Raw genomic sequence first — 56,881 nt, 5'->3', positions numbered from 1 at the left:
TCGGGCAGCAGCACATGCCAGACGATATGGCGGCGCTTCGCGCCCATCGCGAGCGCGGCCTCGATCAGCCCGCGATCGACTTCGCGCAGGCTCACCTCGGCGATCCGCGCGAAGAACGGGATCGCGGCGATCGACAGCGGCACCACGGCCGCCCAGACGCCGATCGTCGTGCCGATCAGCACGCGCGTGAACGGCAGCAGCGCGACGAGCAGGATGATGAACGGCGTCGAGCGGAACACGTTGACGAGCGCACCGAGCACCGCGTTCACGCCACGCCGCTCGTAGATGCCGCCGGGCGCGGTCGTCACGAGGATCACCGCGAGCGGGATGCCGATCAGCGCCGCGATCGCGGCCGACGCGGCGACCATCGACAACGTGTCGCGGATCGCGTCGAGCAGTTCGGGCCACCAGAGGTCAAACATAGCCGAGCACCTCCGCGTGATTCGCGTGGCGGCGCGCACGTTCGAGCAGCGCCGCCACCGCACCGCCACGAGCCGTCGATTGGCCAGCATCTTCCGCGCGCAGTGCAGCCGCGATCACGAGCCGCCCCTGTGCATGCCCCTGGATGCGCTCGATCCCGCCGTGCAGGAAACGCACCGAGCCGCCCAGCGCCGCTGCGAGCGCACCGACATCCGGCTCGCCGCCGCTCTCGCCCGTATAACGGACGTCGAGCACGACCTGCGCGCCGTCGGGCAACGCCGCCTGCTCGGGCAATGGCTGCACGCGCGCGGCCAGTTCGGCCGGCAGGTCGTGCACGAGCGTGCTGAGCAGCGCGCGCGTCGCGCCGTGGCGCGGATCGCCGAACACGCGCCACACGGGGCCCGTTTCGACGACTTCGCCCTGCTCGATCACCGCGACCGTGTCGCACACCGCGCGGATCACTTCCATCTCGTGCGTGATCAGCACGATCGTCAGCCCGAGGCGGCGGTTGATGTCGGCGAGCAGCGCGAGGATCGACTGCGTCGTCTCGGGATCGAGCGCCGATGTCGCCTCGTCGCACAGCAGCACTTCCGGATCGTGCACGAGCGCGCGGGCAATGCCGACGCGCTGCTTCTGTCCGCCCGACAGGCTCGCCGGATACGCGTCGCGTTTCGCGGCGAGCCCGACGAGCTCGAGCAGCGCCTCGACCTTGCGCACGCGCTCGGCCTTCGGCACGCCGGCGATCTTCAGCGGCAGCGCGACGTTCTCGAACACCGTCTTCGCGGACAGCAGGTTGAAATGCTGGAACACCATGCCGGTGCGACGTCGCAGCGCGACAAGCCCGTCCTCGTCGAGCGCGCCGACGTCGACGCCCTGCACGCGCACGCGGCCCGAGCTCGGCCGTTCGAGGCCATTCACGAGCCGCAGCAACGTCGACTTCCCGGCGCCGCTGCGGCCGATGATCCCGAAGACCTCGCCGCGCCGCACGTCGAGCGTTACGTCGCGCAGCGCGGCGGCCTGGCCGCGCGGCGTCGCGAACACCTTGCCGACCTGCTCCAGCGACACGGCGGCGGCGCCGGCCGGCCCGGCCGGTTCGGTCGACGTGGCCGCTGCGTCATGCGTTGCGGCAGCGGCGCCGGTGCGTGCGGCCGACGTATCGATGAAACCCAGCGTATCGAACAATTGCGTCATCGCTTCGCTCCGTTGCGTTCACGCATGCGCGGGATGCGCGGGTTCGGCCACGGCAGCCGGCCGATGCTGCGCGCCGGTATGCCATGCAGGCAGGCGCGGCCCCACGCCGAACAGCTTCTCGCGCAGCGTCGGCGCGGGATCGTAGTCTTCCTTGTAGACGCCGCGGTTCTGCAACTCGGGCACGACCCAGTCGACGAAATCCTCGAACGACTCGGGCATCACGGTGCGCGTCAGGTTGAAGCCGTCGATGCCGGTCTCGTCGATCCACGACTGCAGTTCGTCCGCGACCTGCGACGGCGAGCCGACGATCGGCGCATAACGGCCGCCGAGCGACATCTGTTCGAGCATCCGCCGCACGGTCCACGTGCCGGTCGTGCTCTTGCGCGAGATCGCGTCGACGGCCGACTGGATCGAGTCGGTCTTCACATACGAGATCGGCTCGTCGAGGCCGTACTTCGCGAAGTCGATGCCGGTCGAGCTCGCGAAATGCGCGAGGCCGGCTTCGGCGCTCGCGTAGCGCCGGTATTCGTCGAACTTCTCGCGCGCGAGCCGTTCGGTCTCGGCCGTCACGACGCTCACGCCCGCAAAGATCCGGATCGATGCCGGATCGCGCCCCTGCCGTGCGGCGGCCGCGCGGATGTCGAGTGCGGCCGCGCGCGCGGCGGCCTTGCTTTGCCCGTTCACGAACACGCATTCCGCGTGACGGCCGGCGAACTCGACGCCGCGCGCGGATGAACCGGCCTGGTACAGCACCGGCGTGCGCTGCAGCGATGGCTCGCTCAGGTGAATCGCGTCGAGCGAATAGAACGGCCCGTCGTGCTTCACTCGCCGCACCTTGCCCGGCTGCGCGAACACGCGCGCCTGCGCGTCGCGGATCACCGCGTCGTCGTCCCAGCTCTGTTCCCACAGCTTGTAGACGACGTCCATGTAGTCGTCCGCGCGCTCGTAGCGGTCGTCGTGGCCGATCTGCTGCGCGAGGCCCATCCCGCGCGCGGCGCTGTCGAGATAGCCGGTGACGATGTTCCAGCCCACGCGCCCCTTCGTCAGGTGATCGAGCGTCGACATGCGGCGCGCGAACAGGTAAGGCGGCTCGTAGGTCAGGTTCGCGGTCACGCCGAAGCCGAGATGCCGCGTGACCTGCGCCATCGCGGGCACCAGCAGCAGCGGATCGTTGACGGGCACCTGCACCGATTCGCGCAGCGCGGCATCGGGGCCGCCGCCGAACACGTCGTACACGCCGACGATGTCCGCGAGGAAGATCCCGTCGAACTTGCCGCGTTCGAGCGTCTTCGCGAGGTCGGCCCAGTAGTCGAGATCGGTGTAATGCGCGGAGCGGTCGCGCGGATGCGTCCACAGCCCGTGGTTGATGTGACCGACGCAGTTCATGTTGAACGCGTTGAGCAGGATCTTCTTGCGGTTCGCCGTCGTCATGCCGCCTCCGTCACCACGCGATCGCGTACAGCGAGCCGAACGCGTTGTCGAGCGCCTTGCGCACCGCCGGCGACTGCTGGTAGATCGCGATGAACTTGCGGATGCGCGGATCGTTCACGCTGTCCGGCCGCACGACCCACTGGATCGCGAAGATCTTGTTCTCGGTGCCGTCGAACAGCAGCGCGCTGTTCGGGTCGGTCGTGCCGGCGAGCTTGATGAAGCTCGGGTAGCCCTGCGCGAGATCGACGTCGTCGAGCGAACGCGCAAGCTGCGACGCTTCGAGCGGAATGATCTTCAGGTGCTTCGGATTCGACACGATGTCGTGCGTCGTTGCGCGGTAGTCGGCGCCCGGTTTCAGCGTGATGAGCCCCGCGCGCTGCAGCAGCAACAGCCCGCGCCCGCCGTTCACCGGATCGTTCGCGATCGCGACCTTCGCGCCGTCCTTCAGCTCGCTGAAGCTTTTCACCTTCTTCGAATAGAGGCCGATCTTCATGATCGTGCCGGGCGCGATCGACACGAAGTTGTAGCCGCCCTGCTTGTTCGCGTTCTCGAGGAACGGGATGTGCTGGAAGTAGTTGACGTCGATGTCCTTGTTCGCGAGCGCCGCGTTCGGCGTATTCCAGTCGGTGAATTCGACGATCTTCACGTCGAGCCCCTGCGCCTTCGCCTCCTTCGCGGCAACCTTCAGCGCCTCGATCTGCGGGCTGGTCGAGATGCCGACCTTCAGCGGCGCGGTGTCGGCGTGCGCGCCATTGAGCAGCGCGACGCCAAACAGCGCGGCGGCCAGCAGGCGCGCGACGCGGCCGGCGGAAAAGCGGGCGGAAAAAACGGCATGCAGCATGGAAACCACTCTCCTGTCCAAAGACGGTATCGATGGATGAGCGACGCCGCGGCGAACGCGCGGGCGCTCTCCGGACAGGGGTCAAACGCATCGGAAAAGGATCAGCCGATGATAGAGAGCGGCGCGGGGACGGTCTACGAAGCGATTGTGCGAAGAAAATCGCGCGCGGCGATATGGCCGGCGGGCGCGCAGGATCGGGTGCCCGGCCGGCCGCCAGGCCGAAATCTCGGCCTGGGCGCCGGGCGAATTCCGAAATCTCGGCCAACCGGCCGGCCCAGCCTTTCAGCAGACGAAACAAACCCCTTATAAATCAATGCATTAAAAATATTCCGGCAGGCCGGATTTCTGGCACGGGGGTTGCGTAATAGACGGCACACGATGCCGCGAAGCGATGCAGGCATTCCAACATCAGGAGACACGTCTTGCAGACCTCTATCCAATCCCCGTCCCATCCGGAGCCGGTTTCCGACGCCGTCGCCACCCCGCGCGAGCGCTTCTGGCCGGAAGGCTGGTGGAAACTGATGGAAATCCGCATCGGCATCATTCCGCTGCCCGTCTACTTCATCCTGCTCGCGCTGATCGTCGGCTTCTCGGTGACCGGCAAGGTGCCCGGCGAGATCTCGATGGCGATCGCGGTGCTCGCGTTCTTCGGCTTCACCTGCGCGGAACTGGGCAAGCGCCTGCCGCTGTTGCGCAACATCGGCGCGGCCGCGATCTTCGCGACCTTCGTGCCGTCGGCGCTCACGTACTACCACGTGCTGCCGAAACCGGTGCTGAACCTCACCGTCGAATTCACGAAGTCGACCAACTTCCTGTACCTGTTCATCGCGTCGATCATCGTCGGCAGCATCCTGAGCATGGATCGCCGCGTGCTGATCCAGGGCTTCGTGAAGATCTTCATCCCGCTCGCGGCCGGCTCGGTCGCGGCCGCGATCGTCGGCACGGCGGTCGGCACCGCGCTCGGCCTCGGCGCGCGTCACACGCTGCTCTATATCGTCGTGCCGATCATGGCGGGCGGCGTCGGCGAAGGTGCGATTCCGCTGTCGATCGGCTATTCGGAACTGATGCACCTGCCGCAAGGCGAGATGTTCGCGATGGTGCTGCCGCCGGTGATGCTCGGCAGCCTGACCGCGATCATCCTGTCGGGCGCGCTCGACATGCTCGGCAAGCGCTACCCGCACCTGACCGGCAACGGCCGCCTGCAGGTCGGCGAGTCGGGTGACATGACGCCGGAGAACGAGGAGATCCGCGGCCACGTCGACGTCACGCACATTGCGGGTGCCGGTATCACGGCGATCACGCTGTACCTGGTCGGCCTGATGGCGCACAAGCTGTTCGGCCTGCCCGCGCCGGTCGCGATGCTGTTCCTCGCGGTGCTCGTGAAGCTCGCGCGCGCCGTGTCGCCGCCGCTGCAGGAAGGCGCGTTCGTCGTCTACAAGTTCTTCTCGACCGCCGTCACGTACCCGCTGCTGTTCGCGATCGGTGTCGCGATGACGCCGTGGGACAAGCTGACCGCCGCGTTCACGGTCGTCAACGTCGTCACGATCGTGTCGACCGTCGCGACGCTGATGGGCACCGGTTTCGTGGTCGGCCGCCTGATGAAGATGTACCCTATCGACACCGCAATCGTGAACGCCTGCCACAGCGGGCAAGGCGGCACCGGCGACGTCGCGATCCTGACTGCCGCGAATCGGATGCAGCTGATGCCGTTCGCGCAGATCGCGACGCGGATCGGCGGCGCGATCGTCGTCACGGTCACGCTGATCCTGATCGCCCACTTCGGATGACGCGCCGCCGCGCGCACCGTCGCGCAGGCTGCTTCGCACGCGCCGCCGCCGGCCCAGCCGGCGCGCGGCGCGCGTCGTTCAGGGCGTCGTTTCGGGCGTCACGCCGGGCGGCCGGTTGCGGGCTTCGATGAGGGCGAACGTGCAAAAAGGCTTCAAGGGAATCCCGTGGTGGGGGTGGGCATCGGCCGGCGTGCTGTATGTGTGCGTCGCGGCCGCGGCCGTCGATTTCGCGTGGGAACGCGCGATCGACGCGCTCGAGGAAACCGGCGCGCACCGGCTCGACCTGTATGCGTCGAGCCTGAAAAGCGAACTCGGCCGCTTCGAGATCCTGCCCGGCCTGGTCGCGCGGCAGGACGGCGTGCGCACGATGCTGAAAGCCGCGCCGCACGACGCCCCCGCGCTCGTGCACACCGTCAACACCTACCTTGAAGCCGTGAACCGCGACGCGGGCAGCGGCGCGGTCGACGTGATCGACCTGCAGGGCGACGTGATCGCCGCCAGCAACTGGAACGAGACGCTCAGCTTCGTCGGCACCAACGTGTCGTACCGGCCGTACTTCAAGGACGCGCTCGCGCGCGGCAGCGGCCGCTTCTTCGGGATCGGCACCAACACCGGCGTGCCGGGCGTCTACTTCGCCAGCGCGGTGCGCGACGACGGCGTGCCGATCGGCGTGGCCGCCGTGAAGATCAGCGTCGACCCGCTCGAATCGGCGTGGCGCGCGCCGGGCGTCGCCGCGATGGTCGTCGACAGCAACGGCGTGGTCGTGATCTCGACCGAACCCGCCTGGAAATTCACCGCGCTGCGCCCGATCACCGCGCAGCAGCAGCACGACATCCAGGCGTCGAGGCAATACGCGGGCCGCACGGTCGACGCGCTGCCGTACCGCCACATCGGCGACCGCAGCGCGGCCGCGTGGTTCGGCACCTTCCCCGATACGCGCCACAGCGGCCGAACCACACGCTATCTCGTGATGTCGCGCCCCGCGCCGCAGGCCGGCGATTCGCTGATGGTGCTGCTCGACATCGCGGGCGCGCGACGCCAGCAGCAGACGGCCTTCGTGTTCGTCACCGGCGCATTCCTGATCGCCGCGCTGCTGGCCGGCTACGCGATCCAGCGCCGCCGGGCGATCGTCGCGCGGCTGAACGCGCAGGACGCGCTGCGGCGCGCGAACGACCAGCTCGAGCTGACCGTCGCGCAGCGCACGGCCGCGTTGACGGCCGCGAACGAGCGGATGCAGCGCGAGATCGTCGAGCGCGAGCGCACCGAGCAGCGGCTGCGCGCGTCGCAGCAGGAAGTCGTGCATGCGGGCAAGCTCGCGGTGCTCGGGCAGATGGCCGCCGGCCTCACGCACGAACTGAACCAGCCGCTCGTCGCGATCCGCACGCTGTGCGACAACGCGCGCACGTTCTTCGAACGCGGCCAGCCGGCACCGGCGCTCGCCAATCTCGAACGGATCGGCAAGCTCGTCGACAGCATGGCGGTGCTCACCGGCGAGCTGAAAACGTTCGCGCGCAAGCCCGATGTCGAGCGCGTCGCAGTCTCGCTGAACGAGGCCGTCGCGCATGCGCGGCTCATCTACGATGCGCGGATCCGCGACGAAGGCGTGCAGCTCGACGTGAACATCGCGCCGGGCACCGCCGTGTCGGCCGAATCGAGCCAGTTGCAGCAGGTGATCGTGAACCTGCTCGGCAACGCGCTCGACGCGGTGCACGATGCGCCCGTGCGCCGCATCGTCATCGAGGCCGCCGGGCCGGACGAAGCCGGCCGTGTGCGCTTCACCGTCGCCGACAGCGGCGCGGGCATCGCGCCCGAGGTACTGCCGCACCTGTTTGAGCCGTTCGTCACGACCAAGCCGCGCGGCCAGGGCCTCGGGCTCGGCCTCGCGATCACGTCGCGCATCGTCGAGGCGTTCGGCGCGAAGATCGCCGCGACGAACCGCGACGAAGGCGGCGCGCAGTTCAGTATCGAATTCGCGGCGGCCACGCTGCAAAGGACAGAGCATGGAAGATGAGATTCGGGTGCTGGTCGTCGAGGACGATGAAAACGTCCGGATCGGCGTCGAGCAGGCGGTGGAGCTTGCCGGCTTCGCGGTCGATGCGTTCGCGTCGGCCGCCGACGCGCTGCATCACGTCGCGCCCGGTGCGCCGGTCGTGATCGTGTCGGACGTGCGGATGCCGGGCATCGACGGGCTGCAGTTGCTCGACCGCGTGATGGCCATCGACGCGCAGATCCCGGTCGTGCTGATCAGCGGCCACGCCGATATCTCGACGGCCGTCGGCGCGATGCAGGTCGGCGCGTACGACTTCATCGAGAAGCCGTTTTCGTCGGACGTGATCGCGGGGCGCGTCGCGCGCGCGGTCGAGAAGCGCCGCCTGACGCTCGAGGTGCAGGGCCTGCGCGCGGCGCTGAACAACTGGCAGGGCATCGAGGCATTCGTACTCGGCAAGTCGCCCGCGATGGCCGACGTGCGCAAGAAGATCCTGCGCCTCGCCGATACGTCGGTGTCGGTGCTGATCACCGGCGAAACCGGCACCGGCAAGGAGCTGATCGCACGCAGCCTGCACGACTTCGGCGGCCGGCGCGACGCGCATTTCGTGGCGCTGAACTGCGGCGGTTTGCCGGAGCAGGTGTTCGAGAGCGAACTGTTCGGCCACGAAGCCGGCGCGTTCACCGGCGCGATCAAGAAGCGCATCGGCAAGATCGAATGGGCGGACGGCGGCACGCTGTTCCTCGACGAGATCGAGACGATGCCGATTCAGCTACAGATCAAGATGCTGCGCGTGCTGCAGGAGCGCGTGGTCGAGCGGCTCGGCGCGAACGAGCTGATTCCGGTCGATTGCCGCGTGGTCGCCGCATCGAAGGCCGATCTCGCCGAGCTCGCGGCCGATGGCCGCTTCCGCGCGGACTTGCTGTATCGCCTCAACGTCGCGCAGATCGAACTGCCGCCGCTGCGCGAGCGGCGCGAGGACGTGCCGCTGCTGTTCGAGCATTTCGTGCTCGCGGCCGCGCGGCGCTTCGGGCAGCCGGCGCCGGTCGTCACGGCTGCGCAGGTATCCGAACTGATGACGCACGCGTGGCCCGGCAACGTTCGCGAGCTGCAGAACGTGGCCGACCGCTTCGTGCTCGGGCTGACCGGCGACAGCCTGCTGTCGTCCGGCGGCACGCCGGTCGCGGGCGGCACGCTCGCGGAACAGCTCGCGTATTTCGAGCGGATGCTGATCGAGGACATGCTGCAGCGTCACAACGGCAACGTCGCGGACGCGAGCGAAGCGCTTGGCATGCCGAAGAAAACGCTCTATCACAAGCTGCGCAACCTGCGGATTCCCGCGCGCGGCGACGCGGCGGCCGATGGCGGCGAATGACGCGAACAAGGACACGCACAGCATGGATCGCATCGAAGTCACCGAACAGGGCCGCATCACCGGCCATCTGATCCGCGGCGTCACACGCGCGCAGAAAACCTTCCGCCCGAGCGACTGGCCCGAGCGCCTCGCGGGCGTCATCACGCTGTTCGTCGGCGAACGGCGGCCCGGCTATCCGTGCGCGCTGTCGCGGCTCGCGATGCCCGTCGTCGACGGCAACGTCAAATGCCTGTTCGTGTCGGACGAATTGCGCACCGTCTGCGCGGACGCATTCGATTTCGCGATGCAGTTCGCCGCCGACAACGACCTCCCCGTCGCGCTTCAAACTGCGCCCGTGCTGGCGGTGCGCTAAAACGCGGGCCGCTTTCGCGGCTCGCGGCCTTCCCTTTTCCCAGGTTGCGATGCGCTGGTGCGCAGGCCGTCGCACGCCCTTTTCAGGCGTGTCCGGCTTCTCGGCCAATCGTTAGACGATTGAAAGCATCGACACCCGCCCCCTCCCGACAAGGGTTTCCGGCCGAGCCATCAATAAAATTGATCGTCACGATGAAAATTATGCGTTTTCCTTGCAGGTCGCCGTGATGCATAGTTGCGTCGTGTTGACGCACCTTTGAGTCTTTCAGTCATGAACATGCGAATCGAGCCGTCTGTGCTCGCGAACCCCGACCTGCAATTTGCGACGCTTTCGTCGGGCATCAGCCTGCCGTATGTCGAGCGGGGCAGCGGAGCGCCGATGGTGTTCGTGCACGGCTCGCTGTGCGACTACCGCTACTGGGATCCGCAACTCGCGTCGCTGTCGGCCCACTACCGCTGCATCGCGCCGAGCCTCAGCCATTACTGGCCGGCCGTCGAAGCGGGCATCCAGGACGAGTTCAGCTGGCAGAACCACGTCGACGAGCTCGCCGAATTCATCGACGCGCTCGATCTCGGCCCCGTGCATCTGGTCGGCCACTCGCGCGGCGGCAGCGTCGCGTTCAACGTCGCACGCCAGCATCCGCACCTCGTCGAATCGCTGACGCTCGCCGATCCGGGCGGCCCGCTGCAACAGCCGGGCGTACGCGAAGCCGCGCTGCCGGCCACCGCGATCGCGCTGCGCACGAAGGCCGTGAACCTGATCGGGCAAGGCGACGTCGAATCGGGCCTCGAGATGTTCGTCGATTCCGTCAGCCTGCCGGGCGCATGGAAGAAGAGCACGTCGCGCTTCCGCACGATGGCGATCGACAACGCGAGCACGCTGCCGAAGCAACTGCGCGACCCGTTGCCCGCGTACTCACAGCACACGGCCGGCGACATCGCATGCCGCACGCTGTTGATCGACGGCCAGCGCAGCCCGAAGATGTTCCGCAACAACGTCGATACGCTGTCGCAGTGGATCGGCAACGCGCAACGGCAAACCGTCGCCGGCGCGTCGCACGGGATGAACGCAGCGAGCCCCGCCGTGTTCAACCGCTTCGTGCACGAGTTCGTCGCCGCGTAAGCGCTCCCGGGCGGCTTCCGCGCCGCCCGTTCTCCTCGCTGTTCAACGACGATGCGGATATGCACCGCATCGCCGCTTCATCAACCGCCGTGCGTCACCGGCGCGTCCGTCCCGTAGATCTGCCTGCGCAACTCCGCCAGCCGCGTATCGAGCGCCACGCGCTGCTGCTCGCGGTCCGGCACCGTGCGCACCACCTCGTCGATGATCTTGCGGCTCTGCGCGACATAGTCCGCATCCTGCCGCTCGCGCGCGGGCGAGGCCGGCCGCTCGCCCATCGCGAGATCGCGCAGGTGGTCGCGCAAGGCATCGCTCGCGGCCTGGCGTGCGCCGGCGTCCGGTTCCGCATCCTGCAGCAGCAGATCCGCGAGGCCCGACGCCTCGCGCGGATCGAGCTTGCCCGCATCGGCATCGGCACGCAGTTGCGCGAGCAACGAACGGGCACGCGCCTGGCGGTCGGCCGCGTTCAGCGCGTCGCGTTCGTGCGCATAGCCGTCGAGCTGCGCGCGGAAATTGACCGGCGACGCGGCCGCTGGATTCGTCATGGAAGATTCCTGACTGACTACGGTGGAAGAAGCGTGTGGCGTGCCGCCCGGACGGCCGCTCCACAGCACGACGGCCGATGCGACGGCGCCTGCCGCCAGCGCGACCGTGCTCCATACGATGACGGTTCGGTTCATCATGCGGTCCCTGTCACACGCGCGAAGAGCGGATCGGTCACGCTCGCCGCGCCGGTTTCGACATGGCCGGCCAGCGTGCGCAGATAGCCCGCATCCGCATCGATCGTCACGCTGAAGTCGTACCAGCCGCCGCTTGCCGACAGGTTCAGCACCGTGTCGACGGCCGCGCCTGCCGCGACCGTGCCCGAACGCGGCGCGGCGCCGTAGCCGTTATCCGTGAGCGTCGCGACGAGCGGCGTACGGCCCGCGTTGCGCATCCGCACGACGAGATTGCCGTCGGCGCGATAGGCAACCGTCACGTCGAACAGCGGCGCGCTCGACGCCGCACTGCCCTTGAAGCGGCGGAAGAAGCCGTTCGGCCCGTACGCCGCGAGGTCGTAGCGCCCCTGCGTGTCGCGCACCGGCCACCACTGGTCGCTCAGCACGCGGCCGCTCTGGATCGTGTAGAAGCGCGGGCCATTCTGCGCGATCGCGTCATGCACATGGAACACCGCGGCCGACGTGCCGGCCGCGTTGCCCGGCACGGCCTTGCCGTTGTTCGCGAAGCTCACGTTCAGCACGCCGGCGCGCGTGTCGAGCGCCGCTTCGACGAACAGTTCGTACGGCACCGCGCGCAGCTTGCGCTGCCCCGGTTCCTGCACCGGCAGCGGCGCATTCTCGGCCGGGTAGCTCGACGGATAGCTCGGCTTCGCGAGGTAGTACTGCACCCAGTACGCGTTGTCGAGCTGCGCCTTCGTCGCGGTCAGGTTGAGCAGCGCGGGCGGCACCGTGCGGTCCGCATCGCCCGCGAAGTCGAACGCCGAGGTGAGATCGCCGCACACCGCGCGGCGCCACGGCGTGATGTTCGATTCATACACGTCCGGATGATCGTCGCCGAAACGCTTCTCGATGAAGCGGATCACCGACGAGTGATCGAAGACTTCGGAACAGGTCCATCCACCCTTCGACCACGGCGAGATCGCGAGCAGCGGCACGCGCGTGCCGAGCCCGATCGGCAGCCCGGAGGCCTGCTCGATCTCGCCTTCGACGCTGACCGTCGACAGCCCCTTGCCGGCCTTCCACGGCGGCACGGGTGCGGTCACGTGGTCGAAGCGGCCGTCGCCTTCGTCGTAGCAGATCAGGAACACCGTCTTCGCCCACACGTCGGGATTCGACGTGAGCGCATCGAGAATGCGCGACACGAATTCCTCGCCGAACGACGGCCCCCACCACGGATGCTCGGACGACGAGAACGGCGGCACGATCCACGACACCTGCGGCAGCCGGTTCGCGAGCACGTCGTCGCGCAGCGACGCGATGCCGCGCGCGGTCAGCCCGCGCTGGTTGAGCGGCGAGCTCGACGACGCCGACTTGTACTGCGAAAACCACGCGAGCGCGTTGCAGTCGTAGTTGTTGGTGTTGTCGATCCAGTAGCGGCTCGACAGGAAATTCCATGCGACGTTGAACGAGCCGACACCGCCTTCCTGATAAACGCGCCAGTCGATGCCGGCCTGCTGCAGGCGTTCGGGGAAGGTTTTCCACGACACCGTGCCCGAGCGATCGCCCATCCAGTTCGACATCGCGACCTGGCTGCCGTCCGCGTTCGGCGACGAGCGCCCCGTCATCAGGTAAAGCCGGTTCGGATTGGTCGGCCCCATCATCGACTGGTGATACGCGTCGCAGATCGTGAATGCGCTCGCGAGCGGGTAGTAATACGGCAGGTCGGTGCGCTTGAAATAGCCCATCGCGTCCGGCCACTGCACGGCCATCCACTGGTCGTTGCGCCCTTCGTTCCACAGCTTGTGGAACGCATCCCACTCGTGGTTCTCGGGCATCATCCACTGCGCCCACGTCTTCGACGTGTCGAGATGCCAGGGCACGTAGTCGCGGCCCTTGTAGTTCTGATACCAGACGCTCTTGCCGTCGGGGCGCGCGACCACGCGCGGATCGTTGAAACCGCGCACGCCCGGGAACGTGCCGAAGTAATGGTCGAATGCGCGGTTTTCCTGCATCAGCACGACGATGTGCTCGACGTCCCGGATCGTGCCGGTCACGCGGGCCGGCTCGACGGCAAGTGCGCGGCGAATGCTTTCGGGCAGCGCCGCCGCGAGCGCGGCTGCGCCGGCCGCCTGCGCCGAGCGGGTCAGGAACGTACGGCGATCGATACGCGACATCGGCAATCCCTCCTCGTTTTTCTGGCCGGACGGGGATGGTCATGCAGCGGCGTGCGCCGCGTGCGGGCGATGCGCGGCCTCGGGGCCGCAAAGCGGTTCCGAACCAGGCGCGCGGCGCGTCGACGGCCCCCTCCTGCCCGCCGCGCGCGTCATCGATCTGTCGGATTCTAGAAAGGGAAATCGGACAGTTTTGTTAAGATCCGACAAATATCCAGACAATTACGACATTAGAAGTCCTCTACAATTTCTTCCGTCACATGCCGGACATCGACGACTGGTGGCGCACCAACGAAAAACGGCGAGCGCATGCGCGCCCGCCGTTGCTTGTCACCCCGCTTCGCCAGCGCGTGTTACCACACCGCCGGCTCAGGCTCCGCCTTGCGCGTGACCGAATCCGGCAGCCCGAACACGCTGTCGAACGCCCAGTTGTACGTGAACGTGAAGATCGGGAAGAACACGATCAGCACCGCGTCGTACAGGAACGCCTGCAGCAGCGACACGTCGAGCCACCACGCGATCAGCGGGATCAGGAACGTCACGAGTGCAATCTGGAAGCCGATCGCATGCAGCACGCGACGCCCCACCGTGCGCGTCGTCGCCGCGCTCTTGCGCTCCCACGCCTCGAACACGAGGTTGTACAGGAAATTGACGGTGACGCCCGTCGTCGAGATCATCACGCCCATCACGCCGCTCGTTGCCACGCTCGCGCCGCTCAGCATGCCGAGCACCGACGATGCGATGAGGATGCCGAGCACCTCGAACATCACGACGTAGACTATGCGTCTCTTCCACCCTTGCATGACCAGCCACCTCCTATCGAACAAGGTGGCGAGACTATCAGCGGGTAGCCCGCCCGCAAAAGTCAGGTCCTTTCAATTTTTCTGACAGGAAGCCCTCGCATGCTGACCAGCGACCACATCGACATGCTGCTGACCGTCATCGACAAAGGCTCGTTTTCCGCCGCCGCGCGGGCGCTCGGCCGCACGCCGTCGGCGATCAGCATGGCGATCGCGAACCTCGAGGCCGAACTCGACCTCGTGCTGTTCGACCGCGGCACGCGCGAACCGACGCCGACCGCCGCGATGGCCGCGCTGCTGCCCGACGCGCGCTCGATCGCCGAACGGCTGCACGCACTGCGCGCGCATGCGCAGCACCTGTCGGAAGGCGTCGAGGATACGTTGCGGCTCGGCCTCGCGGCCGAACTCGACGGCACGCCCGTCGCCCGCGCACTGACGGCGGTCGCCGCGAAATATCCGGCGCTCGCCGTCAGCCTCGTCACTGCGCCGCAGGACGTGATCATCGATGCATTGCATCGCGGCGCCATCGACCTCTGTGTCGCGTATGGCGGGCTCGACCTGCATCCTCAGGAGCAGATCCACGCGCTGTGGACCGAGATGCTCATCGCGGTCGCCGCGCCGAGCCATCCGGCGATCGCCGAATGCGCGCAACCGGAAGCGATCGAGCGGTTGTCCGGCTTTCGGCAAATCGTGATCGCCGATCCCGAGCGGCCGCTGACCGACGTGCGGCCGTTGATCGGCAATCGCACGTGGAAGGTGACCGACATGGCCACCGCGATCGCGCTCGTGAGAGCCGGACATGGCTGGGCGAACCTGCCCGCATCCGTGATCGGCCGATACGTCGCCGACGGCGAACTCGCGCCGCTCGTGTTCGCGAACATCCGCAACGGGCTGCCTTTGCCCGTGTACCTGCGGCGGCCGAAACACACGGGGCTCGGCAAGGCGGCCAGCGAACTGGTCCGCGCGCTGCGGGCTGCAGGCGACGAGAAATGACCGGCGTGGCGGCAAACGCCGCCACGTCGTCGGTCAACGCCGGGCGGCTTGACCGTTAGTTGCGATTAATGCGCTGCCGCCGCCGCACTCTGGATCGAATCGACGAGCGCCGCGTTGTCGAAACGTTTCCCGGCAATGCCCCATCCGCCGTCGACCGCATGAACCACATTCACCCACACCTGCGCAGGCGTCAGCCGCCCGCTGGCGCGGCGCAGCACGATCGCCGTCGCCCGTTCGACGAATTGCCGCTGCCGGTCGGGCGCGGCGAGCGCCACGGCAGGGAGCTTCAGCTCGACGAACGCGGCGGGCTCCGCCCGTCCGTGCACGAAGGTCCGGTTGCGCGGCAGCACGTTGAGCGTGCCCACCACGTTCGGTGCCAGGAACGCATTCCCGGTCAATCCCTCGACTTCCAGCAGCGCATCGGTCAACTCGGCAAACACCGGCCCCTCGTCGTCCGGCGTGAAAACCCCTTCGGATACTGTCAGCGTAATCGGCATCGCACTTTCTCCTGGTCAGGTCATCGGTTAGGTGACGTGATATAAATATCAGTCACTCTCTATACGATAGACACCGATCACTCTCTTTGCAAGATAAAGAGTGATCGCTCTGAAGCGAGCCTGTCATGCGTTATTCCGTCGAGCACAAGCACGAAACCCGCACGCGCATCCTCGATGCCGCGAGCCGACTGTTCCGCCAGGAGGGGTATGGCGGGTCCGGCATCGGTCCGCTGACGAAGGCGGCGGGCGTCACCAACGGCGCGTTCTACGGCCATTTCAAGACGAAGGGCGAAGCGTTCCGGCAAGTCGTCCTCGACGGCCTCGCCCAGCTCCGGCAAGGCGTCGCGACGTTCAAGGCCGAGCATGGCGCGCGCTGGCGGCGCCCGTTCGTGTCGTTCTACCTCGGCCCGCGACGCACCTGCGAACTCGGCGAAAGCTGTGCGCTGCCGAGCCTTTCCCCGGAAGTGATGCGCGCCGATGACGAGACGCGCGACGCGTACGAGCACGCATTACGGCAGATCGTCGACGAAGTGTCGGCCGGGATGGGCGACACTCCGGATGACGATCGCGCGATCGCGTTCCTCGCGCTGCTATCGGGCGGCGTCACGCTCGCGCGTGCGGTGCGCGATCCCGAGCTGGCGCAGCGCATCGCCGATGCGGTCGGCCGCTACGCGGTGGTGATCGCCGAACGCACGGACGTGAAGCCGGAGCAACAGGCGTAACTGCCCGCCAATAAAAAACCCCGATCCGCATCGTCACGGATCGGGGTTCTTCGATCGACTACCCGGCAAGTCGGCCCGTCGCGGGCCGGTGCATCAACGCGCCGCCACTTCCGCCTTGACGGACGCCGCATCGCCCACCGCCGTCGGCGCCGCCCCCCAACCGCCGCCCAACGCGCGGATCAGGTTCACGGTCGACACCGCCTGCGCGCCGGTCAACTGGTTCGCCTGCAGTTGCGACTGCAGCACCGAGCGCTCGCTGTCGATCACGTCGAGATACGCGACCTCGCCTTCCTGATACTGCGTGCGCGACAAGGTCGCCGCGCGCCGCGACGCGTTGACGGCCGCATCCTGTGCGCGGATCTGGTCGTCGAGCAGGCGCAGGTCGGCGAGATTGTCCTCGACCTCGCGGAACGCGACGAGCACCTGTTGCCGGTAGTTCGCAACCTGCTCGTCGTACTGCGCGCGTGCCTGCTGCACGCCGGCCGCACGACGCCCGCCGTCGAACAGCGGCAACGTCAGCGCGGTGCCGGCAAACGGCCCGAGCAGGAACGTGCGGCTCGACCACATGAACAGGCTGCCGAGCGTCGACGCTTCATAGCCAAACGCCCCCGTGATGTCGAGCTTCGGGAAGTACGCCGACTTCGCGAGCCCGATCCGCGCGTTCGCGGCCGCCATCGCACGCTCGGCCGCCGACACGTCCGGACGACGTTCGAGCAGCGCGGACGGCAGGCCCGGCGGCACCTTCACCGCGACCGGCACGATCGGCGTTTCCTTGAACGCGAAATCCGCGGGCGCCTTGCCGAGCAGGATCGCGAGCGCATGCTCGGATGCCGCGCGCCGGCGCGCGACGCCAACCGCATCGGCCTGCGCGGTCGCCAGCTCGTTCTTCGCGCGCGACACGTCGAGCTCGCTGATGTCGCCTTCGTTGAAGCGGCGCTGCACGAGCTTCAGTGCCTGCTCGCGCAACTCCACCGTGCGGCGGTACAGGTCCTGGTCGGAATCGAGCTGACGCAGTCCGAAGTAGTTCTGCGCGACGTCAGCCTGCAGCGCGAGCTGTACCGAACGGAACAGCGCTTCGCTCTGCGCCTGGTCGGCACGCGACGCCTCGACGTTGCGGCCGACGCGGCCGAACAGGTCGGCCTCGTACGACACCGTGCCCTGCGCGCGCCACAACGTCGCATTGGTCGGCCCCGTGCCCTGCGGCTGGAACTGCGATGCCGACGACAGCCCCTCGCGCGTCGGCCCGAAGCCGGCACCGATCTGCGGGAACCACTGCGAGCGCGCCGAACGCGTCGCCGCGCGCGCTTCCTCGACACGCGCGGCCGCGGCCTTCAGGTTCTGGTTCGCGGCGAGCGCCTGCGTCTCGAGCGAATCGAGCACCGGGTCGCCGAACGCCTTCCACCATTCGCCGCGATGCGCGCCGTCCGACGGCTCGGCCGTCTTCCACGTGCCGGCCTGTTCGCCGGCGGCGAGCGTCGGCGCTTCCTTGAACGCCGTCGGCGTCGACACATCCGGGCGCTTGTAGTCGGGGCCCACCGCGCACGCGGCGAGCAGCGTCGCGAGCAGGGTGCTCGCGGCCGCCACCTTTGCGAAGCGCATCAGGCCATTCGTGTTGTGCAAGTTATTCATCTTCCTGTCCTCAAGCATCCGAAGCCGGCACGTGCTGGGACGGCACACCGTAGCCGGCCGAGTCCTTCCCGGCGACGTGGATCTTGCCGCCCGCGAGCGTCCGCAGCACGACGTAGAACACTGGCGTCAGCATCAGCCCGAACAGCGTCACGCCGAGCATCCCGAAGAACACCGCGACACCCATCGCATGGCGCATTTCCGAACCGGCCCCCGTCGACGTGACGAGCGGCACCACGCCCATGATGAAGGCGATCGACGTCATCAGGATCGGGCGCAGCCGCAGCCGGCTCGCCTCGATCGCGGCCTCGAGCGGCGTCCTGCCGTCGTGTTCGAGTTCACGCGCGAATTCGACGATCAGGATCGCGTTCTTCGCCGACAGCCCCACCAGCACCATCAAGCCGATCTGCGTGAAGATGTTGTTGTCGCCCTGCGTGAGCCACACGCCCGTCAGCGCCGACAGAATGCTCATCGGCACGATCAGGATCACCGCGAGCGGCAGCGTCAGGCTTTCATACAACGCGGCGAGCACGAGGAACACGAGCAGCACGCTGATCGGGAACACATACATCGCCGAATCGCCCGCAAGAATCTGCTGGTACGTGAGGTCGGTCCACTCGAACCGCACGCCGCGCGGCAGCGTTTCATGCGCAATGCGCTCGATCGCGGCCTGCGCCTGGCCCGACGAGAAGCCCGGTGCCGGGCCGCCGTTGATGTCGGCCGCCGTGTAGCCGTTGTAGCGCACGACCATTTCCGGGCCGAACGTCGGCGTCACCGTGACGAGCGACGACAGCGGCACCATCTCGCCCTTGTCGTTGCGCGTCTTCAACTGCAGGATGTCGTCCGCGCGCTGGCGGAACGGCGCATCGGCCTGCACGCGCACCTGGTACACGCGCCCGAAGCGGTTGAAGTCGTTCACGTACAGCGAGCCGAGATACACCTGCATCGTGTTGAACACGTCGGTCACCGGTACACCGAGCTGCTTCGCCTTCACACGATCGAGATCGACGTTGAGCTGCGGCACGTTGATCTGGTAGCTCGTGAACAACGGGCCGAGTTCGGGCGCCTGCTGCGCACGCTTGATGAAGTCGTTGGTCGCATCCGCGAGCCGCGCGTAGCCGACCGCGCCGCGATCCTCGATCTGCATCTTGAACCCGCCGAGCGTACCGAGGCCCAGCACCGGCGGCGGCGGGAACACCGCGACGAACGAATCCTTCATCGCGCCGTACTTCTGGTTCAGCGCCCCCGCAATTGCACCGGCCGACAACGCCTTGCCATGCCGTTCCGAGAACGGCTTCAACGTGACGAACACGATGCCCGCGCTCGAGCTGTTCGTGAAGCCGTTCACCGACAGCCCCGGGAACGCGACCGCGCTCTCGACGCCCGGCTGCTTCAGCGCGATCGAGCCCATGTCGCGGATCACCTTCTCGGTGCGGTCGAGCGACGCACCGTTCGGCAGCTGCGCGAACGCGATCAGGTATTCCTTGTCCTGCGCGGGCACGAAGCCGCCCGGCACGACCTTCGACACGAGCACGGTCGCGCCCACCAGTACGAGGTATACGCCCAGCATCAGCGTCTTGCGCGACAGCACGCCGCGCACGCCACGGCCATAGTTCTCCGCACCGCGATGGAACACCTTGTTGAAGCCGCGGAAGAAGCCGCCGAGCACGCGGTTCATCACCCGCGTGAGCCAGTCTTCCTTGTCGCCGTGGCCCTTCAGCAGGATCGCGGACAGCGCCGGCGACAGCGTCAGCGAGTTGAACGCCGAGATCACCGTCGAGATCGCGATGGTCATCGCGAACTGCTTGTAGAACTGGCCGGTCAGGCCCGACATGAACGCGAGCGGCACGAACACGGCGACGAGCGTCAGCGCGATCGCGATGATCGGCCCGCTCACTTCCTGCATCGCCTTGTAGGTCGCCGCCCGTGCGTTCATCCCGCTCTCGATGTTCCGCTCGACGTTCTCGACCACCACGATCGCATCGTCGACCACGATCCCGATCGCGAGCACCATCCCGAACAATGACAACGCGTTGATCGAATACCCGAATGCGAGCAGCAGCGAGAACGTACCGATGATCGACACCGGCACCGCGATCAGCGGAATCAGCGACGCGCGCCAGGTCTGCAGGAACACAATCACGACGATCACGACCAGCGCGATCGCTTCGAGCAGCGTGTGCACGACGGCCTTGATCGACGAACGCACGAACTGCGTCGGGTCATAGACGATCTTGTAGTCGACGCCCGCCGGCATGTCCTGCTTCAGCTCGGCCATCGTCTTGCGCACTTCGTCCGAGATCTGCAGCGAGTTCGCGCCCGGCGACTGGTTGATCGCCATCGCGACGGCCGGCTTGTTGTCGAGCAGCGAACGCAGCCCGTATTCGGATGCATCGAGCTTGATCCGCGCGACGTCGCGCAGGTGCGTGACGCCGCCGTCCGGCGTCGTCTTGACCACGATGTCGCCGAACTCGTCTTCCGTCTGCAGACGGCCGCGCGCGTTCACCGACAACTGCAGCGGCGTGCCCGGCAGCGACGGCGATGCGCCGATCACGCCGGCCGCGACCTGCACGTTCTGCTCGCGGATCGCCTGCACGACGTCCTCGGCCGACAGCCCGCGCTGCGCGACCTTCTGCGGATCGAGCCACACGCGCATCGCGTAGTCGCCCGAACCCCACAGCTGCACCTGGCCGACGCCCTGGATCCGCGACAGGCGATCCTTCACGTTGATCAGCGCGTAGTTGCGCAGGTAGGTCATGTCGTAGCGGTCGTCCGGCGAGATCAGGTGGACCACCATCGTCAGCGTCGGCGAGCTTTTCACCGTCGTGATGCCGAGCCGCTGCACGTCTTCCGGCAGGCGCGGCAGTGCCTGGTTCACGCGGTTCTGCACGAGCTGCGTGGCCTTGTCCGGATCGGTGCCGAGCTTGAACGTGACGGTGATCGTCATATTGCCGTCGCTGTTCGCCTGCGACTGCATGTAGAGCATGTCCTCGACGCCGTTGATCTGCTCTTCAAGCGGCGACGCGACCGTCTCGGCGATCACTTTCGGGTTCGCGCCCGGGTACTGCGCCTTCACGATCACGGAAGGCGGCACGACTTCCGGATATTCGGAGATCGGCAGCAGGAACATCGCGATCACCCCGCCGAGCAGGATGATCACCGATAGGACTCCTGCGAAGATCGGCCGGTCGATAAAGAATTTTGAAATGTTCATGTGTGGCTCTGTCTGGTTGAACGCGGATAAGAAGCGGCGAGCCGCTTACGAATCCGCCTTCGCCGGGGCGGCCGGCTTCGCGTTGTCCGCCAAAGGCGCGGACGGCGCGTCACCGCCCGTCATCGGGACCATGTGCGGCTTCACCTGTTCGCCGGGGCGCACGCGCTGCGTGCCGTTCACGACCACGCGATCGCCGGCGGAGAGCCCGCTCACGATCACGCGCCGGTTGCCGTGCTGCATCCCCTGCTGCACTTCGCGATACGACACGCGGCCTTGCTGGTCGACGACGAACACGAACTTCTTGTCCTGGTCGGTGTTGATCGCCGCGTCGTCGACGAGCAGCGCCTCGTGCGGCGCGCTGCCGCCCACCTTCACGCGTGCATAGAGACCAGGGACGAGCGCGCCATCGGCGTTGTCGAAGCGCGCACGCACGCGGATCGTGCCGGACGACGTGTCGAGCCGGTTGTCGACCGAGTCGATCTCGCCGCTGCGCGAGTAGCCGGTTTCGTTCGCGAGGCCGAGCTCGACCGGCACCTTGCGGCCGTTGCGCGCGCCGTTGATGTATTGCAGGTAGGTCTGCTCGTCCGCGTCGAACGATGCGTAGATCGGCGACACCGACACCAGCGTCGTCAGCGGCGCGGCCGATGCACCGGCCGACACGACGTTGCCGAGCGTGATTTCCGCACGCGACACGCGGCCCGACACCGGCGCCGTGATCCGCGTATAGCCGAGGTTGATGCGTGCCGTTTCCAGCGCGGCTTCGGCGGCCTTCAGGTTCGCCGTCGCCTCGCGGGCCGCATTCTGCTTCTCGTCGTAATCGCGCTTCGCGATCGCGTTGTCGCCGATCAGCCGCTGCGCGCGCTGCCAGTCGGTCTGCGCGTAGCCGTTGCGCGCCTGCGCGGCCGCGAGCTGCGCGGCTGCCCGATCGGTTTCGGCCTGGTACGGGCGCGGGTCGATCACGAACAGCACGTCGCCCTTCTTCACGAGCGTGCCGTCCTTGAAGTTCACCGCGACGATCGTGCCCGACACCTGCGGGCGCACGTCGACTTTCTCGACCGCTTCGAGGCGGCCCGAATAACTCTGCCAGTCGGTCACGGTCTGCGGCACGACGGTCGCGACGTCGACTTCGGGCAGCGGTGCCGCTGATTTCTCCGGTGCGTTTGCGTTCACGCGCATCGCGCCGAACGTTCCGAGGCCGACGACGGCGAGCGTCACGATCGCCGCTGTCGCGATTCGGGAACGGGAGGTGCGTAGGATGGCCATGTGGATCTCCAGTAAACGTGGATTGGTTTTGGTTATTCGGAACGGTTCGGCTGGCGCGCCTGGAAGCGGCACTGGAAGAAGCGCACGGCTTCCTCGAAGGCGGCTTCGTGCGTCGCGAGCGCGGCGTGCGTGATGTCCGGATAGCGGATCACCTGCGTGAGCACGCCCGACGAGATCAGGCAGCTCGCATATTTCTCCGCTTCGACGTGCAACACGTCGTTCTGCGCGGTGACGACGAGCGTCGGCGGCAGCCCCGCGAGGCGCACCGATTCGAGCGGCGCCGCATACGGGTGCATGCGTTGCGCGGCCTGCGGCAGATACGCGCGATAACATGCCGCGCATTCGCGCGGGGTGATGTCGGAGGCGAGGCGATCGGCGTCGCCGATGCGCGTCATGCTCGGATCGAGCATCGGCCCGAACAGCGCCTGCGCGACGATCTGCACTTCGCCGCGATCGCGTGCGATGAACGCGAGGCAGTTCGCGAGCTGGCCGCCCGCGTCGTGGCCCGCGACACCGATCTTCTTCGGGTTGCCGCCGAACGCGCGGGCACGCGTCGCGGCCCACACGGCCGCGCGATACGCATCCTCCGGCGCGGCCGGAAAAGGAAAGGCCGGTGCGAGCGAATAGTCGACCGACACTACGAGGGCTGGTAAGCGTTCTGCTAAAAAACGCGCGGCGAAATCGGCGTCTTCGAGCGAACCGCGGACGAAGCCGCCGCCGTGGAAATAAAGCACTACTGGCAACCCGGTCTTGTCCGGGCGGCGGTAGAGGCGCAGCACGATGTCCTGCGCGTAGCCGGGAATTTCCACTTCGGTGACCGTCAGCGCCGCGCCTGCCGTGGCTTGCGGCGGCAATGCGGCCTTCAGGAATTTGCTGAATTCAGAAGCGTCCATGACGATGCAGCATCCATTTCGAGATGGAACGAATTCTGGGTCCGGCAGACATTGGGATAAATGCCTATAATCCGGCAACACAATTCAACGCCCCCGAACAATCCGAGGCTGCGTTTACCCACGAGGTAGCGCAGCCTTGTTGTTCCGGAGGCTCATTAGATTGCGGAGGTTGTGATGGACCGGCTTCAGGCCATGCAGGTGTTTACTCGCGTCGTCGATACAAGCAGCTTCACCAAGGCAGCAGAAACGCTCAGCTTGCCGCGAGCGTCCGTCACGACGATCATCCAGAATCTCGAAGCATTCCTCGGTGTGCGGCTGATGCACCGGACCACGCGCCGGCTGTCGCTCACGCCGGACGGCGCCGCGTACTACGAACGATGCGTGCGGATCCTCGCGGACGTCGAGGAAACCGAAGCGAGCTTCCAGGCAAACAACCGGAAGCCGCACGGAAAGTTGCGTATCGACATGCCCGGTTCGATCGGGCGGCTGCTCGTGATTCCGTCGCTGTGCGAATTTCATACGCGCTATCCGGACATTGACCTGCAGCTCGGTTTGTCCGACCGGCCGGTCGACCTGCTGCAGGAAGGTGTCGATTGCGTGATCCGCGTCGGCGCACTGCAGGACTCGTCGCTCGTCGCGCGCCGGGTCGGCCTGTTCGAATGCGTGACGGTCGCGTCGCCCGACTATCTCGAACGCCACGGCGAGCCGCAGACGATCGACGACCTGAACCAGCACAAGGCAGTCAACTACTTCTCGAGCCGCACCGGCCGTACGATCGACTGGACGTTCCTGACCGACGGCAAGGAAGTCGAGATGAAGATGGAAGGCATCGTGTCGGTGAACGACGCGGATGCGTACGTGACCTGCGGGATCGAAGGCTTCGGGCTGATCCAGCCGCCGCTCTTCATGGTGCTGCCGCATCTGCGCGAAGGCCGGCTCAAGGAAGTGCTGCCGGGCGTCAAGCCGCTGCCGATGCCGATTTCGGTGGTGTATCCGCACAGCCGCCATCTGTCGCCGAAGGTGCGCGTGTTCGTCGACTGGGTCGCCGAGGTGTTCGACCGCTGCCCGCTGCTGAGCGGCAAGGGCAGCCTCGACGCGACGTGCAGCAAGCGCACGTTCGAGGAAGCCGAACGCGCACCGGTACTCGACACGCCGGTCATCAACGAGTGGGTCGCGTAACGTCTGACCTGCGCGACTGAGTCGCGCATCTGAGCCTCACGCGCGGGCTGCAGGGCCCGCGCGTCACCCCGCCTCCGCGCCCCCCCGCCCCCACCCGGCGCAGCCGATCCTTCCCGATTCCGCAGGAAACCTTTGTGCCGGGCGACGCAATCGCCCGCATGCGTCGTCGCGCGCCGTCGTCGCACCCGTGCGAGGCCCGCTGCACGCGGGTTCCAGCGATTTCCGCATAACCCTGCCAGGTGTACGGATGTCGATTGTTCCACTGACACGACAAATCAATTCGCGTCTGCCGCATTTATCGCGACGGAACAGATACCTAGAGTAAACCCTGTCGCGCACCTCGTTGCGCATCGAACAGATCCCGCTTGATGGGACCGGAGTAAGCGCTCTAGCTCTAGCGCCAGCTCCGAAAGATAGGAGTTACGCCATGAACCGCCGCCATCTTCTCTCCGCCCTCGCCCTTACGCTCGCCGTGTCCGCTCCGGCTTTCGCCGATTCGGGTACGCCGCATGCCGGCGACTACGGCAACACGTCGTGGTACTCGCAGCACTACGGCCCGCGCACGCGCGCCGAAGTGAGCGCGGAAGTCGAGCAAGCGCGCAAGGACGGCACGCTCGCCTACCTGCGCAAGGCCAATTCGTATCCGCAAGGAATCGAGCTGGCAGACGGCCCGTATCGCTCGATGCCGGAAAGCAACCAGCTCGCCGGCGGAGGCCGGTAAACGCGCAACGCCGCGCAGCGGGTTGCCCCGTGCGCGGCGTCGCGATTCCCCTGTCGGCGACTCGCCGAGTCAGTCAGCTAGATAGTTAGTTGCAGGAGCACATGATGAACGATCAACTCCCTTCGCCGCTCGATCACTGGGACGACACCACGCCGGTGTGGACGCCGTTCCGTTCGGCCCCGCACGCGCATTGATGTCTGCCTTGATGTGCCGCCGAGGCCGATGCGGTCATTAGCGGCACGGCAGGCAGACAGTGCATATCTGCTTCGAGTGCACGACGCGCACACCACGACCGCATCGAAACTCTGTGCAGTGGCCGCGATGCCCTTCGCCGCGACACAATCACTGACGTTACTCGTCGGAAATTCGACGGCCGAATCGGCCCCGGGTCCGGAACCACGATTGACAACGGCGGATCCGCCGGCCAAGTCACATTCGCTGCAGTCCTTCGGGGCTTAACGAACGCACTTTGCGTGTTCAGGCGGCGCTGACCCTGCTGATATCCGGAGTCGAGCCAGCGAACGAACATCTCGTTTCCGCAGGAAACAGTGCTCTTGCGAGCCGTCCATTCACACTTCCCAACACTCGCTCGCCCCGTCGCTTGCAATTTTGCGGATCGCTGGTCGCCTTTCGGTATCTAGCATGAGTACTCCCGATGATGACCCTATGGAGAGTGCCCGTGACAGCATCGAAAGAGCGCTACTTATCGCTCGACGGACCGCAAATATGTCCGAACATGACGGATTCGGCGTTCAGGAAAGAAATACTCGAATTGCGAGACGAGGCAGTGGCGATTGTCGAACAGCGCCGAAGGGATGTGGTTCGCTGGAGTCCAGCCACCGAAGCGCGGGTTATCGAGTGGTTCGGCTCGGCACATTTCGATACGATACGGCGGCTGATATTTGGACTCGGCGCCCTTGCCAGCGTGATGTCGAATCTCGGCCCGAGAAACTTCGTCCGAATCGACTCCGAGGCCGATCGCGCGACAGGATGTCTGCCGAACACGCAACATCTCGACGCTGAAGTCGCACATGTCTGTCGTCCGGACACGTCAACCCATACCATCGCCATCAACCTCCCCTTTTGCTCGCTGCCCCGGCGATCGGCCGGCAATCTCTCTTCGCAGCAACTGACGATCGTTCACGAATGCGCTCATTTTGCAGACACATTCGGTGCCGCCGATCATGCGGGAGCATACGGGCGCTCGGCTTGCGCCCAGTTCGCAAAGCGTTTTCCGGACAAGGCGATCAGCAACGCGGACAACATCGCCTGGTTCATTCTGGCACGTTAGATCGGAGCGACTCATGCGACATGCCATTGCCACACTGACTGCCGTCCTGTCATTCCCGATGCAGGCCGATGCATGCAAGATCATGTTGACCAACAGCATGCAGTTGCCGATGAATACGGTCGAAATCAACAACAGCGACAGACTCTCCGTCGTCAGACACTACCTGACCGCCAAGGAGTGGACGCGCGAGGGCACCGCTGCATCGATTGAAGCGACAGCCTACGATTGGGAAAAACAACCGGTTCAACTCGCTCAACAACGCGGCGCACAGATGAAATCATTCCTCGTGCAGCTCGGCATGGTGCCCGATGACGTCCATGTCGGCGAGCGAATCGTGTCGCGCCGGAACGGCAAGCTCGATCCCGACGACGCGAAGCAGCTTTGGGTTCAGTTCGTTCCCAAGTGCCCGCCCGAGGGGTGCCAGAGTCTCTGCAACTCGGCCGGTACACCTGGCGTCGCCAGTTTTGCACTGACACCCGAGACACCCGGCCCCCGGCCCGGTTCGTACCGTTTTACGTGCGACGACGACAGGGAACCCGCGCCGGCACGTTTCGTGACGTCCGAGCGCTGGACCGCTCGCACGCGCAACCAATCGTTGTTTTTGCGGGATGGGGACAAGAAGCCGCTTGCACACATCTGCTATCGGATCAGCACCAGTGCAAAGCAGTACATCGGAATGACGGATGAGCACGGTCAAACTGCAAACATGCAGCTATTGGGGCCTGAATACACGCGGATCGAACTCAAGATCGCCCGGCCCACGCAGTGACTCCCTACGTCCGGTCGCTCCGGGCGACACAGCGTCACCCGGAGCTCTGCGACACGCGGACGATCAAGCTGCTTCCACGCGTCGCTACGTCAATTTACCGGCGCGGCACCCCGTCGCGCCATTCGCCCCAGTGCGTCACGATGTCCTGCACGAGCGGATTGCCCGCGCGATACAGGTTTTCGGTCGCCGGGGCGAAGCCGCCCTGGTCCGCGTAGTTCAGCAGGTTGTCCGCACTCGTCTGCCCCGCATACGGCCTATCGAAATCCGACCCCGTGCGCAGCACCGCGACGCGCGACAGGTCGACCCGCTTCACGCTCGCCGCGCGCTTGAGCGCTTCATACGTCGCGTTGTCTTCCTGCGCGGTCATGCAGTACGTGCCCTTGCCGTCGGTCAGGATCTTCGTCCACTGGCGCGCGCGCTCGCCGATCAGCGTGCCCGAGAACCACGTGTTGCCCGATGACGTATCGCACTGGATCACCGTCGGCGGCCGGTTGGCCGGCGCGTAGTTGAACTTCGCTCGGGCGGCCTGCGCCTGCGCGCTGTCGGCAAGCACGACGTTGCGCGACAACGCGACTGCGGCGTCGGTCAGCTGCGGGTTGAGCTGGAACACTTCGGTGCGATAGTCGAGCGGCGGCTTGTCGTTCGGGCTCTTCGTGTTGATGCCGAGGAAGCCGGTATTCCAGCCGGCCGGAATCTCGCGTGCATCGAGCTCCCACTGCAGGCTGAAATCGACGAGGTATTTCGACCACGCGGCCGAACCGACCGTGCCTTGCGCAGGGTCGACGCCCGCGATGCCGGAGATCAGGAAGTACGTACGGCGCAGATCGAAGCGCTGCGAGAACGTGAGCGCCATGATCGTCGCCGACGCGTTCGCGTAGCCCATGCCGGTCGTGACCACGCACACGTCCTGCTTGTTGCAATGGACGTTCGGGTAGTCGGGTGACAGGCCGGGCACGGCGATGTCGCGCCACGGGCCGATCCGGTCGAGCCAGGCCTGGCCCTCCGGACCGAACATCGTGATGATCATGACCTTGACCGGGCGGCCCTGTGCACCGGTCTCGGCGAATGCATTGTTGCCCGCGTTGTTGCCCTGGTTGTCCTGCGCGATCGACGGCGCGGTCGCACAGGCGGCGAGCGAGAATGCAGCGGCGGAAAGAATGGAGCGAGTCAGCATCGGCGTTCCTTGTTTCGATGATGTTGGGTGAGAACGGCTCTCGTAGACTGCGCGTCGGAGTATAGAACGCGCGTGCCCGATGCGGAACCCGACTACGAAACGACGCCGGTGCGTCGGTGTGGGTGCGGTATGCACGGAAATCGCGGCCGACATGCCCTGCGCGCGAACCCATACCGTCAGGAATACTATCCGGTTGATCGACGTCGACACGCCGATCGCACCGGCATCCACGTCACCCGGCGACCCGCTACAACCGCGCCAGCCCCGCCACCCCGTAACCCAGCACGACCAGCGCCGCAACCACATGGCTCGCCGCGAGCAGCCCCGGCGACTTCACGATCCGGCCGATCACGCTGCCGCCGAATGCGAACACGAGCTGCCCCGCGAGGCTGCCGGCAAACACGCACGCGGCACCGAGCAGCCAGTGCCGATGCGCACCGGCGGCAGCCGTTGCATAACCGTAGAACAACAGGATCGTGAGCGGATTCGCCAGCGTGACGAAGAACATCGATGAAAACGGGCGACTGCCCGGCGGCCGCGCATCGCCATCGAACGTGCGGCGACGATCCCGCAGCGCCTGCCACAGCATCCGCGCACCCATCGCGAGCAGCACGAGCGCACCGACCAGGCGAAACAGCGACAGATGCGCGGCGAGCGTGCTCGCCAGCATCGCGCCGAGCGTGAACGCGACGACCGCATAGCAGCCGTCGGCCGTCGCGACACCCACCGCCGCGCGTACGCCGCTCGCGGTCCCTGCGCGCATCCCGTAGTTCGCGATCATCAGCGCAACGGGCCCGACCGACAGCGCGATCATCAGCCCGAACAGGAAGTCGTTCATCGGTCGTCGATGCCTTCGATGGGAGGCATCGATGCCAGCGACCGCGAAATTATCCGGCGTGGCGCTTCGGCGTCACGCGACATCGACGCGCGCCGGCCCGTCCACCATCTCGCCGATCACGCCCGCGCGATCGAAGCCGTCGGCACGGAAGCACGCGAGCACGTCATCGACGGCCTCCGGCGCGCACGCGACCAGCAGGCCGCCCGACGTCTGCGGATCGGTCAGCAGCGCCTGTGCGACGGGCGGCAGCGTGTCGGCCAGCTGCACGTCCGCGCCGTACGCGGCCCAGTTGCGGCCCGACGCGCCGGTGAACACGCCGTCGGCGACGAACGCCTCGACGCCCGCAAGCCACGGCAGCGATCCATAGTGCACGCGCGCGGTGAGGTGCGCGCCGCGCGCCAGTTCCAGCGTATGGCCGAGCAGGCCGAAGCCCGTCACGTCGGTCAGCGCATGCACGCCCGGCAGCGCGGCGAGTTCGGCGCCCGGCCGGTTCAGCTTGGTGGTTGTCGCGACCATCTGCGCATAGCCATCGGCATCGAGCTGGTTCTTTTTCAGCGCGGCGGACAGCACGCCGACGCCGAGCGGCTTGCCGAGCACGAGCACGTCGCCCGCACGCGCGGCCGCATTGCGCTTCACGCGCGACGGATGCACGACACCGATTGCCGCGAGCCCGTAGATCGGCTCGACCGAATCGATCGAATGGCCGCCCGCAACCGGGATGCCGGCGTCCGCACAGACCGATTCACCACCGCGCAGCACGGCCGCGATCGTTTCGTGCGGCAGCACGTTGATCGGCATGCCGACCAGCGCGAGCGCGAGGATCGGCTTGCCGCCCATCGCATAGACGTCGGACAGCGCGTTGGTCGCGGCGATGCGGCCGAAGTCGAACGGATCGTCGACGATCGGCATGAAGAAGTCGGTGGTCGCGACGATCGCCTGCTCGTCGTTGAGGCGGTAGACGGCCGCGTCGTCGGACGTCTCGGTCCCGACCAGCAGATCCGGGAACAGCGCGGGCGGCGTCGCGCGCTTCAGCAGCTCGGACAGCACGCCCGGCGCAATCTTGCAGCCGCAGCCGCCGCCATGCGACAGGCTCGTGAGGCGCGGAACGGCAGGCTGGGCTTGGGTGGCTTCGGTCATGGTCGGCATCCGGTGAATAACAACACGCCATTATCGACAATTCCATGCGAGTGCGCCCGATACCCACATAATGACGGCGCCCCCTCCGCTCCTGCCTCTGTCCGCCCCTTCGTTCATGGATCACCTCTTCATCGGCCTCGTGCTGTGCTCCGCGTTGCTGCACGCGATCTGGAATGCCTTCCTCCACGTCAGCGAAGACCGGCTCGTCCAGCTCGGCACGATGTCGCTGCCGTATTTCGTGTTCGGCGTCGCCGGCGCCGCGCTGCTGCCCGCGCCGGCGCCCGCCGCGTGGCCGTACATCGCCGGGTCGGCCGCGCTCGAGGTTGCGTACTGCTTCACGCTGGCGCGCGCGTACCGCAGCGGCGAATTCGGGCAGATCTATCCGATCGCGCGCGGAATCTCGCCGCTGCTCGTGTCGGTGCTGGCACTCATATTCCTTCACGAACAACCGACGCCGTTCGGGTTCGCAGGCATCGCGCTCGTGTCGTTCGGCATCATGTCGCTCGCGCTGCGACGCGGCTTCCGGTTCTCCGGCGAAGGCGTGCCGTTTGCGCTGCTCACGGGCGTGTTCATCGCCGCCTATTCGATCTGCGACGGCATCGGCTCGCGCGTGTCCGGCAGCGCGCTCGGCTACATCGCGTGGGTGTACGTGCTGTGGAGCGTGCCGCAGTTCGTGCTGGTCTGTGCGGTGCGTGGCGGCCCGCGCGCGGTGCTCGGCTCGCGCACGGCACTCACGCAAGGCGCGATCGCCGGCACGATCTCCCTCGCCGCTTACGGCATCGTGATCCTCGCGTACCGGTACTTGCCGGTCGGGACGGTGTCGGCGCTGCGCGAAACGAGCTCGATCTTCGCGGTCGCGATCGGCTGGCTCGTGATGCGCGAGCGGCCCGGCGCGCAGCGGCTCGCCGCGTGCGCGCTGGTGGTCGCGGGCGCGGCGCTGATCCGGCTGTAAGCCGAAAGCACGCGCCCGCGGCCTGCCGCCGTGTCAGAACTTGTGGCGGATGCCCGTCACCGCGACGATCTGCGTGCGCGTGCTCGACGGATTCGAGATCCCTTCGATCGCGGCCACCGCGTTCGAGGACGCGCGCTGGTAGAACGCGTTCACGTAGACATCGGTGCGCTTCGACAGGAAATACTGCGCGCCGACGCTCGTCTGCAGGTAGTGCGAGCTCGGCTTCGGCCCCTGTGACGCCAGTACCTGTGTATAGGTTTCGCCGAGCGCGAACTGCAGCGCGGGCGTCATCAGGTAGCGCACGCTGCCCTCGTAGTTGTTGAAGCGCATCGCGCCGCCCGTCTGCAGGTTGAACAGCGAGCTCGTGTACAGCAGCCCGAACGTCGCGGCGCCCCACGCATAGGCGCCGCCCGCGCCCCAGATCTGCTGGCGCGTCACGCCCTTGATGAACGTGTAGTAGTTGTCGGACGCCGCCGCCCCGGTGGTATCCAGCGCCGGATGATCGACGCGCACGTAGGCCGCACCGAGTTGCAGCGGCCCGTTCTCGTAGCTCGTGCCGAGGCTCCACACGCGGTTTTGCGCGAACGACGTCGAATTCGAGAAGCCGTACAGGCCGACCGCACGCAGCCCGTACCACGTCGGCGTCTGATACTGCACCGAGTTGTTGGTGCGGAACGTGTTGTTCAGGTCGTCGGTGTCGAACGGATGCAGCGCGTACTGCGTGAGCGCGGTGGTCGCGCCGATCTGCAGCGGCTCCAGCACTTCCTGCGCCGCGTTGTACTGGCGGCCCATCGTCAGCGTGCCCCAGCGGTCGTTCTCCAGCCCGACGTACGCACGGCGCCCGAACAGCCGGCCGCCCTGGCTCGCGGCGCCGCTCTCGATGTTGAAGCCGTTCTCGAGCCGGAACACCGCGCGCGTGCCGCCGCCGAGGTCTTCCTTGCCGAGCAGCCCGAAGCGCGTGCCCTGCTCGTTGCCGCCGGTCGCCTGCCACGCGGCGTGGCCGTTCTGGTTGTTCGTGTATGTGATCCCCGAATCGACCACGCCGTACAGCGTCACGCTCGACTGTGCATGCGCGTGCATTGCACCCGCCGCCGTTGCGATACCTGCCAGCGCGACCGCCATCCCTTTTCGCTTCATCTCCGACCCCTTTTATCGATTGAATATGGGGAGCGATTTATTTCGCTCGAAACGTGTTTTATTGAATAAAACAACGTCTTATTCATTGTCGAATTTGGCGATTTGAAGCGTCAAGCGATGCCAAAAATCGCGCACGGGAGTCAAATACCCTCGAATCGACAAGCGTTTCGAGGAATGAAACAAGCCCAATAAACACGGGCATTTCAGCCCGATCTCAACGCGCAATCCCGGTATCGCAAAAAGCCCTTGACCGCGATTTTCAGTCGTTGTGAAATATTGATACGCTGTTTTAATGATTAAAACAAACGCACGAGACGCTTCGAGAAACTAGGTAAAGAACCTGATCCCCATGCTGACGTTTAATTGCAACAACGCGACTGCCGATGCATCGCCCGCGCATTTCATCGCGACGCCGACGGTGCCGACCCTGCCGATCGTCGTCGACTCGCCGCACAGCGGCATCGCGTATCCGCCGGACTTCGCCACCGTCGCACCCGACGACGCGATCCGCACCACGTGGGACGCGTACATCGACGAACTGTGGGCCGGCGCGCCCGCGCGCGGCGGCACGCTGCTCGGCGCGACGTTTCCGCGCGCGTACATCGATCCGAATCGCGCGGAAACCGACATCGACGAAACACTGCTCGCCGAGCCGTGGCCCGAGCCGCTGTCGCCGCAGCCATACACGCAGCGCGGGATGGGCCTGATCCGGCGCGACGCGCTGCCCGGCGTGCCGCTGTACGACCGCAAGCTGTCGCTCGCGGAAGTTCGCCATCGGATCGACGCGTATTACCTGCCGTACCGCCGCGCGCTCGCCGGCATCGCCGAGCCGCTGCACGCCGCGCACGGCGCGCTGTGGCACATCGACTGCCATTCGATGAAGTCGCGCGGCAACGCGATGAACGTCGATGCGGGCGAATTGCGGCCGGACGTCGTCGTCAGCGACCGGCGCGGCACGACCGCCGATCCGGCGTTCACCGAGTGGACCGCGCAGTGGTTCGCGCGCGCCGGCTATCGCGTGCAGGTCAACGACCCGTACCAGGGCGGCGACCTGCTGACCGCGCTCGCCGACCCCGCAAGGCAGCGCCACAGCATCCAGATCGAATTCAACCGCGCGCTGTACATGGACGAGGCCGCATTCGCGAAACACGCGGGCTTCGCCACGCTGAAGCGCTCGGTCGACGCGTATCTCGACGCGCTCGCCGATTACGTCCGCGCGCGCATCGCGCCGCAGGGAGACCCCGCATGACGACCTACATCGTCGACGCCGTCGACAGTGCGCTGAAGCTGCTGACCTACGTGGCCGAGCACCCGAACCTCGGCGTGACCGAGCTGGCGTCGCAGCTCGGCATCAACAAGTCGCGCACGTACCGGATGCTGTGCACGCTCGAACTGCATCGCTTCGTCGTGCAGGACCCGCGCACGTCCACCTATGCGCTCGGCCCGCAGGCCTTCGTGATCGGCGTGGCCGCGTCGCAGCAGAACGCGCTCGTGCGCGCCGCGCACCGGCACATGCTCGCGCTCAATCAGGCGATCAACGAGACCATCGTGCTGCGTGTACGCGAAGGGCTCGAATCGGTGTGCGTCGCGCGTTGCGAAACGACGCACACGGTGCGCACCGTCGGCGCGGTCGGCAATCGCCGGCCGATCAATTTCGGCGCATCGGGCAAGGTGCTGCTCGCGTTCGCGCCCGACCCGGTGCGCGACGAATATCTCGCGAAACTGCGCCGAAACGGGGAGGCCGACGATCCGGCGAAGCTCGCCGGCGAACTCGACGCGGTCGCGCGCAAGGGCTACGCGGTGAGCAGCGGCGAGGTGACGCCCGGTGCGGTCGGGATCGCGGTGCCGGTGCGCGACCTGACGGGCGCGACGGTCGCCTCCGTCAGCGTGACGGGCCCCGAGGTGCGCGTGAGCCACGCCGACATTCCCGACTATCTCGAACGCCTGCAGGCGTGCAGCCTCGCCATTTCCGCCGAACTCGGCTACGTCCCGGCGCGCACCGCGCTGCAACCGGCCTGACGGCCCGCTTCTTCTTCGACGAGGATCCGATGTCCGCCTCTTCCCCGAACCCGGCCGGCGCGCACGGCGCCGACACGCCCGCACTCGCGGCCGACGATCCGGCGGCGCTCGCCGGTCACAAGCCGCATCCGCACGGCAAGATGCTGCACCCCGTCGTGATGATGCTGTGGGTGCTCGCCGCGGCGATCGCGCTCACGTGGGTCGTCGACTCGGGCCAGTTCGCGCGCAACGGCCGGCTCGTCGTGCCGGGCACCTATCACGTGGTGCCGAAGACCACCGCCCTTTCCACGCTCGTCGCGCCGGCCGTCAGCCACAGCACGTCCGCGCAGGCGCTGCCGGCCAGCCTCGTCTCGGCGTTCGTCGCGGTACCGCAAGGGCTGCTTAAGAACGCGCCGCTGATCGTGATGGTGATGTTCGTCGGCGGGATGTTCGGCGTGATGCGACGCACGGGTGTCGTCGATGCCGGCATCGACCGGCTGCTGCAACTCACCGGCAACAACGCGTATCTGCTGACACCGATGCTGATGATCCTGATCGGGCTCGGCAGCACACTGCTCGGCTTCATCTCCGAGTACCTCGTGATCATTCCGATGGTGGTCGTGATCGCGCGGCGCCTGGGTCTCTCCGACCTGTTCGCAGTCGCACTCGTCGCGCTCGCCGCGAAGATCGGCTATATCGCGTCGGTCACGAATCCGCTCGCGCTCGCCGTCGCGCAGCCGCTGGTCGGCGTGCCGCTGTTCAGCGGCGTCGCGCTGCGCGCGGCCGTGTTCGTCGTATTCCTGACGATCGGCATCCTGTACCTGCTGCGCTACGTGCGCAACACCGGCTATCGGGCCGGGCAGACCGCCGCGGGCCATGCCGCGCACGCGGCCGCGAAGCTGTCGCTGCGTCACAAGGCGACGCTGGTCGTGTTCGCAGCGGCGGTCGCAATGCTGATCTACGGCACGCGCGAACTGAAGTGGGGCAACGTCGAGCTGGCGGCGTTCTACACGGCCGTGAGCATCGCGACGGCCATCATCGGCGGACTCGATTCGCGCAGCGCGGCCGACGCGTTCGTCGACGGGATGAAGAACATGATGCTCGCGGCGCTGCTGATGGGGCTCGCCGCTTCCGTCGAGCTGCTGCTGCAAAACAGCCTCGTGCTCGACACGCTGATCAACTTCTTCACGCGGCTCGCGGACGGGCAGTCTCCGGTGTGGGTCGCGAACGGGCTGATGGGTGTGCAGATGGTGCTCGACGTGTTCATTCCGTCGGTGTCGGGCAAGGCCGCGGTCAGCATGCCGATCATCGGGCCGATCGCGCAACTCTCCGGCGTGAGCGGGCAGACGTCGGTGCTCGCGTTCGTGCTCGGCGGCGGGCTGACGAACCTCGTCACGCCGACTTCAGGGATGCTGCTCGCGTATCTGGCCACCGCGCGCGTCGATTTCGGTGCGTGGATCCGCTTCGTGCTGCCGCTGTTCCTGACGCTGCTCGCGCTGTCGTGCGTCGTGCTGACATTCGCGGTGTGGATCGGGTATTGAGGTTCGGGGCGCAGGCACGGCAGGACGCGCATGCTTTCCCGCACGTCGAGAGAGCATGACGCCGTCCCGCCTCGATGGCGGCGACGGGCATCGCAACGCCATGCCGCCACCGGCAGCACCGTTCAAGCCACCTCGACCACCTTGCCGAACGCCCGCTCGTCGATCGCCTCGGCGAGCGTCGCGAACGCGGTCGCGATCTCGTCCTCCGGCACGCACGCATAACCGAGCAGCAACCCCGACGCCGCCCGTTCGCGGTCCGCGTAATACCCGGACAACGGTCGCACGACGATATTGCGTTCGAGCGCGGCCTGCGCGACCGCGCGATCGTCGACGCCTTCCGGCAACTGCGTGACCAGATGCAGCCCCGCATCGCTGCCGAGCGCGTGCAGCGTGTTGCCGTAGCGTTGCGCGACCGCGTCGAGCAGCACCTCGCGGCGCTGCCCGTACAGCGTGCGCATCTTGCGGATATGCGACACGAAGTGCCCTTCCGCGATGAATTCGGCCAGCACCGCCTGCTGCAGCAACTGCCCTTCGCGATACAGCTCGGCGCTCGCGGTCGCGAAGCTTTCCGCGAGCGGCTCGGGCGCAACCAGGTAACCGACCCGCAACCCTGGGAACAGCGTCTTGCCGAAGCTGCCGACATAGATCACCTGCCCGGACGTATCGAGGCCCTGCAGCGACGCGAGCGGCCGGCTGCCGTAGCGGAATTCGCTGTCGTAGTCGTCCTCGATGATCCAGCAGCCGTGCTGGCGCGCATATTCGAGCAGCATCCGCCGCCGCGCGAGGCTCATCACCATCCCGAGCGGATACTGGTGCGACGGCGTGACGAGCATCAGCTTCGGCGGCTCGGCGAGATCGGCGGCCGACGGCGCGATGCCTTCGTCGTCGACCGGGATCGGCCGCGTCGTCAGCCCCGACACGTTCAGCACGCTGCGCACGCCCCAGTAGCACGGGTCCTCGGTCCAGATCGCGTCGCCGGGATCGGTCAAGAGCCGCACTGCGAGGTCGATCGACTGGTGGATCCCGGTCGTGATCACGATCTGCTCGGGCGTGCAGCGCACCGAGCGCGACGTGCGCAGGTAGTCGGCCAGCGCCTCGCGCAGCAGCGCGAGCCCGCCGCCCGGCGCGTAGGTCAGCAGGTCGGGGCGCAGCCGCCGCCAGTATTTGTTGTGCAGCCGCGTCCACACACGCGCCGGAAATCGCGACACATCGGGCACGCCCGGCATGAACGCGCCGCCCTGCCGTTTCGACACGCCGGCGCCTTCGACGAGCCGCGTGCCGCGCGCGGACAGCCGCCGCGCGGACGGCTGCACGAGCGCCGGGCGCGCGGCGGCCGCGTCGGGCGGCGCACCGACGATCTCGTCCGGCGCGCTGTCGGCGACGAACGTGCCGCGGCCGGTCGCCGAGTTCACGTAGCCTTCGAGCGCAAGCTGTTCGTAAACCTGCGTGACCGTGTTGCGCGCAATCCCGAGCTCGGCGGCCAGGAGCCGCGACGACGGCACGCGCGTGCCGGCCGGCAGTTCGCGCGACAGGATCGCCTGTTGCAGCAGCCGGTGAAGCTGCCGGTAGATCGGCTGTTCGCCGCCGCGCACGAGGCGCTGCGCCAGCCAGTCCGACAACACGCTCGCGCGCATGATTGGCTCCTGAATATTTATTGAAATGGCTCTGATTGCCAGAGCCAAATGTGATTATAGTCGCCTCCATGGGCTGTCGAAGCGCCCGATTTTCTACTCACCGGAAAGAACATCAAGGAGATGACCGTGAAGAATGCCGACCTGCAGGCCCGCAAGAACGCCGCCACCCCGCGCGGCGTTGGCGTGATGTGCGATTTCTACGCAGCCCGCGCCGAGAACGCGGAACTGTGGGATGTCGAAGGCCGCCGCTTCATCGATTTCGCCGCCGGCATCGCGGTGCTGAATACCGGCCACCGCCACCCGAAGATCGTCAAGGCGATCTCGGATCAACTGAACAACTTCACGCACACCGCTTACCAGATCGTCCCGTACGCGTCGTACGTCGAGCTGGCTGAAAAGATCAACGCACGCGCACCGGGCGATTTCCCGAAGAAGACCGCGTTCTTCACGACCGGCGCAGAAGCCGTCGAGAACGCGATCAAGATCGCGCGTGCGGCGACCGGCCGTCCGGGCGTCATCGCCTTCTCGGGCGGCTTCCACGGCCGCACGATGATGGGCATGGCGCTGACCGGCAAGGTCGCGCCGTACAAGCTGAACTTCGGCCCGTTCCCGGGCGACGTGTTCCACGCCCCGTACCCGAACGCCGTGCACGGCGTGACGACCGCCGACTCGATCAAGGCGATCGAGATGCTGTTCAAGGCCGACATCGATCCGAAGCGCGTTGCCGCGATCATCTTCGAACCGGTCCAGGGCGAAGGCGGCTTCTACGCGGCGCCGGCCGAATTCGTGCGCGCGCTGCGCAAGATCTGTAACGAACACGGCATCCTGCTGATCGCCGACGAAGTCCAGACGGGCTTCGCGCGTACCGGCAAGCTGTTCGCGATGCAGCACTACGACGTGCTGGCCGACCTGATCACGATGGCGAAGAGCCTCGCGGGCGGCATGCCGCTGTCGGGCGTCGTCGGCCGTGCGGACGTGATGGACGCGGCAGCGCCCGGCGGCCTCGGCGGCACGTACGCGGGCAACCCGCTGGCCGTCGCATCGGCCCACGCGGTGCTCGAGATCATCGACGAAGAGAAGCTGTGCGAGCGCGCGACGCAATTCGGCGACGTGCTGAAGGCGAAGCTGAACGCGCTGCAGGCCGACGTGCCGCAGATCGCCGACGTGCGCGGCCCGGGCGCGATGATCGCGGTCGAGTTCCTGAAGCCGGGCTCGGGCGAGCCGGATGCGGAATTCACGAAGCGCGTGCAGACGCGTGCGCTCGAGCGCGGCCTGCTGCTGCTCGTGTGCGGCGTGTACTCGAACGTCGTGCGCTTCCTGTTCCCGCTGACGATCCCGCAAGCCGTGTTCGACGAAGCGCTCGTGATCCTCGAGGAAGTGCTGAAGGAAACGGTCGGCGTGCCGGCCTGAGTTTCCGTCGACTTCATCAACTGAATGCGCCGCCGCCGTCTTCGTGACGGCGGCGGCCGTTTCATCCGTCCTATTCGAAGCAGGTGATTCATATGAGCACTGTTCAGGAAACCCTGGCACTGAAAGACCCGTCGCTGTTCCGCCAGCAGGCGTACGTCAACGGCGAATGGCAAGGCGCGACGAACGGCGAGACGTTCGAAGTCCGCAACCCGGCGACGGGCGGCCTCCTCGGCACCGTGCCGGCGATGGGCACGGCCGAGACGCGTCACGCGATCGAAGCCGCGAACGCCGCATGGCCGGCATGGCGCAAGAAGACCGCGAAGGAACGCGCGGTCGTCCTGCGCAAGTGGCACGACCTGATGATGGAACACGCCGACGACCTCGCGCTGATCCTGACGACCGAGCAGGGCAAGTCGCTGGCCGAAGCGAAGGGCGAGATCGGCTATGCCGCATCGTTCCTCGAATGGTTCGCGGAAGAAGGCAAGCGCGTGTACGGCGACACGATCCCGACGCCGGCGAGCGACAAGCGCATCGTCGTGACGAAGGAAGCGATCGGCGTGTGCGCGGCGATCACGCCGTGGAACTTCCCGGCGGCGATGATCACGCGCAAGGTCGGCCCGGCACTCGCCGCAGGCTGCCCGATCGTCGTGAAGCCGGCCGAGGCGACGCCGTTCTCCGCACTCGCGATGGCCGTGCTGGCCGAGCGCGCGGGCGTGCCGGCGGGCGTGTTCAGCGTCGTCACGGGCGACCCGAAGGCGATCGGCGGCGAGATGACGTCGAACCCGATCGTGCGCAAGCTGTCGTTCACCGGCTCGACGCCGGTCGGCCGCCTGCTGATGTCGCAATGCGCGGCGACGGTCAAGAAGGTGTCGCTGGAGCTTGGCGGCAATGCACCGTTCATCGTGTTCGACGACGCGGATCTCGACGCGGCCGTGCAAGGCGCGATCGCGTCGAAATACCGCAACAGCGGCCAGACCTGCGTGTGCACGAACCGCTTCTACGTGCATGAAGCCGTGTACGACCAGTTCGCGCAGAAGCTCGCGGCAGCCGTCGGCCAGCTGAAGGTGGGCCGCGGTACGGAGCCGGGCGTCACGCAAGGTCCGCTGATCAACGAAGCCGCCGTGCTGAAGGTCGAGGCACACATCGAGGACGCGCTCGCGAAGGGTGCGACCGTCGTGACGGGCGGCAAGCGTCACGCACTCGGCCACGGCTTCTTCGAGCCGACCGTGCTGACGGGTGTCACGCCGGCGATGAAGGTCGCGAAGGAAGAGACGTTCGGGCCGCTCGCGCCGCTGTTCAAGTTCGGCAGCGACGACGAAGTGATCCGCCTCGCGAACGACACCGAGTTCGGCCTCGCCGCGTACTTCTACAGCCGCGACATCGGCCGCGTGTGGAAGGTGGCGGAAGCGCTCGAATACGGGATGGTCGGCGTGAACACGGGCCTGATCTCGAACGAAGTCGCACCGTTCGGTGGCGTGAAGCAATCGGGCCTCGGCCGCGAAGGCTCGCACTACGGTATCGACGACTACGTCGTGATCAAGTACCTCTGCCTCGCCGTCTGACGGTTCAGGGCCTGGCACTTCGGTGACAGGCCCTGACCGCCCGGCCGGAACCGGGCGGTCCGACGCGGGCCGGCGTCCCTCTCCGTCGTGCCCGCGTCATCTCTCCCCCTCCTCGCCTCTCCCCCTCCGCACCTCTCCCCCTCCGCACCGCTTTCACGGGACCGCGATCCCCGCATCGGCTTTGGTCGAACGGCTGACCGCCGTCATCAGGCCACGCCAGGCCCACAAAGCCCCTCCTCTCGGACAAAACCGAAAAACTAAAGCCCTCGCGATATCGATACAAGCGTGCACGCACGAACCTTTCAAATTTGATACGATTCAATTTCATTTTGAAAGGTTTCGGGACACCGGACCGAGGGTGCCGGCGCCCGGCGCGAACACAGTCTGAACGACTGGGCACCAGGCGCAGGCGGTCCTCGTGAATCTTCGAGCCACGCCAAACGAGGATGCTGTTCATGGAAAGCCACGTAGGACCAACGTGCCTGCGCGCCCAACTCAAGCGGGGGTTGCTCGAGATCAGAGTCGACGCCGCCGCCCTGCCTCCTGCGAACCTGTTCGGTTTCGCAGAGCGCCGGAATCCCAAGCGAGCCTTCCTCTTCGTATCCAAGGTCCTGGGCCGTCACATCCCGGCGCGCCCGTCGATCATGGCCGCCAGCTTCGAGCGCCTGGCTGCCGGAATTCCGGCGGACCTGCCCGGACCAGTACTGGTGATCGGCATGGCCGAAACCGCCGTGGGTCTCGGTGCCGGCGTGCACCGCGCCTATCGTGCGGACCGCCCCGACAGCGTGTACCTCACCAGTACCCGTCATCCGCTCGGTACCGAAGTCTTCGCTCGATTCGACGAAGAACACAGCCATGCGAGCGCTCATCTGATCCACGTGCCGGTCGATCCCGAGATTCGTGACCTGATGCTGAAGGCGCGATCGCTGGTCCTGGTGGATGACGAAGCCTCCACCGGCAAGACCTTCCTGAACCTGCACCGCGCACTGGTCGAAGCAGGTCTGAGCAACGTCGAGCGAGTGGTCACCTGCGTCCTGACGGACTGGACTGCCGGTACTGTTCGTCAATCCATCGGGGAACCGGTCACCGCGGTATCGCTGCTGACCGGCTCCTACCGGTTCCACGAGGATCAGTCCGCGCCCCTCCCGGATATGCCGAACGTCGGCGCCGTTTCCATGAGCGCATGGCCTCTCTCGCCCCGCCATGACTGGGGGCGCCTGGGCGTTCGGGATGTGGACGACACGCTCGCGCCGGACGTTCAGGTCCAGCCCGGCGAGAAAGTCATTGTCGTCGGTACCGGCGAGTTCGTCTGGCGGCCCTTTCTGCTGGCGGAGCGCCTGGAGCGATCCGGCGCGGATGTCCATTTCAGCTCGACCACCCGGTCCCCCATCGCCCTGGGCCACGCGATCGAGCACGCGCTGTCGTTCCCCGACAACTACGGCCTCTGTATTCCGAACTTCCTCTACAACGTGAAGCCCGGCCAGTTCGACCGGGTCCTGATCTGCACGGAAACGCCCGCTCAGGCACTACCTGCAGCGCTCGTCGAGGCACTGAAAGCCGAGGTGATCGTCGATGAGCGGTAATCGCCCCCTGGCATTCGTCGACCTCGACGACACCCTGTTCCAGACCGCCCGCAAGATGGCGGAAGGCGTCCCGCGAACGACGGCCACGCTGGACGTGCAAGGTCAGCCAAACGGCTTCATGAACCCGGTCCAGCACGCGTTCATCACGTGGCTGCTGGCCACCGCCGACGTCGTTCCGGTCACCGCGCGCAGCGTGGAGGCATACGGCCGCGTCATGCTTCCCTTCGCCGAAGGCGCAATCTGCTCGCATGGGGGCGTCATGCTCCGTCCCGACGGATCGCTCGATCGAAGCTGGCACGGGCAAATGGTCGAGGCCCTCCGGAGCGTTCAGGACCGGCTGCCGGCACTCAGCGAGGCCACGCTGGGGATCGGCAGGGCGCTCGGCTACGCGCTCCGCAGCTGGGTGGTGGAAGAAGAAGGCTTGCGCCACTACGTGGTGGTCAAGCACAACGAGTCCGACGACTCGGTGCTCGCCGAGGTGCTGGCCGAAGTCCGGTCCCGGCGCATGTTGGACGGCATGCACGTTCACGCGAACGGCAACAACCTCGCCTTCCTGCCAACGGGGCTGGCCAAGCGCGCGGCCGTTCACGAGTGGTTGCGCCGCGACCGTGAGATCCACGGCGAGCGACCGGTCCTGGGCTTCGGCGACAGCATCACCGATCTGGGGTACATGGACCTCTGCCACATGTGGGCGACACCGGCGCGCAGCCAGCTTGCGAATTGGGTGACGGGGACGATCCATGGGTAATCGCCTCGCGAGCCTGAACACCGTCGGCAGCGGCAGCTACGCTCCCGAAGACGTGCACTTCCTTCTGCGACACGTGCGGATGAGCGTCACCGACGTCGAGGAGAAGGAGCGTCTGATTCAGACGAATCAAAAACACTACTCGGAAATGATCGGCCTCGAGCAGGCGCCCACCGACGTGCACAAGCGCCTTTACGCCCGCGCGCTGGTGCAGAACGGTGCCCGCATGGCTTCGGATGTGCAGTCCCTCGCGATGGCGCTGAGTGCCGCTTACACCGGGCCGGATATCGCTCTGGTCTCATTTGTTCGCGCCGGCCTGCCGCTTGGCGTGCTGCTGCGCCGGGCACTCGTGGAGATGGGGCGCGACGCCCGCCACTACGGGATCAGCATCATTCGCGATCGCGGGATCGACACGGTTGCGCTGGAAGCCGTCATCCGGTTGCATGGCGCCGAAAACATCGTCTTCGTAGATGGCTGGACCGGCAAAGGTGCTATTTCCGGCGAACTCGCACGGACCCTGGCGGGCGACACGCGCTTCCCTGAAGGTCCGCGCCTCGTGGTTCTGGCAGATCCGTGCGGCCGCGCATGGCTGGCTGCCTCCGCGCAAGACTGGACAATTCCGTCCGGCATTCTCGGTGCAACCGTGTCCGGGCTGGTGTCCCGCACCATCTGGCCGGCTCAAGGCGGCCTGCATGGTTGCGTGGTCTACGAACACCTGCGCGAACACGATGCCACGCGCGAGTTCATCGACAGGATCGACACCGAACGCCGGGCGCTGGCAAACGCTCGTCCTGCCGTTCCGTGGACCAACGATCAGCGACTGACGCTCCAGGCGTCCGCGGACGACGTGGTGTCGGCGTTGGCAACCCGCTTCGACATCGGCAACCTGAACCGCGTGAAACCGGGTATCGCCGAGGCAACCCGGGCGGTCCTGCGCCGTGTGCCGGATCGCGTCCTGGTACGTGACCGCAATGACAGCGACGTTCAGTTGCTGCTGCACCTCACCGAACGCGCGGGCGTGACGGTAGAGGAAGCGGGCGCCGATCTGGGTCCGTACCGCGCGGCAACAATCATTCGGAACGCGAAATGATTAAAACCATTTCTCCGTTCGCCCTCGGGGCGACTCTGTACATGCCGGCCACCCGCAGCGACATTCTGGAGGTGGTGTCCGGCGCCAGGATCCCGGAGCTGCGCTCGCTGGTGGTCTGTCTGGAAGACGCGGTGGCGGCAATCGACGTCGAAAGCGCACTGGCGAACCTGCAGGCGCTCCTCATGAATATCGATGCCCGGGGAGGGCGCGCCGAATCCGGTCCGTTGCTGTTCGTTCGGCCACGCGATGCCGCGATGGCGGCGGTGCTGAACGACTGGCCGCTGATGAAGCACGTCGATGGGTTCGTCGTACCCAAGTTGACCCTGCAATCCCTGTCGTCGTGGGAGAACGCGGTCAGTCGTCCTGACCTGTACCTCATGCCCACACTGGAGACGGCCGACGTTTATGACCCGGGCGCAATGGTCGAGCTTGGCTCGGCCCTGAAGGCCAACCTGAACCGACGCATCATCGCGCTGCGAATCGGCGGCAACGACCTGATGGGTTGTCTTGGTCTGCGGCGCAATCCGGCCACCACGATCTACAGCACGCCCATCGGCTACGTGATCCCCATGCTTGCCGGAATCATGGGGGCTCAGGGCTTTGCCCTGACCGCCCCCGTATTCGAGCAACTCGCCACGCCCCATCTCCTGAACGAGGAATTGGAACTGGACATCGCTCATGGCCTGGTAGGGAAGACGGCCATTCACCCGAGCCAGATCCGCATCATCCAGGAGGCGCTGCGCGTGAGCCTCGAGGACTTCAACTGCGCCACGCTGATCGTCAACGATGCGGCCCCCGCCGTTTTCAAGCACAACGACGCGATGTGTGAGCCGGCAACCCACCACAAGTGGGCGGTCAACATCCTCGAACGCGCCAAGTGGCATGGAGTGAGGCCCACCGCCCCGAGTAGCAGCGAGCACGGCGTCCGACTGGCGGAGGCCGGCTGATGAGCGTGGACACGCGTGAGGCTGGCCCAAAAGAAGCACGACCTACGGTTGTCCGCCGACTCGATGTCGGCCGAGCGGCAGCGGCAACTTGCGTCCGGACCACGCGTTCGCGGCGGTCGCGCAAGACGCGTCATGGCGACTCTTTCCCCGTGTGGCGGCAATCCCGTTCACGGTTTGGCAAAGCCGGGACTGGGGAATGTGATTCCGTCCGATCCCTCGCACGAACACTGAACACTGAAGATCAACAAGGAGCGTAAAGATGGCACTCACCCTGAGCAAGAATCAGAGCATCTCGTTGGAAAAAACCGCGGGCCGTGGCTTGACCTCGATCAGTCTCGGCCTGGGTTGGGACCCGGTGAAGTCCGGTGGCTTCTTCTCGAAGATGCTGGGTGGCGGCAGCAACGACATCGACCTCGATGCATCCTGCATCCTGCTGGACGGCGACATGAAATCCGTCGATCTGGTCTGGTTCCGGCAACTGGAATCCAAAGACGGCGCCATCGAGCACTCCGGCGATAACCTGACGGGTGAAGGGGATGGCGACGACGAAACCATCCACGTCGACCTGCAGCGCCTGCCGGGCACCATCCAGCACCTGGTGTTCACCGTGAACAGCTTCCGCGGCCAGACGTTCGACCAGGTCGAAAACGCCTACTGCCGCATCCTCGACGACTCCCAAAACCAGGAGCTGGCGCGCTTCAACCTGGCGGAGAAAGGTCGCCACACCGGTGTCGTCATGGCTAGCCTCAGCCGTGGCGGCGGCGGCTGGGAATTCAAGGCGATCGGCCAGTCCACCCACGGCCGCACCGCGGACGATCTCGTCAATCTGGCGATTCAGGCGGTGCGAGCATGACGACGCTGGTACCTGGCGGCAATGCGCCGGTTGCCACCGGCCAATTGCGTGTGGACATCAACTACGCGCCGATTCCAGGCGCGGAGATCGATATCTCTGCATTCGCGCTCACCTCTGTCGCGAAAGTCCGAGGCGATGGCGACATGTGCTTCTACGGCCAAACCAGTGTCCTGGGTGGCGCGGTTCAGTTGACCACCACGACGGCCGGCCGGGCAACGTTCACCGTGGATCTCGCCCGGATCGACCCTGCCGTCGAGAAAGTCGCGCTCACCGCGACCATCCATGAGAACAAGGCGACCTTCGACCGCGTTTCGATGCTGGCACTGGCCGTTACGGGCGGGATCGAGGCGCGGATCCCGACGGCCGGGATGAATGAGACCGCGCTGATCCTCGGGGAGTTTTACCGCCGTCAGGACGCGTGGAAGTTCCGCTGTGTCGCACAAGGATTTGCCGGCGGCCTGGAGCCGCTGGCAAAGCACTTCGGAGTCGACATTGCTGCGCCTTCCGCTAGCCCGACGCAGACTCCTCCCGCGCCGGCCCCGGCGCCCGTACCGGCGCCAGCGCCCGCACCGGTACCGTCTGGCGCGCCGACGTCCACGATCCGGCTCAGCAAAATCACGCTCGACAAATCACGCCCCAGCATCAGTCTGGAGAAGACCGCTGCCGGCTTCGGTGAAATCAAGGTGAACCTGAACTGGAACCAGGGCACGAGTGGCCTGCTCGGCGGCTTCCTCGGAAAACGCAATGCCATCGACCTGGACCTGGGTTGCCTGTTTGAAATGCAGGACGGACTCAAAGGGGCCGTGCAGGCGCTCGGCAAGCGTTTCGGCGATCTGCGGGAGGAACCCTACATCCAGCTGATGGGAGATGACCGTACCGGCTCGGTTGCCGATGGCGAGTGGCTTCGCATCAACGGGCAACAGTGGAACAAGATCGAACGCATCCTGATTTTCGCGTTCATCTACGACGGCGCTCCGAACTGGAAGGCAACTGATGGTGTTGTAACCATTTTCGTGCCTGGCCAGTCCGAAATCGAAGTTCGCATGAACGAGGAGGGAGGCCGCCACGGCATGTGCGCGATTGCCCTGCTTGAAAACGTGAACGGGGCCGTCAAGGTCTCGCGTCGCGTCGACTTCCATCCCGGACACGAGGAAATGGATCGTGCCTACGGCTGGGGTATGCGCTGGAAAGCAGGCTCCAAGTAACCATTGACCCGGCGGGGCCGTCCGGCCCCGCTCACAGAGAGAAAACACATGCTCGATTGGCTGAAAACCAACGCGGCCAAAGCCCGCGAAACCTTGACCATCGAAGTCGCCAAATTCAAGAACCGGACGTTCATGGAGGCAACCGCCAATGCGTGCGCGCTGATCTCCGCCGCGGATGGCGAGATCAAATCCGAAGAGAAGCTGAAGATGGTCGGCTTCATCAACAACTCCCCGGAATTGAAGGTCTTCAACCTGAACGACGTGATCAAGGTGTTCAGCGACGCCTGCGGCAAGTTCGAATTCGATTTCCAGATCGGCCAGGCCGAGGCGCTGAAGGCCATCGGCAAGATCAAGGGCAAGGACGGAGAAGCACGCTTGCTGGTGCGCGTGGCCTGTGCCATTGGCGCATCCGACGGCCATTTCGACGACAAGGAAAAAGCGGCTTGCCGCCTGATCTGCCTGGAACTCGGCTTGAACCCGGTCGACTTCGAACTGTAGGAAACCGAAACGTGGAAACGACACACATTGGCTTTCCGCCGTTGACCATGGCCGTATTCGTCGGGCTGGCGCTGGCCGCCCTGCTGCTGGACATGGTTACCCACCGCGACGACAAACCGATCACCCTCGCCCGGGCGTCCATCTGGTCGATATTCTGGGTGGCCATCTCCCTTGCATTCGCCGGCTTCCTGTACGTGCAGCATGGCGCGGAAGTAGCCAGCCTGTTCCTTACCGGTTATGCACTGGAGAAGGTCCTCTCCGTCGACAACCTGTTCGTCTTCATGGCGATCTTCGCCTGGTTCAAGGTCCCGGACGGCCTGCGTCACCGCATCCTGTACTGGGGCATCATCGGGGCCATCGTATTCCGCGGTGTCTTTGTCGTCATCGGTACCGGCCTGCTTGCATTCGGCCCGTGGGTCGAGATCGCCTTCGCGCTGATCGTCGCGTGGACCGCCGTCATGATGCTCAAGGGCGGTGACGACGATGACGAGGAGAAGGATTACTCCCAGCATCTTGCTTGCCGCTTAGCGAAAAAGCTCTTCCCCGTATGGCCCAGGCTGCACGGCCACAACTTCTTCGTGAGCCGCAAGACGCTCGAGGCGGAAGGACGGACGGCCGGGAACGACAAGAGCCTGACGGCGAAAGGCAACCTCTTCGCCACCCCGCTGTTCCTCTGCCTGGTGGTGATCGAAGTGTCCGACGTCCTGTTTGCATTCGACTCGGTCCCGGCAGTCATTGCGGTCAGCCGTGAACCTCTGATCGTCTACTCGGCGATGTTGTTCGCAATCCTTGGCCTTCGCACCCTGTATTTCGTCCTGGAAGCGCTGAAGCGCTACGTGGTGCATCTGGAAAAGGCCGTGGTCGTCTTGCTGTTCTTCATCGCAGCGAAGCTGGGCTTGAACGCGACCGACCATCTGTTCCACCACGGCATCAGCATCTCCCCGAACACCAGCCTGCTCATCGTGCTGATAGTCCTGGCTATCGGAATCCTGGCCAGCGTGATCTTCCCGAAAAAGGAAGACGCGCAAGCCGAACATCAGTAACCCGTCACAACCCAAAGGAGCTGTTTTCATGGCACTGACTCTTCAAAAAGGCGGCAACCTCTCGCTCTCCAAAACCGACCCGAGCCTGACCAGGATCCTGGTTGGCCTGGGCTGGGACCCGCGCGCGACCGACGGCACCGAGTTCGATCTCGACGCCAGCGCGTTCCTGCTGGGGGCCAACGGCAAAGTCCGCGGTGAAGCCGACTTCATCTTCTACAACCAATTGCGCAGCCAGGACGGTTCTGTCGAACATACCGGCGACAACCGTACCGGCGCTGGCGACGGCGACGACGAAGTCCTCAAGGTCGACCTGAGCCGCGTTCCGGCCGACATCGACAAGATCGCCTTCACCGTCACCATCCACGACGCCGAAGCGCGCAAGCAGAACTTCGGCCAGGTCAGCAATTCGTTCATCCGCGTCGTGAACGAGACCTCCGGTGCAGAGGTGGTCCGCTACGACCTGGCGGAGGACGCCTCCACCGAAACCGCGATGATCTTCGCGGAGTTGTACCGCAGCAGCGGCGAGTGGAAATTCCGCGCCGTGGGCCAAGGCTACGCCGGCGGCCTGCGTGCCCTGGCCAACAGCTACGGCATGAACTTCTGAGCGGTCTCCTCACCTGAACAAGGAATCACACCATGGCTGTCAGTCTGTCCAAAGGCGGTAACGTCTCCCTGTCGAAAGAGGCCCCGGGCCTGAGCGAAGTCGTCGTCGGCCTGGGCTGGGACCCGCGCGTCACCGACGGCACCGAGTTCGACCTCGACGCCTCGATCTTCGTCACCGGTGAAAACGGTAAAGTCCTGAGCGACGCCAGCTTCATCTTCTACAACAACAAGAAGTCTGCCGACGGTTCCGTCGAGCACCTAGGCGACAACCGTTCCGGCCAGGGCGATGGCGACGACGAACAGGTCAACGTGAAGCTCACTGGCCTGGCGGCCGACGTGAAGAAGCTGGTCTTCGCCGTCACGATTCACGATGCCGAGGCTCGCAAGCAGTCATTCGGCCAAGTGAGCAACGCCTATATCCGCGTCCTGAACAAGGCCGACAGCAAGGAAATCGCGCGCTACGACCTGTCCGAAGACGCTTCCACCGAAACCGCCATGGTCTTCGGCGAGCTGTATCGCCACAACGACGAGTTCAAGTTCAAGGCGATCGGACAAGGTTTCACCGGTGGCCTGAAGCCTCTGGCAGAAGCTCACGGTGTGAGCATCGGTTAATCCGAAAGGCAGGAAAATCTCCAGCTTGACTGGTCGCGCCGTTCAGTTCTCGACTGAACGGCGCACGCCACGCACGACGTCGGTCGAAATGCGTGAAGACCAACGGCTCAAGCCACGTTCACCGAAACACGTTCACCGCTTCCACCAACCGCGTCGCCTGCTGCTTCAGGCTTTCCGACGCCGCCGTACTCTGTTCGACCAGCGCCGCGTTCTGCTGCGTGATGTTGTCCAGATGCACGACCGCCTGGTCGACCTGCGCAACCCCCGTGCTCTGCTCCGCCGTCGACGAGCTGATCTCCGCGATCAAGTCCGACACGCGCTTCACCTGCGTGACGATATCCTCCATCGTCTTGCCCGCGCCATCGACAATCCGCGCGCCCGACTCGACGCGATCGACACTCGCACCGATCAACGTCTTGATCTCCTTCGCCGCATTCGCGCTACGCTGCGCGAGCGCCCGCACCTCACCGGCAACCACCGCGAAACCACGCCCCTGATCGCCCGCGCGCGCCGCTTCCACGGCCGCATTCAGCGCAAGGATGTTGGTCTGGAACGCGATGCCGTCGATCACGCCGATGATGTCCGCGATCTTGCGCGAGCTTGCCGTGATGTCGTTCATCGTTGCGACGACCTCGCTCACCGCCTGCCCGCCGCGCCCCGCCGCTTCGCTCGCGGACACCGACAACTGGTTCGCCTGCAGCGCCGTCTCCGCATTGCTCGACACGGTCGCCGTCATCTCGGCCATCGACGCAGCCGTCTGCTGCACGCTCGTCGACGCCTGCTCGGTGCGCGCGCTGAGATCGTTGTTGCCCTGCGCGATCTCGTTGCTCGCGCGCTGCACGTTCAGCACCTGCTCGCTGACATCGTCGACGAGCCAGCGGAACATCAGCCCAAGCTGGTTGATCGTGCGCAGCGTCATGCCGATCTCGTCGACGCGGTTCATCCGCACGCCGCTGCGGCTCTCGCCGGTCGCCACACGCAACGCCTCGTCGCGCAACTGCATGAGCGGGCGCGCAATCTGCGCATCGAGCCACAGCCCCGCGGCGGCCGCCGCGCCGGCCGTCACCGCCGCGAACACGGCGAGCCCTCCACCGGCCAGCCCGCACGCCCAGCCGCCGGCCACCACGACCGGCGCGAGTACGCACAGCGACGCATGGAGCCGCGCGCGCACCGACATCGTCTGGAACAGCGACGTGAAACCGGCCACGCCCTTGCGGACGATCAGCCCCTTGTGGAAATGCCGGTTGCCGGCCCGCCCTTCGCGGAATTCCTTGTAGAGCGCCTCCGCGGCCGCGATCTCGTCGCGCGTCGCCTTCGTGCGCACCGACATGTAGCCCTTCGGCTCGCCGTTGCGCATCACCGGAATCGCGTTCGCGCGCACCCAGTAGTGATCGCCGTTCTTGCGGCGGTTCTTCACGAGCGCGGTCCACGGCTCGCCGCCCTTGAGCGTCGCCCACATGTCGGCGAACGCCTCTTTCGGCATGTCCGGATGCCGCACGACGTTGTGCGGCTGGCCTTCGATCTCTTCGGGAGAAAATCCGCTGACCTGGATGAAGGCCGCGTTCGCGTAGGTGATGTAGCTGTTCGCGTCAGTGGTCGACATCAGCGTCGCGTCATCGGGAAAATCGAATTCGCGTTGCGTGACGGGCTGGTTGTTGCGCATGGTGTGGAGCTCCGGGTAACGGATCTTGCGTCCGCTTGTCGATTGATTCGAGACCCGCGCATGACGGTCGATCCGCATGCGAGTTGGTCTGGCCCCTGCGCTTTCGGCAAATTCCACGAAAACATTATGGTGTATTCGGGAAAATATGCATTAGAAATGCATGATCTTGTTTTTACCGAACAATCTGTTTATGGATGAAACTAAACGCCATACCGGGTAACGGTTTGACGGTCATTCGCCTGATGATCAAGCGCAATTTTCCCAATAGCAGCTCAATCCATAAACGCAAAATCTTGAATACGAATATGTCTTGTTCGGCGTATTTTCGATTGAATGGGAAAAACTGAACGCGCATTGCGCGCGTCAATCCCGATGCATTGATCGGGCGCGCACATTCGTGCGCGCCCCGGCGATCACCGGAACACGTTCACCGCATCCACGAGACGCGTCGCCTGCTGCTTCAGGCTCTCCGACGCCGCCGTACTCTGCTCGACCAGTGCCGCGTTCTGCTGTGTGATGTTGTCCAGATGCACGACCGCCTGGTCGACCTGCGACACGCCGGTGCTCTGCTCGGCCGTCGACGAGCTGATCTCCGCGATCAGGTCCGATACGCGCTTCACCTGCGCGACGATGTCCTCCATCGTCTTGCCTGCCTCGTCCACACGCCGCGCGCCCGATTCGACGCGGTCGACGCTTGCGCCAATTAGCGTCTTGATCTCCTTCGCCGCATTCGCGCTGCGTTGTGCGAGCGCCCGCACCTCACCGGCGACCACCGCGAAACCGCGCCCCTGTTCGCCTGCACGTGCCGCTTCCACGGCCGCGTTCAGCGCAAGGATGTTGGTCTGGAACGCGATGCCGTCGATCACGCCGATGATGTCGGCGATCTTGCGCGAGCTGGCGGTGATGTCGCTCATCGTCGTGACGACCTCGCCCACCGCCTGCCCGCCGCGTCCGGCCGCTTCGCTCGCCGACATCGCAAGCCGGTTCGCCTGCAGCGCGGTCTCCGCGTTGCTGTCGACGGTCGCCGTCATCTCGGCCATCGACGCGGCCGTCTCCTGCACGCTCGACGCCGCCTGCTCGGTGCGCGCGCTCAGGTCGTTGTTGCCCTGCGCGATCTCGTTGCTCGCGCGCTGCACGTTGTGCACCTGCTCGCTGACGTCATCGACGAGCCAGCGAAACATCAGCCCGAGCTGGTTGATCGTGCGCAGCGTCATGCCGATCTCGTCGACGCGGTTCATTCGCACACCGCGCCGGCTTTCACCGGTCGCGACGTTCAGCGCCTGGTCGTGCAGCCGCTTCAGCGGACGCACGATCTGCGCATCGAGCCACAGGCCGGCCGCCGCCGCCACGCCGACCGTCACGCCGGCAAACGCCGCGAGCCCGCCGCCGGCCAGCCCGCATGCCCAGCCCGCGCCGACGACCGCCGGCGCGAGCACGCACAGCGCCGAATGCACGCGCGCACGCACCGACATCGTCTGCGACAGCGACGCGATGCGCAGCAGCCCCGTGCGGATCACCAGCCCCTTGTGGAACCGGCGCTGGCCCGCCTTGCCTTCGCGAAACGCGCGATACAGCGCATCGGCGGCCTCGCTCTCGTCGTGCGGCGCCTTCGTGCGCACCGACATGTAGCCCTGCGGCTCGCCGTTGCGCATCACCGGAATCGCGTTTGCACGCACCCAGTAGTGATCGCCGTTCTTGCGGCGGTTCTTCACGAGCGCGGTCCACGGCTCGCCGCGCCTGAGCGTCGCCCACATGTCGGCAAATGCTTCGCGCGGCATGTCCGGGTGGCGCACCGCGTTGTGCGGCTGGCCGACGAGTTCCTCGTTCGTGAAGCCGCTCACCTGCGCAAACGTCGTGTTGGCGTAGGTGATGATGCTGTCCGCGTCGGTCGTCGACATCAGCGTGACGTCGTCGGGAAAATCGAATTCCTGTTGGGTAACGGGCTGGTTATTGCGCATGCAAGGCTCCGAAAAGCGGATCTGACGTCCGCGTCGCGCTGACTTCACGCTCAGTAGCCGAAAAACGGTTTATCGCTTTACGACGGTCTTCATCTTACTGTCGGCATATTGGGGAAAAACCTTACCCTTTCTTCGCATAAAATATTCAATTCGGCGGCCGCCATGATTTCGATCAAATAATCCGGCAATATTCGCCGCGCAGGTTCATCCGCATGTCACGGCGCACCGCCCAGCCCCATCGCACGGCACGCCTACGGCGTCGGCCGTTGCACGCGGCGAAACGATTCCGTCTATCCTGCTCCATTCAATCGGCATTCGAATTCGATGAAAAAGGCATTGCACGAACTGAATCGGCTGTCCTGGAATACGGCGACAGTCGCGCATAACAGCCATAAAGGCGATCAGGCCGCGTTTTTCCGTGAAGGCGGCTCGACGCTCTTTCCGGAAGAACGCGAACTGCTCGGCGACGTCAGCGGGCTGCGGCTTCTGCACCTGCAGTGCAACGCGGGGCAGGACACGCTGAGCCTCGTGCGCGACGGCGCGGATGCGACGGGCGTCGACATCTCCGACGAAGCGATCGCGTTCGCACGGCAACTGTCGACCGACGCGGGCCTGCCGGCGTGTTTCGAGCGCGCCGACGTGCTCGACTGGATGCCCGAGGCCGCCGCGCGCGGCGAGCGCTTCGATCGCGTGTTCACGTCGTACGGCGCGATCTGCTGGCTGTCCGACCTGAACGCGTGGGCGCGCGGGATCGCCGCGCTGCTCGCGCCGGGCGGCCGTTTCGCGATGGTCGAGTTCCATCCGTTCGCGCTGTATTTCGACGAACACTGGAAGCCGCACTACGACTATTTCAAAGGCGACGCGACCGAGGAGCCAGCAGGTGTCGGCGATTACGTTGCCGCCTCCGGCACGGGGCTCGGCGCGCAGCACGACCATCCGGGCGTCGTCGATTTCGCTAACCCGCATCCGAGTTACGAGTTCATGTGGGGCATCGGCGAAGTCGTGAACGCGCTCGTATCGGCCGGGCTCGCGATCGACCGCCTGACCGAATATCCGTATGCGAACGGCTGGAAGGGCTTCGACGGCATGCGCGAGCTGGACGGCCACCGGATGGTGCCGCCCGACGGCATGCCGCGCCTGCCGCTGATGTATGCGATCGCCGCGCATCGGGAGGCCGCATGACGCGCCGCACCGCCGCCGAACGCGACGCACTTTCGGCACGCCTGCTCACGCGCGACGAAGTGCCGCTCGTGTGGACCATCGACCGGCGCGAGATCATCGAACACCTGTATGTGCTGCGCGACGGCGCGCTGCAGCTCGTGCCCGACTTTTATGACGTCGCGGGCTGGCCCGACGGCGAAGCCGACCACTACACGCCAATCCTGCTCGACTGCCACGATCGCGGCGGCTGGTGCCTCGGCAGGTTCGACGGCGCACGGCTCGTCGCGGCGGTCGTCGTCGACAGCCAGCCGCTCGGCCCGCACAGCGACATGCTGCAATTGAAGTTCCTGCACGTGAGCCGCGACTGGCGCGGCTGCGGGCTCGGCGAGCAGCTCTACCGCGCGGCCCGTGAGCAGGCGCGCGCGATGGGCGCCGCACGCCTGTATGTGTCGGCCACGCCATCGCAGAACACGATCGACTTCTACCTGCGGCTCGGCTTCACGGTCAGCACATCGCCCGACCCGGCGCTGTACGCGCTCGAGCCGGAAGACATTCACCTGGAAGGGCCGACAGCCTGACGCACCGGCACGCGGGCGAAGCGTAGAATTTCCCGCTTTGCCACTGCCGCCATCGGCCATCACGGCATCACGGAGAGCGAAATTGCAGAACGAAGCGCAGCCACACGCCATGCCGAAAATCCTCGTCAGCATGTGCGTGGTCGGTCATCCGGTCCGTTACAACGGGTCGGCCAAGACCGCCGCACACGAGGCGCTCGAACGGTGGCAGCGCGAAGGACGTCTCGTGCCCGTCTGCCCCGAACTGGCCGGCGGCTTCAGCGTGCCGCGCCCACCCGCCGAAATCGCCGGCGGCGAATCGGGGCAGCGGGTGCTGTCGGGCGCTGCGCGCATCGTCGACGTGAACGGAACGGACGTGACGGCACCGTTCGTGTCCGGTGCGCATACCGCGCTGGCCCTCGCGCGCACGCACGACTGCCGCTTCGCGATCCTGGCCGACGGCAGTCCGTCGTGCGGCAGCACGTTCATTTACGACGGGAGTTTCGAGAACCGGCGGCACACGGGCGCCGGTGTCACGGCGGCGTTGCTGCGCGAGCATGGCATCGAAGTGTTCGCGGACACCGAGATCGACGCGCTCGATGCGCGCCTCAAGCAGTTGTCGCAGGCCGGTTAACGACGATGCGCGGCACGAGGATTCTCGTGCCGCGCATCGATTCGAATTGAGCGAAGCGGTAACGCGGCCGCTTCACCCCGAGACGCGGGTCAGACGCGCTCGATCGCGATCGCGATGCCCTGGCCGACGCCGATGCACATCGTGCACAGCGCGAAGCGGCCGTTCGTGCGATGCAGCTGGTACATCGCGGTCGTCACGAGACGCGCGCCCGACGCACCAAGCGGATGGCCCAGTGCGATCGCGCCGCCGTTCGGGTTCACGCGAGGATCGTCATCGGCAACGCCGAGCATGCGCAGCACCGCGAGACCTTGCGATGCGAATGCCTCGTTCAGCTCGATCACGTCGAACTGGTCGATCGTCATCCCGAGCCGCGCGAGCAGCTTCTGCGTGGCCGGCGCGGGGCCGATGCCCATCACGCGCGGCGCGACGCCGGCCGTCGCGATCCCGAGCACGCGTGCGCGCGGCGTCAGGCCGAAGCGCTTCGCGGTTTCCTCGTTCGCGAGCAGCAGCGCGGCGGCGCCGTCGTTGACGCCCGACGCATTGCCGGCCGTCACCGAGCCGTCCGGGCGAACGACGCCCTTCAGCTTCGCCAGCGTTTCGAGCGACGTCTCGCGCGGATGCTCGTCACGCGACACGACCACCGGATCGCCCTTCTTCTGCGGAATCGTGACCGCGACGATTTCCTCGGCGAGCGTGCCGTCCTGCTGCGCACGCGCGGCCTTCTGCTGGCTGCGCAGCGCGAACAGGTCCTGGTCGGCGCGGCTGATGTTGTAGTCGACCGCGACGTTCTCGGCCGTCTCCGGCATCGAATCGACACCGTGCAGCTGTTTCATCAGCGGATTGACGAAGCGCCAGCCGATCGTCGTATCGTAGATGTCGGCCTGGCGCGCGAACGCGCTCGCAGCCTTGCCCATCACGAACGGCGCACGCGTCATGCTCTCGACGCCGCCCGCGACCATCAGCGCGGCCTCGCCGGACTTGATCGCACGGGCGGCCACGCCGACCGCATCCATCCCGGAACCGCACAGGCGGTTGATCGTCGAGCCCG

51 protein-coding genes (2 of these 51 running past the window's edge) are annotated in these 56,881 nt (G+C 66.1%); 31 read left to right on the top strand and 20 right to left on the bottom strand.

Annotated elements, in window-relative coordinates; genetic code table 11:
• The 4 genes in view from BCEP18194_RS24330 to BCEP18194_RS24315 are tightly spaced (at most 18 nt apart) and all read right to left on the bottom strand, a layout consistent with a single transcriptional unit that may run on beyond the window.
• A protein-coding gene (locus BCEP18194_RS24330) for a methionine ABC transporter permease (protein WP_011353926.1) crosses the window boundary here: on the bottom strand, positions 1-422 show its 5' portion. The gene continues 235 nt to the left of window position 1, outside the view; 422 of the gene's 657 nt are visible here — the first part of the coding sequence; it begins with the start codon at positions 420-422; its stop codon lies off the left edge, out of view.
• Positions 415-1,611 carry a methionine ABC transporter ATP-binding protein gene (locus BCEP18194_RS24325; protein ID WP_011353925.1) on the bottom strand — a complete coding sequence of 399 codons (1,197 nt, stop codon included), beginning with the start codon at positions 1,609-1,611 and terminating at the stop codon, positions 415-417. Before BCEP18194_RS24325 ends, BCEP18194_RS24330 begins: the two co-directional genes overlap by 8 nt.
• Before the next feature lie 18 nt (positions 1,612-1,629).
• On the bottom strand, positions 1,630-3,042 hold the full coding sequence (locus BCEP18194_RS24320; protein ID WP_011353924.1) for an LLM class flavin-dependent oxidoreductase: 1,413 nt from the start codon (positions 3,040-3,042) through the stop codon (positions 1,630-1,632).
• 10 nt (positions 3,043-3,052) lie between these two features.
• On the bottom strand, positions 3,053-3,883 hold the full coding sequence (locus tag BCEP18194_RS24315; RefSeq protein ID WP_011353923.1) for a MetQ/NlpA family ABC transporter substrate-binding protein: 831 nt from the start codon (positions 3,881-3,883) through the stop codon (positions 3,053-3,055).
• Positions 3,884-4,305: 422 nt separating this feature from the next.
• On the opposite strand from BCEP18194_RS24315, the gene BCEP18194_RS24310 reads away from it, so the two are divergent.
• From BCEP18194_RS24310 to BCEP18194_RS24290, 5 genes are all read left to right on the top strand, one after another.
• Entirely contained in the window at positions 4,306-5,670 is a 1,365-nt protein-coding gene (locus BCEP18194_RS24310; RefSeq protein ID WP_011353922.1) for a 2-hydroxycarboxylate transporter family protein, read from the top strand.
• A gap of 127 nt (positions 5,671-5,797) precedes the next feature.
• The gene (locus BCEP18194_RS24305; RefSeq protein WP_011353921.1) at positions 5,798-7,681 is read left to right on the top strand and encodes a sensor histidine kinase; all 1,884 of its coding nucleotides are present in this window, start codon (positions 5,798-5,800) and stop codon (positions 7,679-7,681) included.
• Positions 7,671-9,032, top strand: coding sequence for a sigma-54-dependent transcriptional regulator (locus tag BCEP18194_RS24300; protein ID WP_011353920.1), 1,362 nt, complete (start codon positions 7,671-7,673; stop codon positions 9,030-9,032). Before BCEP18194_RS24305 ends, BCEP18194_RS24300 begins: the two co-directional genes overlap by 11 nt.
• A gap of 22 nt (positions 9,033-9,054) precedes the next feature.
• Complete coding sequence (locus BCEP18194_RS24295) at positions 9,055-9,384, top strand: DUF3579 domain-containing protein (protein WP_041493449.1); 330 nt, start codon at positions 9,055-9,057, stop codon at positions 9,382-9,384.
• Between the two features lie 270 nt (positions 9,385-9,654).
• A complete protein-coding gene (locus BCEP18194_RS24290; protein ID WP_011353918.1) occupies positions 9,655-10,506 on the top strand; it encodes an alpha/beta fold hydrolase in 852 nt (283 codons plus the stop codon).
• Positions 10,507-10,586: 80 nt separating this feature from the next.
• On the opposite strand, the gene plcR is transcribed toward BCEP18194_RS24290, so the two are convergent.
• The 3 genes from plcR to BCEP18194_RS24275 form a co-directional block, all read right to left on the bottom strand.
• Positions 10,587-11,048, bottom strand: coding sequence for a phospholipase C accessory protein PlcR (gene plcR / locus BCEP18194_RS24285; protein WP_157687227.1), 462 nt, complete (start codon positions 11,046-11,048; stop codon positions 10,587-10,589).
• Positions 11,049-11,182: 134 nt separating this feature from the next.
• The gene (locus tag BCEP18194_RS24280; RefSeq protein WP_011353916.1) at positions 11,183-13,336 is read right to left on the bottom strand and encodes a phosphocholine-specific phospholipase C; all 2,154 of its coding nucleotides are present in this window, start codon (positions 13,334-13,336) and stop codon (positions 11,183-11,185) included.
• 350 nt (positions 13,337-13,686) lie between these two features.
• Positions 13,687-14,136, bottom strand: coding sequence for a PACE efflux transporter (locus BCEP18194_RS24275; protein WP_011353915.1), 450 nt, complete (start codon positions 14,134-14,136; stop codon positions 13,687-13,689).
• Positions 14,137-14,235: 99 nt separating this feature from the next.
• Here BCEP18194_RS24275 and BCEP18194_RS24270 point away from each other — a divergent pair, with 99 nt between their 5' ends.
• Entirely contained in the window at positions 14,236-15,126 is an 891-nt protein-coding gene (locus BCEP18194_RS24270) for a LysR family transcriptional regulator (RefSeq protein WP_011353914.1), read from the top strand.
• A 65-nt stretch (positions 15,127-15,191) separates the two neighbouring features.
• On the opposite strand, the gene BCEP18194_RS24265 is transcribed toward BCEP18194_RS24270, so the two are convergent.
• Entirely contained in the window at positions 15,192-15,623 is a 432-nt protein-coding gene (locus BCEP18194_RS24265; RefSeq protein ID WP_011353913.1) for a hypothetical protein, read from the bottom strand.
• A 125-nt stretch (positions 15,624-15,748) separates the two neighbouring features.
• On the opposite strand from BCEP18194_RS24265, the gene BCEP18194_RS24260 reads away from it, so the two are divergent.
• Complete coding sequence (locus BCEP18194_RS24260; RefSeq protein WP_011353912.1) at positions 15,749-16,345, top strand: TetR/AcrR family transcriptional regulator; 597 nt, start codon at positions 15,749-15,751, stop codon at positions 16,343-16,345.
• 93 nt (positions 16,346-16,438) lie between these two features.
• Here BCEP18194_RS24260 and opcM read toward each other — a convergent pair whose 3' ends face one another.
• From opcM to BCEP18194_RS24240, 4 genes are read right to left on the bottom strand one after another with little or no spacing between them, the layout of a single operon-like run.
• Positions 16,439-17,974 (bottom strand): multidrug efflux transporter outer membrane subunit OpcM, encoded by a 1,536-nt coding sequence (gene opcM, locus BCEP18194_RS24255; RefSeq protein WP_011353911.1) that lies wholly within the window; start codon positions 17,972-17,974, stop codon positions 16,439-16,441.
• Positions 17,975-17,984: 10 nt separating this feature from the next.
• Positions 17,985-21,185 (bottom strand): multidrug efflux RND transporter permease subunit CeoB, encoded by a 3,201-nt coding sequence (ceoB, locus tag BCEP18194_RS24250; protein ID WP_011353910.1) that lies wholly within the window; start codon positions 21,183-21,185, stop codon positions 17,985-17,987.
• Between the two features lie 45 nt (positions 21,186-21,230).
• Positions 21,231-22,448 (bottom strand): multidrug efflux RND transporter periplasmic adaptor subunit CeoA, encoded by a 1,218-nt coding sequence (gene ceoA / locus BCEP18194_RS24245; RefSeq protein ID WP_011353909.1) that lies wholly within the window; start codon positions 22,446-22,448, stop codon positions 21,231-21,233.
• Between the two features lie 32 nt (positions 22,449-22,480).
• Positions 22,481-23,341 carry an alpha/beta hydrolase gene (locus tag BCEP18194_RS24240; RefSeq protein WP_011353908.1) on the bottom strand — a complete coding sequence of 287 codons (861 nt, stop codon included), beginning with the start codon at positions 23,339-23,341 and terminating at the stop codon, positions 22,481-22,483.
• A 174-nt stretch (positions 23,342-23,515) separates the two neighbouring features.
• Between BCEP18194_RS24240 and ceoR the strand changes: the two genes are divergently transcribed.
• From ceoR to BCEP18194_RS24220, 4 genes are all read left to right on the top strand, one after another.
• The gene (gene ceoR, locus BCEP18194_RS24235; protein ID WP_011353907.1) at positions 23,516-24,520 is read left to right on the top strand and encodes a putative multidrug efflux transcriptional regulator CeoR; all 1,005 of its coding nucleotides are present in this window, start codon (positions 23,516-23,518) and stop codon (positions 24,518-24,520) included.
• A gap of 427 nt (positions 24,521-24,947) precedes the next feature.
• Positions 24,948-25,241, top strand: coding sequence for a DUF4148 domain-containing protein (locus tag BCEP18194_RS24230; RefSeq protein WP_011353906.1), 294 nt, complete (start codon positions 24,948-24,950; stop codon positions 25,239-25,241).
• A gap of 679 nt (positions 25,242-25,920) precedes the next feature.
• Positions 25,921-26,532 carry a M35 family metallo-endopeptidase gene (locus tag BCEP18194_RS24225; RefSeq protein ID WP_157687226.1) on the top strand — a complete coding sequence of 204 codons (612 nt, stop codon included), beginning with the start codon at positions 25,921-25,923 and terminating at the stop codon, positions 26,530-26,532.
• Between the two features lie 13 nt (positions 26,533-26,545).
• Complete coding sequence (locus BCEP18194_RS24220) at positions 26,546-27,301, top strand: hypothetical protein (RefSeq protein WP_011353904.1); 756 nt, start codon at positions 26,546-26,548, stop codon at positions 27,299-27,301.
• Positions 27,302-27,395: 94 nt separating this feature from the next.
• Here BCEP18194_RS24220 and BCEP18194_RS24215 read toward each other — a convergent pair whose 3' ends face one another.
• The 3 genes from BCEP18194_RS24215 to selD all read right to left on the bottom strand — a co-directional run bounded on the left by BCEP18194_RS24215 (position 27,396) and on the right by selD (position 30,450).
• Positions 27,396-28,475, bottom strand: coding sequence for a purine-nucleoside phosphorylase (locus tag BCEP18194_RS24215; protein WP_011353903.1), 1,080 nt, complete (start codon positions 28,473-28,475; stop codon positions 27,396-27,398).
• A 247-nt stretch (positions 28,476-28,722) separates the two neighbouring features.
• Positions 28,723-29,313 (bottom strand): LysE family translocator, encoded by a 591-nt coding sequence (locus BCEP18194_RS24210; protein WP_011353902.1) that lies wholly within the window; start codon positions 29,311-29,313, stop codon positions 28,723-28,725.
• Between the two features lie 72 nt (positions 29,314-29,385).
• On the bottom strand, positions 29,386-30,450 hold the full coding sequence (gene selD, locus BCEP18194_RS24205; RefSeq protein ID WP_081436705.1) for a selenide, water dikinase SelD: 1,065 nt from the start codon (positions 30,448-30,450) through the stop codon (positions 29,386-29,388).
• A gap of 115 nt (positions 30,451-30,565) precedes the next feature.
• Between selD and BCEP18194_RS24200 the strand changes: the two genes are divergently transcribed.
• Entirely contained in the window at positions 30,566-31,402 is an 837-nt protein-coding gene (locus BCEP18194_RS24200) for a DMT family transporter (protein ID WP_041493164.1), read from the top strand.
• A gap of 33 nt (positions 31,403-31,435) precedes the next feature.
• Here BCEP18194_RS24200 and BCEP18194_RS24195 read toward each other — a convergent pair whose 3' ends face one another.
• Positions 31,436-32,539, bottom strand: coding sequence for a porin (locus BCEP18194_RS24195; protein WP_011353899.1), 1,104 nt, complete (start codon positions 32,537-32,539; stop codon positions 31,436-31,438).
• Positions 32,540-32,888: 349 nt separating this feature from the next.
• Here BCEP18194_RS24195 and BCEP18194_RS24190 point away from each other — a divergent pair, with 349 nt between their 5' ends.
• The 3 genes from BCEP18194_RS24190 to BCEP18194_RS24180 are packed head-to-tail and all read left to right on the top strand — an operon-like array spanning position 32,889 to position 36,078.
• The gene (locus BCEP18194_RS24190) at positions 32,889-33,788 is read left to right on the top strand and encodes an N-formylglutamate amidohydrolase (RefSeq protein ID WP_011353898.1); all 900 of its coding nucleotides are present in this window, start codon (positions 32,889-32,891) and stop codon (positions 33,786-33,788) included.
• Positions 33,785-34,558 carry an IclR family transcriptional regulator gene (locus BCEP18194_RS24185; protein WP_011353897.1) on the top strand — a complete coding sequence of 258 codons (774 nt, stop codon included), beginning with the start codon at positions 33,785-33,787 and terminating at the stop codon, positions 34,556-34,558. The genes BCEP18194_RS24190 and BCEP18194_RS24185 overlap by 4 nt, the downstream gene beginning before the upstream one ends.
• Before the next feature lie 29 nt (positions 34,559-34,587).
• Positions 34,588-36,078 carry a YfcC family protein gene (locus BCEP18194_RS24180; protein ID WP_011353896.1) on the top strand — a complete coding sequence of 497 codons (1,491 nt, stop codon included), beginning with the start codon at positions 34,588-34,590 and terminating at the stop codon, positions 36,076-36,078.
• 122 nt (positions 36,079-36,200) lie between these two features.
• Here BCEP18194_RS24180 and BCEP18194_RS24175 read toward each other — a convergent pair whose 3' ends face one another.
• A complete protein-coding gene (locus BCEP18194_RS24175; RefSeq protein WP_011353895.1) occupies positions 36,201-37,712 on the bottom strand; it encodes a PLP-dependent aminotransferase family protein in 1,512 nt (503 codons plus the stop codon).
• A 126-nt stretch (positions 37,713-37,838) separates the two neighbouring features.
• Between BCEP18194_RS24175 and BCEP18194_RS24170 the strand changes: the two genes are divergently transcribed.
• From BCEP18194_RS24170 to BCEP18194_RS24115, 12 genes are all read left to right on the top strand, one after another.
• Positions 37,839-39,122, top strand: a complete 1,284-nt coding sequence (locus BCEP18194_RS24170; protein ID WP_041493448.1) for a 4-aminobutyrate--2-oxoglutarate transaminase — start codon at positions 37,839-37,841, stop codon at positions 39,120-39,122.
• Between the two features lie 92 nt (positions 39,123-39,214).
• A complete protein-coding gene (gene gabD / locus BCEP18194_RS24165; protein WP_011353893.1) occupies positions 39,215-40,684 on the top strand; it encodes an NADP-dependent succinate-semialdehyde dehydrogenase in 1,470 nt (489 codons plus the stop codon).
• A 455-nt stretch (positions 40,685-41,139) separates the two neighbouring features.
• Positions 41,140-42,267: a phosphoribosyltransferase domain-containing protein gene (locus BCEP18194_RS24160; protein ID WP_011353892.1), complete on the top strand. Its 1,128-nt coding sequence runs from the start codon at positions 41,140-41,142 to the stop codon at positions 42,265-42,267.
• Positions 42,257-43,015, top strand: coding sequence for a hypothetical protein (locus tag BCEP18194_RS24155; protein ID WP_011353891.1), 759 nt, complete (start codon positions 42,257-42,259; stop codon positions 43,013-43,015). Before BCEP18194_RS24160 ends, BCEP18194_RS24155 begins: the two co-directional genes overlap by 11 nt.
• Positions 43,008-44,102: a cysteine protease StiP family protein gene (locus tag BCEP18194_RS24150; protein ID WP_011353890.1), complete on the top strand. Its 1,095-nt coding sequence runs from the start codon at positions 43,008-43,010 to the stop codon at positions 44,100-44,102. The genes BCEP18194_RS24155 and BCEP18194_RS24150 overlap by 8 nt, the downstream gene beginning before the upstream one ends.
• Positions 44,099-45,049 (top strand): HpcH/HpaI aldolase/citrate lyase family protein, encoded by a 951-nt coding sequence (locus BCEP18194_RS24145; RefSeq protein ID WP_011353889.1) that lies wholly within the window; start codon positions 44,099-44,101, stop codon positions 45,047-45,049. Before BCEP18194_RS24150 ends, BCEP18194_RS24145 begins: the two co-directional genes overlap by 4 nt.
• Positions 45,050-45,308: 259 nt before the next feature.
• Positions 45,309-45,902 carry a TerD family protein gene (locus BCEP18194_RS24140; RefSeq protein WP_011353888.1) on the top strand — a complete coding sequence of 198 codons (594 nt, stop codon included), beginning with the start codon at positions 45,309-45,311 and terminating at the stop codon, positions 45,900-45,902.
• On the top strand, positions 45,899-47,107 hold the full coding sequence (locus tag BCEP18194_RS24135; protein ID WP_011353887.1) for a TerD family protein: 1,209 nt from the start codon (positions 45,899-45,901) through the stop codon (positions 47,105-47,107). The genes BCEP18194_RS24140 and BCEP18194_RS24135 overlap by 4 nt, the downstream gene beginning before the upstream one ends.
• 48 nt (positions 47,108-47,155) lie before the next feature.
• Positions 47,156-47,605, top strand: a complete 450-nt coding sequence (locus BCEP18194_RS24130) for a tellurite resistance TerB family protein (RefSeq protein ID WP_011353886.1) — start codon at positions 47,156-47,158, stop codon at positions 47,603-47,605.
• A gap of 11 nt (positions 47,606-47,616) precedes the next feature.
• Positions 47,617-48,648, top strand: coding sequence for a TerC/Alx family metal homeostasis membrane protein (locus BCEP18194_RS24125; protein WP_041493163.1), 1,032 nt, complete (start codon positions 47,617-47,619; stop codon positions 48,646-48,648).
• 28 nt (positions 48,649-48,676) lie between these two features.
• Complete coding sequence (locus tag BCEP18194_RS24120) at positions 48,677-49,252, top strand: TerD family protein (RefSeq protein WP_011353884.1); 576 nt, start codon at positions 48,677-48,679, stop codon at positions 49,250-49,252.
• 32 nt (positions 49,253-49,284) lie between these two features.
• The gene (locus BCEP18194_RS24115) at positions 49,285-49,863 is read left to right on the top strand and encodes a TerD family protein (RefSeq protein ID WP_011353883.1); all 579 of its coding nucleotides are present in this window, start codon (positions 49,285-49,287) and stop codon (positions 49,861-49,863) included.
• A 118-nt stretch (positions 49,864-49,981) separates the two neighbouring features.
• On the opposite strand, the gene BCEP18194_RS24110 is transcribed toward BCEP18194_RS24115, so the two are convergent.
• Entirely contained in the window at positions 49,982-51,526 is a 1,545-nt protein-coding gene (locus BCEP18194_RS24110) for a methyl-accepting chemotaxis protein (protein WP_011353882.1), read from the bottom strand.
• Between the two features lie 60 nt (positions 51,527-51,586).
• Between BCEP18194_RS24110 and BCEP18194_RS41720 the strand changes: the two genes are divergently transcribed.
• A complete protein-coding gene (locus BCEP18194_RS41720) occupies positions 51,587-51,724 on the top strand; it encodes a hypothetical protein (protein ID WP_167316032.1) in 138 nt (45 codons plus the stop codon).
• 215 nt (positions 51,725-51,939) lie between these two features.
• Here the strand turns inward: BCEP18194_RS41720 and BCEP18194_RS24100 are convergent, their stop codons facing one another.
• A complete protein-coding gene (locus BCEP18194_RS24100; protein ID WP_011353881.1) occupies positions 51,940-53,484 on the bottom strand; it encodes a methyl-accepting chemotaxis protein in 1,545 nt (514 codons plus the stop codon).
• Positions 53,485-53,808: 324 nt separating this feature from the next.
• Between BCEP18194_RS24100 and BCEP18194_RS24095 the strand changes: the two genes are divergently transcribed.
• From BCEP18194_RS24095 to BCEP18194_RS24085, 3 genes are all read left to right on the top strand, one after another.
• On the top strand, positions 53,809-54,666 hold the full coding sequence (locus BCEP18194_RS24095; RefSeq protein ID WP_011353880.1) for a class I SAM-dependent methyltransferase: 858 nt from the start codon (positions 53,809-53,811) through the stop codon (positions 54,664-54,666).
• Complete coding sequence (locus tag BCEP18194_RS24090; protein WP_011353879.1) at positions 54,663-55,223, top strand: GNAT family N-acetyltransferase; 561 nt, start codon at positions 54,663-54,665, stop codon at positions 55,221-55,223. The genes BCEP18194_RS24095 and BCEP18194_RS24090 overlap by 4 nt, the downstream gene beginning before the upstream one ends.
• A 109-nt stretch (positions 55,224-55,332) precedes the next feature.
• Positions 55,333-55,833 (top strand): DUF523 domain-containing protein, encoded by a 501-nt coding sequence (locus tag BCEP18194_RS24085; RefSeq protein ID WP_011353878.1) that lies wholly within the window; start codon positions 55,333-55,335, stop codon positions 55,831-55,833.
• Between the two features lie 89 nt (positions 55,834-55,922).
• Here the strand turns inward: BCEP18194_RS24085 and pcaF are convergent, their stop codons facing one another.
• On the bottom strand, positions 55,923-56,881 hold the 3' portion of the coding sequence (gene pcaF, locus BCEP18194_RS24080; protein ID WP_011353877.1) for a 3-oxoadipyl-CoA thiolase. It continues 244 nt past the right edge of the window; the window shows 959 of its 1,203 coding nt (coding positions 245-1,203); its start codon lies beyond the right edge, outside the window; the stop codon is at positions 55,923-55,925.

The organism is Burkholderia lata (assembly GCF_000012945.1).
Classification (GTDB): Bacteria; Pseudomonadota; Gammaproteobacteria; order Burkholderiales; family Burkholderiaceae; genus Burkholderia; species Burkholderia lata.
Note: the sequence above shows the minus strand (reverse complement) of the source record. Positions and strands in the feature narration are given on the sequence as shown.

Bases quoted from the DNA above. Each gene is read 5' to 3' on its own strand.
- BCEP18194_RS24325 (WP_011353925.1), bottom strand. From the start codon at position 1,611: ATGACGCAATTGTTCGATACGCTGGGTTTCATCGATACGTCGGCCGCA.
- BCEP18194_RS24320 (WP_011353924.1), bottom strand. From the start codon at position 3,042: ATGACGACGGCGAACCGCAAGAAGATCCTGCTCAACGCGTTCAACATG.
- BCEP18194_RS24315 (WP_011353923.1), bottom strand. From the start codon at position 3,883: ATGCTGCATGCCGTTTTTTCCGCCCGCTTTTCCGCCGGCCGCGTCGCG.
- BCEP18194_RS24305 (WP_011353921.1), top strand. From the start codon at position 5,798: ATGAGGGCGAACGTGCAAAAAGGCTTCAAGGGAATCCCGTGGTGGGGG.
- BCEP18194_RS24300 (WP_011353920.1), top strand. From the start codon at position 7,671: ATGGAAGATGAGATTCGGGTGCTGGTCGTCGAGGACGATGAAAACGTC.
- BCEP18194_RS24295 (WP_041493449.1), top strand. From the start codon at position 9,055: ATGGATCGCATCGAAGTCACCGAACAGGGCCGCATCACCGGCCATCTG.
- BCEP18194_RS24290 (WP_011353918.1), top strand. From the start codon at position 9,655: ATGAACATGCGAATCGAGCCGTCTGTGCTCGCGAACCCCGACCTGCAA.
- plcR (WP_157687227.1), bottom strand. From the start codon at position 11,048: ATGACGAATCCAGCGGCCGCGTCGCCGGTCAATTTCCGCGCGCAGCTC.
- BCEP18194_RS24280 (WP_011353916.1), bottom strand. From the start codon at position 13,336: ATGTCGCGTATCGATCGCCGTACGTTCCTGACCCGCTCGGCGCAGGCG.
- BCEP18194_RS24275 (WP_011353915.1), bottom strand. From the start codon at position 14,136: ATGCAAGGGTGGAAGAGACGCATAGTCTACGTCGTGATGTTCGAGGTG.
- BCEP18194_RS24270 (WP_011353914.1), top strand. From the start codon at position 14,236: ATGCTGACCAGCGACCACATCGACATGCTGCTGACCGTCATCGACAAA.
- BCEP18194_RS24265 (WP_011353913.1), bottom strand. From the start codon at position 15,623: ATGCCGATTACGCTGACAGTATCCGAAGGGGTTTTCACGCCGGACGAC.
- BCEP18194_RS24260 (WP_011353912.1), top strand. From the start codon at position 15,749: ATGCGTTATTCCGTCGAGCACAAGCACGAAACCCGCACGCGCATCCTC.
- opcM (WP_011353911.1), bottom strand. From the start codon at position 17,974: ATGAATAACTTGCACAACACGAATGGCCTGATGCGCTTCGCAAAGGTG.
- ceoB (WP_011353910.1), bottom strand. From the start codon at position 21,185: ATGAACATTTCAAAATTCTTTATCGACCGGCCGATCTTCGCAGGAGTC.
- ceoA (WP_011353909.1), bottom strand. From the start codon at position 22,448: ATGGCCATCCTACGCACCTCCCGTTCCCGAATCGCGACAGCGGCGATC.
- BCEP18194_RS24240 (WP_011353908.1), bottom strand. From the start codon at position 23,341: ATGGACGCTTCTGAATTCAGCAAATTCCTGAAGGCCGCATTGCCGCCG.
- ceoR (WP_011353907.1), top strand. From the start codon at position 23,516: ATGGACCGGCTTCAGGCCATGCAGGTGTTTACTCGCGTCGTCGATACA.
- BCEP18194_RS24230 (WP_011353906.1), top strand. From the start codon at position 24,948: ATGAACCGCCGCCATCTTCTCTCCGCCCTCGCCCTTACGCTCGCCGTG.
- BCEP18194_RS24220 (WP_011353904.1), top strand. From the start codon at position 26,546: ATGCGACATGCCATTGCCACACTGACTGCCGTCCTGTCATTCCCGATG.
- BCEP18194_RS24215 (WP_011353903.1), bottom strand. From the start codon at position 28,475: ATGCTGACTCGCTCCATTCTTTCCGCCGCTGCATTCTCGCTCGCCGCC.
- BCEP18194_RS24210 (WP_011353902.1), bottom strand. From the start codon at position 29,313: ATGAACGACTTCCTGTTCGGGCTGATGATCGCGCTGTCGGTCGGGCCC.
- selD (WP_081436705.1), bottom strand. From the start codon at position 30,450: ATGACCGAAGCCACCCAAGCCCAGCCTGCCGTTCCGCGCCTCACGAGC.
- BCEP18194_RS24200 (WP_041493164.1), top strand. From the start codon at position 30,566: ATGGATCACCTCTTCATCGGCCTCGTGCTGTGCTCCGCGTTGCTGCAC.
- BCEP18194_RS24195 (WP_011353899.1), bottom strand. From the start codon at position 32,539: ATGAAGCGAAAAGGGATGGCGGTCGCGCTGGCAGGTATCGCAACGGCG.
- BCEP18194_RS24190 (WP_011353898.1), top strand. From the start codon at position 32,889: ATGCTGACGTTTAATTGCAACAACGCGACTGCCGATGCATCGCCCGCG.
- BCEP18194_RS24185 (WP_011353897.1), top strand. From the start codon at position 33,785: ATGACGACCTACATCGTCGACGCCGTCGACAGTGCGCTGAAGCTGCTG.
- BCEP18194_RS24180 (WP_011353896.1), top strand. From the start codon at position 34,588: ATGTCCGCCTCTTCCCCGAACCCGGCCGGCGCGCACGGCGCCGACACG.
- BCEP18194_RS24175 (WP_011353895.1), bottom strand. From the start codon at position 37,712: ATGCGCGCGAGCGTGTTGTCGGACTGGCTGGCGCAGCGCCTCGTGCGC.
- gabD (WP_011353893.1), top strand. From the start codon at position 39,215: ATGAGCACTGTTCAGGAAACCCTGGCACTGAAAGACCCGTCGCTGTTC.
- BCEP18194_RS24160 (WP_011353892.1), top strand. From the start codon at position 41,140: ATGGAAAGCCACGTAGGACCAACGTGCCTGCGCGCCCAACTCAAGCGG.
- BCEP18194_RS24155 (WP_011353891.1), top strand. From the start codon at position 42,257: ATGAGCGGTAATCGCCCCCTGGCATTCGTCGACCTCGACGACACCCTG.
- BCEP18194_RS24150 (WP_011353890.1), top strand. From the start codon at position 43,008: ATGGGTAATCGCCTCGCGAGCCTGAACACCGTCGGCAGCGGCAGCTAC.
- BCEP18194_RS24145 (WP_011353889.1), top strand. From the start codon at position 44,099: ATGATTAAAACCATTTCTCCGTTCGCCCTCGGGGCGACTCTGTACATG.
- BCEP18194_RS24140 (WP_011353888.1), top strand. From the start codon at position 45,309: ATGGCACTCACCCTGAGCAAGAATCAGAGCATCTCGTTGGAAAAAACC.
- BCEP18194_RS24135 (WP_011353887.1), top strand. From the start codon at position 45,899: ATGACGACGCTGGTACCTGGCGGCAATGCGCCGGTTGCCACCGGCCAA.
- BCEP18194_RS24130 (WP_011353886.1), top strand. From the start codon at position 47,156: ATGCTCGATTGGCTGAAAACCAACGCGGCCAAAGCCCGCGAAACCTTG.
- BCEP18194_RS24120 (WP_011353884.1), top strand. From the start codon at position 48,677: ATGGCACTGACTCTTCAAAAAGGCGGCAACCTCTCGCTCTCCAAAACC.
- BCEP18194_RS24115 (WP_011353883.1), top strand. From the start codon at position 49,285: ATGGCTGTCAGTCTGTCCAAAGGCGGTAACGTCTCCCTGTCGAAAGAG.
- BCEP18194_RS24110 (WP_011353882.1), bottom strand. From the start codon at position 51,526: ATGCGCAACAACCAGCCCGTCACGCAACGCGAATTCGATTTTCCCGAT.
- BCEP18194_RS41720 (WP_167316032.1), top strand. From the start codon at position 51,587: ATGACGGTCGATCCGCATGCGAGTTGGTCTGGCCCCTGCGCTTTCGGC.
- BCEP18194_RS24100 (WP_011353881.1), bottom strand. From the start codon at position 53,484: ATGCGCAATAACCAGCCCGTTACCCAACAGGAATTCGATTTTCCCGAC.
- BCEP18194_RS24095 (WP_011353880.1), top strand. From the start codon at position 53,809: ATGAAAAAGGCATTGCACGAACTGAATCGGCTGTCCTGGAATACGGCG.
- BCEP18194_RS24090 (WP_011353879.1), top strand. From the start codon at position 54,663: ATGACGCGCCGCACCGCCGCCGAACGCGACGCACTTTCGGCACGCCTG.
- BCEP18194_RS24085 (WP_011353878.1), top strand. From the start codon at position 55,333: ATGCCGAAAATCCTCGTCAGCATGTGCGTGGTCGGTCATCCGGTCCGT.